Genomic DNA, 57671 nt, shown 5'->3' with positions numbered 1-57671 from the left:
GCCCGGATCGTCGACAACTCGGACTTCGACGAGTTCAAGCCGCTGTACGGGCCGAGCCTGACCACCGGCTGGGCGGAGCTGCACGGCTACCCGGTCGGCATCCTCGCCAACGCCCAGGGCGTGCTGTTCAGCGAGGAGTCGCAGAAGGCCGCCCAGTTCATCCAGTTGGCGAACCAGCGGGACATCCCGCTGCTGTTCCTGCACAACACCACCGGCTACATGGTCGGCAAGGAGTACGAGCAGGGCGGCATCATCAAACACGGCGCGATGATGATCAACGCGGTGTCGAACTCGAAGGTGCCGCACCTGAGCGTCCTGATGGGCGCCTCCTACGGCGCGGGCCACTACGGCATGTGCGGCAGGGCCTACGACCCGCGCTTCCTCTTCGCCTGGCCGAGCGCCAAATCCGCCGTCATGGGACCGCAGCAGCTCGCCGGTGTGCTGTCGATCGTCGCCCGCGCCTCGGCCGCCGCCAAGGGGCAGCCCTACGACGACGAGGCGGACGCCGGGCTGCGGGCCATGGTCGAGCAGCAGATCGAGTCCGAGTCGCTGCCGATGTTCCTGTCCGGGCGGCTCTACGACGACGGCGTCATCGACCCCCGCGACACCCGCACCGTCCTCGGCCTGTGCCTGTCCGCCGTGCACACCGCCCCGGTCGAGGGCGCGCGCGGCGGCTTCGGCATCTTCCGGATGTGAGGCAGGAATGATCTCTTCGGTACTTGTCGCCAACCGCGGCGAAATCGCCCGCCGGGTCTTTCGGACCTGCCGCGAACTGGGCATCGCGACGGTCGCCGTGCACTCCGACGCGGACACCGACGCCCCGCACGTCCGTGAGGCCGACGCGGCCGTACGCCTGCCGGGCGACGCGCCCGCCGACACCTACCTGCGCGGCGACCTCATCGTGAAGGCCGCGCTCGCGGCCGGCGCGGACGCCGTCCACCCCGGCTACGGGTTCCTCTCCGAGAACGCCGGGTTCGCCGCTGCGGTCATCGACGCCGGGCTGCGGTGGATCGGGCCGCCACCCGCCGCGATCGAGGCCATGGCCTCCAAGACCCGGGCCAAGGAGCTGATGGCCGGGGCCGGGGTGCCGCTGCTCGCACCCCTCGACCCCGCCGCCGTCACCGCGGCCGACCTGCCGCTGCTGATCAAGGCCGCCGCGGGCGGCGGCGGGCGCGGCATGCGCATCGTGCGCACACCCGGCGAACTGCCGGACGCACTGACCGCGGCCGCCGCGGAAGCGGCATCCGCCTTCGGCGACGGCGAGGTCTTCCTGGAGCCGTACGTCGTCGAGGGCCGGCACGTCGAGGTCCAGATCCTCGCCGACGCGCACGGCACCGTCTGGGCGCTGGGCACCCGCGACTGCTCCCTCCAGCGCCGCCACCAGAAGGTCATCGAGGAGGCCCCGGCCCCCGGCCTGGACGACGCACTGCGCCGCACCCTGCACGACTCGGCCACCGAAGCGGCCCGCGCGATCGGCTATCGGGGCGCCGGCACCGTCGAGTTCCTGCTCTCGGGCGACGGGCAGCCGTACTTCCTGGAGATGAACACCCGCCTCCAGGTCGAACACCCCGTCACCGAGGCGGTCCACGGGGTCGACCTGGTCGCCCTCCAGCTCCGCGTCGCCGAAGGACAGGCCCTGGAGCCGCGGCCCCCGGAACCCAGCGGCCATGCGGTCGAGGCCCGGCTGTACGCGGAGGACCCCGCGCACGACTGGCAGCCGCAGACCGGAACGCTGCACCACTTCCGCGTCCCCGGCGACGTCCGGCTCGACTCCGGGGTCACCGACGGCGACACCATCGGCGTCCACTACGACCCGATGCTGGCCAAGGTCATCGCCTGGGCGCCCACCCGAGCCGAGGCCGTCCGCCGCCTCGCGCACGCCCTGGAGCGGGCCCGTATCCACGGCCCTGTCACCAACCGCGACCTGCTCGTCGGCTCGCTGCGCCACCCGGACTTCGTGGCCGCCCGCCTCGATACCGGCTTCTACGACCGCCACCTCGCCGAGCTGACCGCGCATGACGCCACCCGGCACTCCCGGGAGGGGCTCTCGGCGCTGGCCGCGGCCCTCGCCGACGCGCACGGCCGCTCCCGCTTCGGCGGCTTCCGCAACGTCCCCTCGCAGCAGCAGACGAAGACCTACCAGGGCGTGGGCGGCGACAGTGCCACCCACGAGGTCCGCTACCGCCTGGGCCGCGACGGACTGCGGGCCGAGGACTTCCCCGGCGTACGGCTGTACACCCTCGCCCCGGACCGAGTCGTTCTCGAAGTCGACGGGCTGCGACGGGAGTTCACCGTCTCCCGCTACGGCGACCGGGTCCACGTCGACTCCCCGCTCGGCGCGCACGCCCTCACCGCCCTGCCCCGCTTCCTCGACCCCGCCGCCCGCACCGAGCCCGGCTCGCTGCTCGCCCCGATGCCCGGCACGGTCGTGCGCCTCGCGCCCGGCATCTCCGAGGGCGATCGCGTCACCGCGGGCCAGCCCTTGCTGTGGCTGGAGGCGATGAAGATGGAGCACAAGATCACCGCGCCGGCCGCCGGCACCCTCACGGCGCTGCCGGTCCGCACCGGCCAGCAGGTCGAGGTGGGCGCACTGCTCGCCGTCGTCACCGACTGAACCGCCACGAGCGCGCGTCCGCGCGCCCCGCCCCGCACGACCCTCACCCACCGCACAAGGAGCCGTCATGAGCAACCCTGTGATCGAGACCGAGGAACAACGCGCCCTGCGGGACGCCGTCGCCGCGCTCGGCAAGCGCTACGGCCGGGCGTACTTCGCGCAGGTCGTCGCCGACGGAAAGCACACCGACGACCTGTGGGCTGAGGCCGCCAAGGTCGGCTACCTCGGCGTCAACCTCCCCGAGGAGTACGGCGGCGGAGGCGGCGGCATAGCCGAACTCTCCCTCGTGCTGGAGGAATTGGGCGCGGCCGGCTGCCCGCTGCTGATGCTCGTGGTGTCACCCGCCATCTGCGGCACGGTCATCGCCCGCTTCGGCACCGAGGAGCAGAAGCGGACCTGGCTGCCCGGCCTGGCCGACGGCACCCGCAAGATGGCCTTCGGCATCACCGAACCGGACGCCGGCTCCAACTCGCACCGCATCACCACCACCGCCCGCCGGGACGGTGCGGAGTGGGTACTCAACGGACGCAAGGTCTTCGTCTCCGGAGTGGACATCGCCGACGCGACCCTGATCGTCGGCCGCACCGAGGACGCCAGGACCGGCCGCCTCAAACCGTGCCTGTTCATCGTTCCGCGCGACACCCCCGGCTTCGGGCGCAGCCCCATCCCGATGGAACTGGCCGCCCCGGAGAAGCAGTTCGAGCTGACGCTGGACGAGGTGCGGCTGCCCGCCGACGCGCTGGTCGGCGACGAGGACGCCGGGCTGCTGCAACTGTTCGCCGGCCTCAACCCCGAGCGCATCATGACCGCCGCGTTCGCCGTCGGCATGGGCCGCTACGCCCTCGACCGGGCCGTCGACTACGCCCGCACCCGCCAGGTCTGGAAGGAGCCCATAGGCGCCCACCAGGCCGTGGCGCACCCGCTCGCACAGGCCCATATCGAACTGGAACTGGCCCGGCTGATGATGCAGAAGGCCGCGCATCTCTACGACACGGGTGACGACATGGGCGCGGGCGAGGCCGCCAACATGGCGAAGTACGCGGCGGCCGAGGCCGCGGTGCGTGCCGTCGACCAGGCCGTGCACACCCTCGGCGGCAACGGCCTCACCCAGGAGTACGGCCTCGCCTCGATGGTCACCGCCGCGCGGGTGGCCAGGATCGCGCCGGTCAGCCGCGAGATGATTCTCAACTTCGTCTCGCACCAGTCGCTCGGCCTGCCCAAGTCCTACTGAGCCCGGCGCGGCACCCCGAGCGCGGCCCGCACCCGAACCGCCGTCCCACCCGCACCGTCGCACCGCAGCCCACCGTCGCACGGAAGGACCGGTCATGGTGTTCCACGTCTTCCACAGCACATACGCCGACATCGCGCCCGTCGAGCTGCCGATCCACGAAGCCGTCCTCGGGCGGGCCGCGGTGTACGGCGACCACCCCGCGCTGATCGACGGAGTCGACGGCACCACCTTCAGCCACGCGCAGCTCGACCACGCCACCCGTCGGATCGCGGCAGGCCTCGCCGACGCCGGTGTCCGCAAGGGCGACGTGCTGGCCCTGCACAGCCCGAACACCGTGGTCTTCCCGGCCGTCTTCCACGCCGCCTCGCGCTGTGGGGCGGCGGTCACCACCGTCCATCCGCTCGCCACCGAGGGCGAGTTCACCACCCAGCTGCGCGACAGCGGCGCCCGCTGGATCGTCACCGTCTCTGCGCTGCTGGACACCGCGCGCGGCGCCGCACGCCGGGCGGGCGGCGTCGCGGAGATCTTCGTCTGCGACCGCGCCGAGGGCCACAGGTCGGTCGTGGACCTGCTGGCCTCCACCGCCCCCGAGCCGTCCGTCGTCCTCGACCCGGCCGAGGACCTGGCCGTGCTCCCGTACTCCTCCGGCACCACCGGCGCACCCAAGGGCGTGATGCTCACCCACCGCAGCATCGCCACCAACCTCGCCCAGCTCGACCCGCTGATCAGCAGCGGACCCGACGACCGGGTGCTGGCCGTACTGCCGTTCTTCCACATCTACGGGCTCACCGCCCTGATGAACGCACCACTGCGCAACGGCTCCACCGTCGTCGTGCTGCCCCGCTTCGACCTCCAGCAGTTCCTCGCCGCGATCGCCGAACACCGCATCACCGCCGTGTACGTCGCACCGCCGATCGTGCTCGCGCTCGCCAAGCACCCCCTCGTCGCCCGATACGACCTGTCCTCCCTCCGGTACCTCGTGAGCGCCGCGGCGCCCCTGGACGCCGAACTCGCGGCGGCGTGCTCCCGGCGGCTGGGGCTGCCGCCCGTCATGCAGGCGTACGGGATGACGGAACTCTCGCCGGGCACGCACGTCGTACCCCTGGACGCGCACCGGCCTCCAGCGGGGGCCGTCGGCAAGCTCGTCCCCGGCACCGAGATGCGCATCGTCTCCCTGGAGACCGGCGACGACCTCCGGGCGGGCGCCAGTGGCGAGATCCTCATCCGCGGCCCGCAGGTGATGAAGGGCTACCTGGGGCGGCCCGCCGAGACCGACGCGATGATCGACCCCGACGGGTGGCTGCGCACCGGCGACGTCGGGCGGGTGGACGACGACGGCTGGCTGTACGTCGTCGACCGGGTCAAGGAGCTGATCAAATACAAGGGCTACCAGGTCGCCCCCGCCGACCTCGAAGCCCTGCTGCTCACCCATGACGCCATCGCCGACGCGGCCGTCATCGGAGTCCTCGACGACGACGGCAACGAGGTGCCCAAGGCGTTCGTCGTCAGGCAGCAGGGGGTCGAACTGAGTGAGGACGACGTCATCGCGTACGTTGCCGGTCAGGTCGCCCCGTACAAGAAGGTACGCCGCGTGGAGTTCCTCGACAGCGTGCCGCGCGCAGCCACCGGCAAGATCCTGCGGCGCGAACTGCGCGCCAGGGAAAGGAGTTCGACGGCCCGATGACCGACGCCACCACGGACACGGGGCACGGCGCCGCTGCCCCGCCCGAGCCCCTCGTACGGGTCGCGCACGAGCGCGGCATCGCCACCCTCACCCTGGACTCGCCGCACAACCGCAACGCGCTCTCCGCCCGGCTGGTCGCCGAGCTGCGGGCCGCGCTGGCCGAAGCGGCCGCTTCCGGCGCCATCCGCGCGGTGCTCCTGCGCCACACCGGCACCACCTTCTGCGCGGGCGCCGACCTCACCGAGGCCACCGCCACCGATGCCCCGACGGCCGGCCCGCTCGGCCTCGCCGGGCTGCTGCGCACCCTCGTCGAGCTGCCCAAACCGGTCGTCGCCCGGGTCACCGGCCACGTCCGGGCCGGCGGCCTCGGGCTGCTCGGTGCCTGCGACATCTCGGTGGCCGGCCCCGAGGCCACCTTCGCCTTCACCGAGGCACGGCTCGGCCTCGCCCCCGCCGTCATCTCCCTGCCCCTGCTGCCCCGCCTGGACGCGCGCGCGGCCGGCCGCTACTACCTGACCGGCGAGAAGTTCGACGCGGCCGAGGCTGCCCGGATCGGACTGGTCACCCTGGCGGCGGACGACGTGGACGCCGGCCTCGCGCCCGTCCTCGAAGGGCTGCGCAAGGGCTCCCCCCAGGGGCTGGCCGAGTCCAAGAAGCTGGTCACGGCGGAGGTGCTGCGTGCCTTCGACCGTGACACCGACGCCCTCGCCGAGACCTCCGCGCGGCTCTTCGGCTCCGCCGAGGCGCGCGAGGGCATGACGGCCTTCCTGGAGCGAAGGGCCCCGGTATGGGCGCCGTGACGCCGGCCCGCGGCGCCAAGGAGCCCCAGCAGGAGCGCAGCCGCGCCACCCGCCTCAAGCTGCTGGAGGCCGCCGTCTCCTGTCTGGCGGAGCGCGGCTGGAGCGGCAGCACGGTCTCCGTCGTCGCCGAGCGCGCGGGCGTCTCCCGGGGCGCAGCGCAGCACCACTTCCGCACCCGCGAGGACCTCTTCACGGCGGCCGTGGAACATGTCGCGGAGAAGCGCCAGGGTGCCCTGAAGGCCGTGGCGCACAATCTGCCGCCGGCCGGTTCGGTGGCCCGCACCTGGATCATCGTCGAGGAGATCGTCGGCCTCTACACCGGTCCGCTGTTCCGTGCCGCGCTCCACCTGTGGGTCGCGGCATCCGACGAGGACCAGCTGCGCGAGCGGGTCACGGCGCTGGAGGCCCGGGTGGGCCGCGAGGCGCACCGCACGGCGGTGGCGCTGCTGGAGGCCGACGAATCGGTCCCCGGGGTCCGCGAGACGGTGCAGGGCCTGCTGGACATGGCGCGCGGCCTGGGCCTCGCCAACCTCCTGACGGACGACGCTGCCCGCCGCGACCGCGTCGTGGCGCAGTGGGCGAAGATCATCGACGAGGCGTTGAACCCGGCCGGCTAGCAGGCCGGGGCGGCGGGCAGGCGGCCCCGGCCGGTGCCGGGACCGCCGCGAACGCCGCGAGGAGCCGGGCGGGACGGCTCAGCGAGCGATGTCGTCGAAGCCGACGATCTCCCGCGGGCTGCGCCCGGCGGGCCCCACGTAGCGGGCCGACGGCCGCACCAGCCGGCCGGTCCGCTTCTGCTCCAGGATGTGCGCGCTCCAGCCGGCCGTACGGGCGCAGGTGAACATCGAGGTGAACATGTGCGCCGGGACCTCCGCGAAGTCCAGCACGATGGCCGCCCAGAACTCGACGTTGGTGGCGAGCACCCGGTCGGGGCGGCGGCTGTGCAGCTCGTCCAGCGCGGCCTTCTCCAGCGCAGCGGCGACCTCGAAGCGCGGCGCGTCCAGTTCCTTGGCGGTCCGCCGCAGCACGCGCGCCCGCGGGTCCTCGGCGCGGTAGACCCGGTGACCGAAGCCCATCAGCCGCTCGCCCTTGTCCAGGGCCTGCCGGACGTACGCGTCCGCGTCGCCGGTCCGCTCGATCTCCTCGATCATGCCGAGGACGCGGGACGGGGCGCCGCCGTGCAGCGGGCCGGACATCGCGCCCACCGCACCGGACAGCGCGGCCGACACATCGGCGCCGGTGGAGGCGATGACGCGGGCGGTGAAGGTCGAGGCGTTCATGCCGTGCTCGGCCGCCGAGGTCCAGTAGGCGTCGACCGCCTTGACGTGCTTGGGGTCGGGCTCCCCGCGCCAGCGCTTCATGAAGCGCTCCACGACGGTGTCGGCCTTGTCGATCTCCCGCTGCGGCACCATCGGCAGGCCCTGCCCGCGCGCCGACTGGGCGACGTACGACAGCGCCATGACGGCGGCGCGCGCCAGGTTGTCGCGGGCGGTCCGCTCGTCGATGTCCAGCAGCGGTTTCAGGCCCCACACGGGCGCGAGCATCGCGAGCGCGGACTGGACATCGACCCGGATGTCACCGGAATGCACCGGGATCGGGAACGGCTCGGCGGGCGGCAGACCGGGGTTGAACGCCCCGTCGACCAGCAGCCCCCAGACGTTCCCGAAGGACACGTGCCCGACGAGATCTTCGATGTCGACCCCGCGGTAGCGGAGCGCGCCGCCTTCCTTATCCGGTTCGGCGATCTCCGTCTCGAACGCGACGACTCCCTCGAGTCCGGGTACGAAGTCGGACATCAGGCGGCTCCTCAAGATGGGGACGGCATACGGTCCGTGACCGATGCCGTGCGGTCGAGTCTGGTGCGCGGTGCCGGGCGGTTACGCGGCTGCGCCGGGCAGCTCGCGGTCCGTTCCGGTCACCCCGGTGATGCCCCGCCAGGGCAGAGGTCACGCGACGGTTCCGCCGGCGGTGGGTCGGGCCGCGGGCGGCCACGTGCGAGGTGGTGCGTTACGGGTGTGTGCGGTGCGTTGCGGTGGGTCGTGCGCGCCGGGAACGCTGGTCCGGTGCATCACGTTTCCGGCGTGGTCTCTTCAGGGCAGCGGTAAGTCCCTTCAGGCCGGACACGATAGCTCGCGATGTTCGAAGGCCACAGTGGCTCGACCGACGATTTTGGCGGGTTCGTCACCTGCGGGGGAGGGTGAGATCCGGCACACCGGTCGATTCGCCGACGGGAGGGTTACGGCCCGTCGACGAGGGGCAGACTTCCACCCTTCCCGGCTGACCGGGGCAGGTCGAATGCTGCAAGATGAGGCCGTGCACTCCGCCGACACGCCCTCTCCCCTGAACCCCGATCCCTCGTCCATGCGCGCGCACTACCGCGCCGAGGGACTCGCCGAGTCCGACCTCGCAGCCAGTCCGTACGAGCAATTCGCGTACTGGTTCAAGGAAGCGACCGCCGCCGGCCTGCACGAACCCAACGCGATGGTCGTCTCGACCGCGGACGGCACGGGCCGCCCGAGTTCGCGCACGGTCCTGCTGAAGGCATTCGACGAGCGCGGCTTCGTCTTCTTCACGAACTACACGAGCCGCAAAGGCCGCGACTTGGCCGAAAATCCCCATGTCTCGCTGCTGTTCCCCTGGCACGCGCTCGCCCGCCAGGTCATCGTGAACGGCACCGCGGAACGCATCGGCCGGGACGAGACCGCCGCCTACTTCCGGACCCGCCCGCACGGCTCCCAGTTGGGCGCCTGGGCAAGCGACCAGTCCTCGCCGGTGGCCTCGCGCGCCGAACTGGAGCGGTCCTACGAGCAATTGGCGGCGCGTTATCCGGAAGGCGAACAGGTACCGGCGCCGCCGCACTGGGGCGGCTTTCGCGTCACCGCCGAAACGGCGGAATTCTGGCAGGGCCGGCACAACCGGCTGCACGACCGGCTGCGGTACGTACACGAGCCGTCCGAGGGCGGCGCCGGGGCATGGTCCTGGCGTATGGAGCGGTTGGCGCCCTGACCGCGTCCGCGCGGTGATCGCCCCCACACGCAGACGACCCGCGGGCTGCCTCCCTCGCGCTCTGTGGCGCGAAGGGCCGGTCGGACGAACCGGCAGCCCGCGGGTCGGGTGACTGCTTGGGATTGGCCGGCTGCGCATCTGCAGTATGCGCTGGTCCGGCGCTGCAATGGTGAAGCGACGGGCCGCTAGCCCGCAGCCACCTCACGCGTCCGGTGCGAAATCATTGGCCGAACCACCTCCCTTCTCGTGTGCTCCACACATTAGGAACCGCTCCTGGCGCGCACAACCGAATTTCCCGGAAGCAACGATTTCCGGGAATGGGGTGTGTGCTGAGTCACGTTCCAGTTGAATGACCCAGGTGCAGCACGTGCGGCCGCGTTCGTAAGGGGTGCCAGTGACTGCTTCGTCAGCCTCGTCGTCCGATCACCGCGCCGACGCCGCGTCGTCCGGTCCCGCGAACGGGCCGCAGGCCCCGGGCACGGAGGGGGCCCTCTCGCCCACCGGTCCCGCCGGCGATGCCGGCCGGTCACCGCGCAACGACGACTCCGGACTGCTCGCGGCCCTCCTGGACGGCATGGACGCGGCCCTGGTCGCCTTCGCGGCCGACGGCACGGTCACCCACTGGAATCAGGAGGCCGAGCGGATCCTGGGCTGGACGACCCAGGAGGCGGTCGGCCGCCCCGGTCTGTCCGGCTGGGCCGTCCGCCGGGAGGACAGCGACGAGATCGACGCGGTCCTCGCGACCGCGATGCGCACCCGCGGCCGTCAGGTACACGAATTCGCGCTGCTCACCAAGGACGGCCACCGCGTCCTCGTGCGCACCCAGTCCTCGGCGGTCCGCGGCGGCGACGGCCGGGTCGCCGGCGTGTACTGCGCCTTCAGCGAGGTGCACACCCAGATCGACCTGGAGCGGTCCATCGCCCTCAGCGAGGCCCTCTTCGAGGACGCGTCCTGGGGCGTGGTGCTGGTGGACGCCGATCTGCGGCCGGCCGCCGTCAACGCCCACGCCGCCCGCGTACTGGGCGTGGGGCGCACCGCCCTGCTGGGCCGTCCCCTGGGCGACCTGCTCGCCCAGGGCGTGGAGGAGCTGGAAAGCGCGCTGCAGCACGTCCTCGCCGAGGGCGCGCCACCGGCCGCCGCCGAGCTGTGGGTGACGCTGCGCTCGGAGGAGGCCGACCTGCCGCGCCGGTGCTGGCGCAGCGGCTTCGTCCGGCTCGCCTCCCCGCTCGCCGAGGAACCGGTGCCGCTGGGCGTGGCCTGGCTCTTCCAGGACGTCACCGAGGCCAAGCGGGCCGAGCAGGAGAACTCCCTGCTGCGCTTCCGGGCTCAGCAGCTGCACCGCGCGGGCCGTGCGGCCGCCGAGTGCCCGGACCCGGCCGAGGCCGCCGCCGTCCACCTCGACTTCGCCCTGGCGGGCTTCGCCGACCACGGCCTGGTCGACCTCGCCACCACCCCCGCCCCGGCGCCGTACGGGCCGGTCGGCGAGGACGCGGAATGGAGCGCCGACATGAGCCCGGCCGAGGAGGGGACCGACGAGCGGGCCGGGGCCGGCGGGCGCCCGCGGTGGGGCGACCCACCGCGGCTGGTGCGGACCCTGGCCTCCCCGGCCGGTTCCCCCGGCCCCTCCCAGGCGGTTCCCCCGACGGGCATTCCGGTGGCGTACGCGCCGGGCCATCCGGCGGCCCAGGCGTACGAACGCCGCGGTTCGGTGCGCACCAGCGCCGGACCCGACGCGTCCGAGGGCTGGGCGGCCGCCCGCAGATGGCCGGACGGCACGGTGCACGGCCTGTGCGTGGTGCTGCGCAGCCGCGGTCGCACGCTCGGCGTCGTCACGTTTCTGCGCACCCCGGCCCGCCGCCCGTTCGACCGCGCCGACGCGGACTACGCCGAGGACGTCGCGGCCCGCATCGCCGCCGCACTGGACCTCGCGGGCGCCGCGGGGCTCTGAGAGGGACGGGCCCGGCCGGGGGGCCGCGGCGTGCGCTCCCCTCGCGGGGGTGAGGTCACTGCCGGTAGAAGATCCGGTCGGCGTACTCGCTCATCACCCGGCCGTTCCACTCGTGACCGCCGTCGACGTTCCCCGAGCGCAGCAGCGGCGGGTCGATGCCGCGTTCCGCCAGCTCGCCGGCCGCCGTCGCGACCACGGCCTGCATGATCGCGCTGGTGACGACCGTGGAGGCGGGGGCGAAGGGCGCCTCGATGCCCGGCAGCGTCAACTCCGCGTCGCCGACCGGGATGCGGCTGTCCAGGACGATGTCGCAGTGGTCCTTGAGGTAGGTCCCGGACGCGTGCCGGGGCTTCGTCTCCGCGGTGTACGCCACCGAGGTGAGGCCGATGACCTTGATGCCGAGCGCCCGTGCGTTCATCGCCATCTCCACCGGCAGCGCGTTGCGCCCGGAGAGCGAGATGACCACCAGCACGTCGCCCGCCTCCAGCGCGCTGGTGTCCAGCACCGCGCCGGCCAGCCCGTCGACCCGCTCCAGGGCGCTGCCGAGCGTCGCGGGCCGTACGTCGACGCCCACGACACCGGGGACGGACAGCAGGTTCATGATGGCCAGGCCGCCCGCGCGGTAGACCGTGTCCTGGGCCGGCAGCGAGGAGTGCCCGGCGCCGAAGGAGAAGACCCGGCCGCCGGCAGCGACGGTGTCGGCGATCAGCTGCCCGGCCGCGGCGATCCGGTCGCCCTCCTGGTCACGGACCTGCCGCAGCAGGCCGATCGCGGCTTCGAAGAACTGATCGCCCAGCCGGTCGCTCCGGTCGCTCTCAGCCATTGCCGCGGGCCCCTCTCGTAGAGTCTCGTCGAAGCGTCGCACCGGCATCCCTGCCTCGCGCACACCACCGCGCACCACTGCGCGAGCCTGTCCCCGACGGGCTTTTCGCCCGGGAGGCAAGCGTGGCGCGGATCACGTTGCGGTCTGGACCAGTGCCCTGTCAATACGGACGCGACGTCCGCTGCGCGGACGAGGAGGCACTGTTGTCAGCGGGATGCGTCAGAATTGAGTCCAGGGCCACCGCACCACACATCGAGGGGCACGCATGTCCGGACTGATCGACACCACGGAGATGTATCTCCGCACCATCCTCGAACTGGAAGAGGAAGGTGTGGTCCCCATGCGCGCCCGGATCGCGGAGCGGCTCGAACAGAGCGGCCCGACGGTCAGCCAGACGGTGGCGCGCATGGAGCGAGACGGCCTGCTGACGGTCGCGGGTGACCGGCACCTGGAGCTGACGGAAGAGGGCCGGCGACTGGCGACCCGGGTGATGCGCAAGCACCGCCTCGCCGAGTGCCTGCTCGTCGACGTCATCGGGCTGGAGTGGGAGCAGGTCCACGCCGAGGCGTGTCGTTGGGAGCATGTGATGAGCGAGGCGGTCGAGCGCCGCGTCGTGGAGCTGCTGCGGCATCCGACCGAGTCGCCCTACGGCAACCCGATCCCGGGGCTGGAGGAGCTCGGTGAGACGGCCGGGGGCGACCCGTTCCTGGACGCCGGCATGGTGAGCCTGACGGACCTGGACGCCGGGACCGACGGCAAGACGGTCGTGGTGCGCCGCATCGGCGAGCCCATCCAGGCCGACGCCCAGCTCATGTACACCCTGCGCAGGGCCGGCGTGCAGCCGGGCGCTGTGGTGAGCGTGACGGAGTCTCCGGGCGGAGTGCTGGTCGGCAGCAGCGGTGAGGCCGCCGAGCTGGACGCCGGCATCGCCTCCCACGTCTTCGTCGCCAAGCGCTGACCGAGCAGGAGCCCACCTCCGGGGCGCCGGGGCGCCGTCGGAGGGGGCACGTCCTCACCGGACCGGGGCCCGGAAAATCTCCGCACGGCCACCGGGCCGCGGGAGTCGTTTGAGCTGCGAGGACGCGGTGTTCCACGGGCTCGGCAGCTGCTTGCCGGTTGAACGGGCTTGTGCGAATCCGTGCGATTCAGCCGGTCTCGTGCCACGCTGGCGCTGACGCATAGGCATACGTCGCCACGAGACGTATTGCCGTAAGACCTGGATGGGACCGGGCGGCTGCGCGGCTGAACGCCCACGCGGACAGGGCGCCCGCCGTCGGCTTCTCGGGCCGGGGAGGGGGCTCGGATGCGTCCCTGGAGTCCGATCGGCCGCTCACATCTGCCGCGCGAGGCGCACGCGATGCACGCGGTGCGGCCGCCGCTCCCGTGGCCTGCTCCTCCTGAAGACAGTCGGGGCCCCGGCGCTGCGAGCAGCCGAGGCCCCGCCTCCCCATGTCCCCCCGCCAAGACCCGGAGCCCCGAGCTCCCAGGGTCTTCTACTCCCGCGGGCCCCCTTCCCGGTAGGGCCCGCCTCCCGCCACATTTCTCCCCGTGGCGCTCGCGGCCAATCCTTGAGCGTGGTCACCCGAACGAGGGGTCTTGGGCGCGAATGCCGTACGTTCGAATAGAGGTTCGATAGTGTGGGGCTGATCGAGGGACGACTGGGGGTGCCAAGGCGCATGGTGCGACGCATCGACGTGACCGGGACCGGTGGCGTGCGGCTCGCCGCCTGGGAATTCACCGAGCGGCCCAAGATCGGCGGCGCGGGGGAGGCCGAGCGCGGGCCGGGTGTCCTGCTTCTGCACGGACTGATGGGCCGCGCGGCACACTGGGCCGATACCGCGCGATGGTTGAGCGCGCGCTACCGCCCGGTCGGCCTCGATCAGCGCGGCCACGGCCGCAGCGACAAGCCCGCTGACGGCCCGTACGACCGCGACGCGTATGTCGACGACGCCATTGCCGCCATCGAGCAGCTCGGGCTGGCCCCCGTCGCCCTGATCGGGCACTCCATGGGGGCCCTGACGGCGTGGCAGTTGGCGGCCCGCCGACCGGATCTGGTGAGCGCGCTGGTGATTTGCGATATGCGTGCCTCGGCGCTCGGGGCGGCGTCGCAGCAGGATTGGACCGAGTGGTTCCGCTCCTGGCCGGTGCCGTTCGCCACCCTCGCCGATGTCCGCAAGTGGTTCGGCGAGGACGACCCGACGCTGGAGCGGCCCCGGCCGGCCCGCGGCGAGTTCTTCGCCGAGGTGATGGCCGAGCGCGCGGACGGCTGGCGCCCCGTCTTCTCCCGCCGCCAGATGCTCACGGCCCGGGCGACCTGGGTGCACGACGCCCACTGGGAGGAGCTCGCCCTGGTGCGCTGCCCGACGCTCGTGGTCCGCGGCCTCGACGGCGAGCTGGGCCGCGCCGAGGCCCAGGAAATGGTCCGTGTCCTCCCGGGCGGTGTCTACGCAGAAATAGCCGACACCGGCCATCTCCTGCCCTGGGAACAACCCGACGCCTGGCGCCGAGCCGTCGACCCCTTCCTGGCCGAGTCCCTCCCCTCGACCTGACCGCCCGCCCCTCCGGGCATCCGGCGAACCACAAGCGCGCGAAGAGCCTCGGCCGAAAGCCTCCGACGAGGGGAGTCCGGCCGGGACGATGCGGCCAGGAGGTCGGGCCCGGTCAAGGCGCCCGGCCACGAGCCCGGCCAGGACGCCCGAGCGTGCCCACCGAGCGGGGGCAAGGCCCACAGGCCCGCACCAAGCCCGTACGTGGCAGTCAAGGCCCTCAGAGGCCCGCAGCGAGCCCCCCCCGGGCCCGGAGGCGGGCCCCAACGAGCCCCAACGAGCGCCAACGAGCCCCTGCCAACCGCCGGAGGGCCGGCCCCGCAAGGCCGACCCTCCTCATGACCGATGGCCCGCGGGCCCGGCTCCTACCCCTTGCTGACCGCCGTCAGGATTTCCGGCAGTCGACGGGCCACCCGTGGGGCGGCCAGCCGGAGGCCCAGTTCCGCGATGCCCACGGCGTAGAGGGCGCCCACCGGCAGCAGCACCCACAACAGGTCGTGCATGCCCGCGATATGCAGCCAGAGCGTCAGCCCGAGCAGCGGGGCGCTCAGCACCGCGCCGATCAGCAGGCCGCCGAAGAGGCTGAACCAGGCGATGGAACCCTGCCCCGGGGCGACGTTCTTGTTGCCTTCCGACGGGATCGAGTACGGGAAGAGAGCCGAGGACAGCGCCCCGGTGGCCAGCAGCGCACCCAGCAGGGCCAGCGACAGCCCGTACACCTCGATGAAGGAGGACCACGGCCCGATGAGGGCGGCGGTGCCGATGACGACCAGCGTCACGTACGGGACCGCCACCAAAGCCAGCGTCAGCGCACGGGCCCGCAGTTCCTGGTACGCGTCCCGCGGGGTGCAGATCGTCGAGGCGACCATCCAGAACGCCGAGGTGTCCTGCCCGAACTGGTTGTACATCTGCATGCCGAGCAGCGCGGACGCCGAGAACGCGGTGTAGATGCTGCCCCTGCCCTGCACGGACGAGACGAACGGCACCAGCAGGCCGACGGCGAGCGACGTCGCCCACGACATCTTCGTCTTGGGGTCGCGCCATGCGTAGCGCAGCGCCCGCAGCATGACCGTGCCGGTACGACCGTCCGGCAGCATCCGGGCGAGGCCACGCTCGCCGGTACCGGTCCTGCGGGCGCTGTCCTTCTCCACGGCCTGGAGCGTGGACGAGTCCGGGGACGTCATCAGCGTGGTCAGGGTCCGCTGCCACCACCACAGCAACAGGACCAGGGCGAGCGCCGTCAGCGCCAGGCCGGCCGCGGCCCGCCCGTACGCCCCGTGGCCCGCGTCCTCCACGGCGCTCATCGCGGAAGCCGGCGGCACCCAGCGCAGTACGTCGCCGAGCGGCTCCAGCACGGACAGGCCGTCGGGACGGCCGAGCTTCTGGGCGGCGATGTTGACGCCCTGGGCGCCGACGGCGATGAACAGGCCGCTCAGGACGGCCAGATCGCGGCCGCGGCGGCTGGTCAGCAGCCGCACCGAGGCGGTGGCGACGGCTCGCGCCAGGGACACGCACACCAACACCACCAGGACGACGGCCAGGACGCCGACGGCGCCGGCTACCGGCCCGTCCGCGACCGCGATCACCGAGCCGACCATCAGGGCGAGGGTGAAGACAGGGCCGATGCCGACGAGCGAGGCGGCCAGCAGCGAGACGATCAGCGGGCGCGGCCGCAGCGGCAGCATGACCAGACGCGTGGGATCGAGGGTCTCGTCGCCGGTGGGGAAGAACAGCGGCATCACCGCCCAGCCGAGGGTGAGGATCCCGGTGAGCAGCACGACCAGTGCGCCGACATGGTCGTTGCCCCGCAGCGCGACGAGCCCCAGCACCGCCCCGGCCGCGAACAGCAGGCCGACGATGATCGAGGTGACATACGCCAGGGTCCGCCCCGTCGACTGGCGCAGCCCGTTGCGCAGCAGCGTCAGCTTCAGCCGGACGAAGACGGTGGTCAGGGAGGGAGCGGCGGCCGGCCGGACGACAGCGACGGCGGATTCGGTGCTCATCGGGCGCCGCCACCGCCCAGCCAGTCCAGGTTCTGACCCGCCCCGCGGTCACCTGCGCCGACGAGTTCGAGGAAGGCGTCCTGCAGCGAGGGCGCCGCGCCGCGCACCTGCGCGATCGGGCCGTCCGCGCGGATCCGCCCGGCGGCCATCACCGCGACCCAGTCGCACAGCGACTCGACGAGTTCCATGACGTGGCTGGAGAAGATCACGGTGGCGCCGGATGCGGTGTAGCGCTCCAGGACACCGCGGATGGTCTGCGCGGACACCGGGTCGACGCCCTCGAAGGGCTCGTCGAGGAACAGGATCTCGGGGTTGTGCAGCAGCGCAGCGGCCAGCCCGATCTTCTTGCGCATACCGGTCGAGTAGTCCACGACGAGCTTGTGCTGGGAGCCGGAGAGGTCCAGCACGTCCAGCAGCTGCCCGGCCCGCTTGTCGACCTCGTCGCCGGGCAGTCCGCGCAACCGGCCGATGTAGCCGAGGAGTTCCCGGCCGGACAGTCGCTCGAAGAGCCGCAGCCCCTCGGGCAGTACGCCGATCCGGGACTTCACGGCGACCGGGTCCTGCCAGACGTCGTGGCCGCCGATCTCGACCTGTCCGGAGTCCGGTCGCAGCAGGCCCGTCACCATGGACAGCGTGGTCGTCTTGCCCGCGCCGTTGGGACCGACGAGGCCGATGAAGCGGCCCGCCGGCAGCGTCAAGTCGATGCCGGAGACGGCGACTTGATCGCCGAAGCGCTTCCACAGGCCCTGGATGCGCACGGCGGGCGCGCCGGCTGCCGCACCGTCCGCCGAGGTCGGCCCGCCGGATCCGGTGTCCGGTGCGGTCTGCTGCGGAGCCGTCGCGGCCCGCTCCTTGCTGTGTTCCGGTTCGTTGGCCACCGGTCCTGCCCTTCGACGTCCCCGCAGGGGCCGGTCCTGCCCCCGTCGGCGCCCCACGATACGGGCGGGCCGGCTGCGCGGCCGGATCGGTGACGGGCGCAGCGGCAACGGGGACGGAGGGGCAGGGACGGGCCGGAAGCGTCGCGGTGGACCGGGCTCAGTGGCCCCTGGCCGCCGCCGCGTCGCGGGCGCAGGCGTACCCCAGCGGGCTGATCAGCTCCTCCGCGTCCGGCAGCCAGCGGTTGCTGGCCGTGGGGCGGCGTGCCCACTGCACCGAGCCGTGGGTCCCCACCCTGGTCGGCGGGGCGGCGATGTATTCGCCCTCGCCGCGGCACACCAGGTCCAGGGCGGCGGGCGGCCACCCCAGGCTGCGTACGAGGGCCGGCACCTTCACCGCGGCGCCGGGGAGGACGAGGAAGAGCATCCGGCGGTCGGGGGTGCGGGTCACCGGGCCGAGCGGCAGTTCCATCCGCTCCATACGGGCCAGCGCCAGACAGCCCGCGGTCTCGGGCACATCGAGCGCCTCGAACGTCCGGCCCGTCGGGAGCAGGATGGAGGCGTGCGGCTGCTTGGTCCACATGCGCCGGACCGCCGTCCCGCTGCCGCTGGCCTGACCGGCCCACCCCGGAGCGGTGGGGTGCGCGCCGGGCGCGGGGCAGTCGGCGGCGCCGCACGAGCAGCGCGGCGTCCGGCCGTCGTGCTCCAGCCATGCGCCGGGGAACACGTCCCAATGCCGTTCTTCCGCGTAACGCACCGCAGTGTCGAGCAGCTGCTCGCCGCGCTGCTTGGGGATCTGCGAGGCTCCTGTGACTCCGATGGTCTCTTCCACGCAGAGGACAACTTCCCTTGTCACCAAGGGTTACGGCCGACACGCGGCGCACCCCGGCGCATCGTTCCGGCACGCGGGGCGCATGGGTGCATCGGCGGGGGCGCGTGTGGGGCCGGGGCCCGAGGAACGGGTAGCCACCTGCCTGACGGGCGGAGAGGCCGCCCGGCGGCGGCCGTGGTGCGCAGGAGGGGGAGCCCGGGCACAGCGGCGCCGTGATCCCAGCTCGGGCACCGCGCGTCAGTTCCTTCTCGCAGGTCAACTCCCGGGCCGCACCAGGCCCGGCGGTCACGCTTCGCACGACGGCGCCACGGGCGACGACCGGAAGCCCGTATTCAACGCATCTGCCACAAAGCGCCGAAGAGGTGTATCGCTCGTATCCCGGAAGTCTCGGATATCCGGCATATTCCTGGGGAATTGATCGCGGGGAACGGCGTTCGACGGTGAACGCGCAGCAGCAACAGGGGGTACAGCATGGCCGCAAGGCCACTCGTCGCGCGGCAGCCCAACGAACGGCTGCAAGCGCTGATCCAGGAAGCCGCATGCTCCAACGCGGGGCTGGCCCGCCGCGTCAACATGTGCGGCGCGGAACACGGTCTCGACCTGCGGTACGACAAGACCTCGGTGGCCCGCTGGCTGCGTGGCCAGCAGCCGCGGGGCCGCGCTCCGGCCGTCATCGCGGAGGCGCTCGGCCGGAAGCTGGGGCGCACGGTCACCATCGACGAGATCGGGATGGCCGACGGCAAGAACCTCGCGTCCGGGGTGGGGCTGCAGTTCTCGCCGACCGTCCTCGGGGCGATCGAGCAGGTCTGCGAGCTGTGGCGCAGCGACGTCGGGCGGCGCGACTTCCTCAGCGGCTCGACGGTCGCGGCCTCCGCGCTGGTGGAGCCCAGCCGGGACTGGCTGATCACCGGCGCTGACAGCCAGGTCGCCCGCAGCGCCGGCTCCCGGGTCGGCATGGCGGATGTCGAGGCGGTCCGTGCGATGACCTCGGCGCTGAGCGAGCTGGACCACCGGTTCGGCGCCGGACACGTCCGGCCGGTCGTCGTGCACTACCTCAACAGCGTCGTCTCCGGGCTGCTCGCCGGCTCCTACCGCGAATCCGTCGGACGGGAGCTGTTCGCGGCGGTCGCCCGCCTGACGGAGCTGGGCGGCTACATGGCCGTCGACACCGGTCAGCCCGGGCTCGCGCAGCGCTACTACATCCAGGCGCTGCGTCTGGCGCAGGCGGCCGGTGACCGCGGTTACGGCGGCTACGTACTCGCCGCGAGCATGAGCCACCTCGCCGCCTCGCTCGGCAATCCGAGGGAGATCGCCCAGCTGGCCCGGGCCGCGCAGGAGGGCGCCCGCGGGCATGTCACGCCGCGTGCGGAGGCGATGTTCTGTGCGGCGGAGGCGCGCGGACACGCCCTGATGGGGGACGGCCGGGCGTTCCAGGCCGTGGCGGGCCGGGCGCTCGCCGCGATGGAGCGCGCCGATGCCGCCGCCGACGCGGGCGACGACCCGGTCTGGATCAGTCACTTCGACGAGGCGTACCTCGCCGATGAACTGGCCCACTGCCACCGCGACCTGGGGCAGCCGGGGCCCGCCGAGGAGCGGGCCAGGGAGGCGCTGGACAAGCACCCGGAGAGCCGGGCCCGGCGTCGTGCCATCGGGCTGGTGCTGCTGGCCGGTGCCCAGGTGCAGCAGCGCGAGATCGAGCAGGCCTGCCACACGGGCTCCCAGGCGGTGGAGCTGCTGAGCACGCTGCGTTCGAACCGCGGCGCCGAGTATCTGGAGGACCTGCAGCTGCGCCTGGAGCCGTATCGGGACGAACCGGTCGTGCGGGAGTTCAGCGCCCGGATGGAGCTGCGGACCGTGGCGGCGTAAGGGCGGGCGGCGGTCACGGGCGTTTCGCGGGACGCCGGGCGGGCCGGGGATTCCGGTCCGCCCGGTGCGCCGGGGGTCCGCGGTCACCGCGCCCGTGGGCCGGCGGGGGTGGTGACCAGGGGACGTGGTCGAACGTTGCTGCGAACCGGTAGCGTGAGCCGACGATTCCGTAGGTCTGCACGATGGTAGGAGCCCCCGGTGACGCAGAGCGGACAGGGTCACGACCCGCAGAATTCTGCGGCCGGTCCCGCGCGAGAGGGCATTGTGCTGCCCGCCAACGGTGAGCCGTGGGTCCCCGACCAGCAGGCCGCGCCGCCGGCCGGACAGCCGTGGGGCCAGCCCTGGGGACCCGACCAGCAGGCCGGGCCGCAGACGTACGGACAGGCACCCGCCCAGGGGCAGGCGCCCGCCGCGCAGCAGGCGTACGGACAGACAGACCCCCAGGGACAGGCATCCGCCCCGCAGCAGGGCTATGGCCAGTCCCAGCCGCCCGCGTACGGGCAGCAGCAGGCCCCGGCGCCGCAGCAGGCGCTGCCGCCCCAGGGCGAGGGTTACCCGCAGCAGCCCCAGGGGCAGCCGCCGCTGCCGCCGCTGCCTCCTTCGATGCCGCAGCAGCCCCCCGCGCAGCTGCCGGCCGCCGCGGGCGCCGAGGCGACGGCGTTCATGCCGCCGTACGGTGCGCAGGGCGGCCAGGGCGGCGCGCTGCCGCCCGAGGGACCGGCGTACGGCGAGGCTCAGCAGCAGGGCTACGGCGGGCACGCCGCCCAGCAACCCCAGCAGCAGGCGTACGGCCAGCAGCCTCCGCAGCAATACGGACAGCAGCAGCCCCAACAGCCCCAGCAGTACGGCGGCCCGCAGCAGCAGGAGCAGTACGGCGGGCAGCACCCTCAGCAGCCGCAGCCTCAGCAGCCCCAGGCCACGTCCGGGCAGCTCGTCCCGGCGTCCCCGCAGACCGGAGCGCCCCTGCCGCCCGCCGCGGGAGACGCCGAGGCGACCGCGCTGATCCCGCCGGTCGGCGCGCAGCAGGGGGGCCCCGGGGTCGCGCCGCTGCCGCCCGAAGCGCCCTCGCGCCCCGAGACGGCCGGTGAGTCCACCCAGATGCTGCGCCGGGTGAAGCCGCAGGACGGAGGCGCGGGGCGCCAGGCGCAGCCGATGCCGCAGCAGTCCCAGCCGATGCCCGGCGCCGGACCCGCGGACTCCGAGGCCACTGCGCTGATCCCCCCGGTGGGTGCGGGTGTGCCCGCGCCACCGCCGCGCGCGCCGTACGGGATACGCCCGGGTGCGCCGGGGGACCGCCCGACGCCCGCCGAGTTCGACGGGCTCTTCCGCAACGACTCCGGTACGCCGGGAGCGGCCGCGCCGGATGCCACCGCGCAACTGCCGCGCTTCGAGGACCCGGGCCGCCCGTCGTACGGCGGGCCGGGCCACGGGCAGTTCCCGCCGCAGGGCGGCGGCCCCGACCGGCAGCCCTACGACGACGGCCACGGCGCACCGCGCCGGCGGCTGGCCCCGGCCGTCATCGTCGGTGTCGTCGTGCTCGCGCTCGCGGGCGCCGGCCTCGGTGTCGGCTGGGCCCTGAGCGGTGGCAGCGACGACGAAACGAAGAAGCAGTCCCCCGGCAGCAGTACGGAGAAGACGGCGACGAAGGAGCCTTCCGCGGAGCCGTCCGCCGACCCCGCCGAGGCACAGGCCAAGGGGCTGGACGCGCTCCTCGGGGACAGCAACAACAGCCGCTCCTCCGTGATCAACGCCGTCAACAGCATCAAGACCTGCGACAACCTGGGGAAGGCCGCCAAGGACCTGCGGGCCGCGGCCGGACAGCGCAACGCCCTGGTGCAGCGGCTGCGGCAGCTGCCCGTCGACAAGATCCCCGACAACGCCGCGCTGACCGCGGCGCTCACCACGGCGTGGCAGTCCTCCGCCTCCGCGGACAACCACTATGCCGCCTGGGCGGGCCAGGTCGCAGGCAAGAAGGGCTGCCACAAGGGCAGGGCCCGCGGCACCAAGCAGGCCGCCGAGGGCAATGTGGCCAGCGGTGAGGCGACGAAGGCCAAGCAGCAGGCGGCGAAGATCTGGAACCCGCTCGCTCAGAAGTACAGCCTGACGGAGCGCCGCCCCGAGCAGCTCTGAGCTCGGCCCGACAGCCCTGAACGCCGCCCGAGCACTCCGGGCGGACGAGGCCGGCGGCGACCGGACGGCGCGGACCCGCCCCCTGGCCGCGGTCGCGTCTCGCCCCTGCCGGGCGGCCGCTCAGCTGTCCGTGCGCCGCCGCTCCAGCGTCTTGGCGACGTTCACGAAGCCGTTCTTCACGGCGACCAGCTGTCCGTCCCGCACCGCCTGGTAGGTCACCTGGCCGTTCACGATGCGCGGGAAGTCCTGGACGGCGAGCATGTCGTCCGACCGCCAGCGCAGCTTGGGCGTCAGGCCGCCGGTGTCGATGGCCCGGTCGCCGCGGTCCAGCCCCTTCTGCAGGGCGTGCGAGGTGATGTCCTTCACGCCCTCCTCATCGAGCTGCCGCACCAGGGCGCGCAGCACGGTGTAGGCGATCCACGTCGTCTGGACGCCCTGGTCGGCGGGGTCGATGCGGTTGTCGCCGAAGGCGTGGTCGTGGATGACCCGGCGCATCGGCTCCCAGCGGGCGTCGCTCGCGACCGGGTACCAGCCGGTGAGGTAGGCGCCCTCCAACGGTCCGGAACCGCCGCCAGTGCGGTTCACCAGCGACTGGCCGACGCTGCCGAGGACGGAGGCGATCCGCACCTTGGGGCTGTCCTGCTGGAGGCGCCGGAAGGAGTCGAAGAACGCGTCGGTGTGGTCGCCCAGCGAGGCGGTCACACACCCGCCGTGCGCCTTCCCCCCGGCCGCCGCCGTGCCGTAGACCCCCGGGTCCGCGCCCACGCCGTCCAGCGCCCGGGACACCTCGCCCGAGTAGTCGGTGCCGTCCTCGGGGGCGCGGATGTCCTGTGCCGGGCGGCGACTTCCGCTCTCCAGGCCGGAGTTGAGCAGGGACGGCATCTGGTCGCCCTGGATGGTGTCCGGCCGGATCAGCGCGACCCGCTCGCAACTGCGCGCCAACTGCCGCCCGTTGCCGGCCAGGAGGGACGCCTGGCCGCCGTTGACGGGGTAGGAGAGCGGGCTGGCGAACTCCTCGTCGGAGGCGCCGTAACCGCCGATGAAGGGGATGCCCTTGACCTCAAGGGGCGACATGAAGGAACGGCCGAACTGGCTGTACGAGCCGACCACGGCGACCGCGCCCTTGTCCGCCGCGCGCTGGCCGCACTGCGCGGCGGCCACCGAGTCGTTGTGGTCGTTGCAGGTGAGGACCCTGAGGCGGTGGCCGCTGAGGCCGCCGTGGGCGTTGACCCAGCGGGCGTAGGCCTGGGCCATCGCCGGCATACCCGGCATATTGGTCGCCTTGGTGCCCTGAGGGGCCCAGGTCATCACCGTGATCGGCTCCTTCTCCCCGGTTTCCTGCCAGGAGCCGGGGAGGGTGCCGCAGGCCGAGAGCAGGGACGCGAGGACCGCCGTACACGCCACCGCCGAAGCGATCGCGACCGCGGGAGCGGAGGAGAAGGGGCGCGGGAGGGAACGTCGCCGTCCGGTCATGTGCAGTAACCCTTCCGCCCCACCAGGAACGGGTGAGTGACGTCAGGGCAACGGATGGTGACCTCGGAGTGAACTCCGGGGGGCCGCGGGAGATCATCGGGGCGGAACGTACGATCGAATACTGTGCAAGGTTCGGAGAAGTCTTCCCGTCGCGGCCGCCGCTCCACCACCATGGGCGGCATGCCACTCAACGACATGCCGTGGTGGCGCTGGCGCAGCAATGTGCGCTCCGCGCTGCACATGCTTTCCGACCCCGTCTTCCAGCAGGGGACCTGGCTGGCCGGCCTCCCCGGGTACGGCGACGTCACCGATGCCGTCTACCGGCTCGTCGAGGACACCTGGCTCGACAACTGGTCGGCGGACAAGTACATCGGCACGATCTTCCGGGACGCCCAGGAGGCGGCCCTGGTCGACGCCGCCGTGCTGCGGGTGCTGAGGATCATGCACCAGGTCGGCGCGGACGCCCCCGTCGCCGCGTACATGCAGCATCAGGGCTGGCCGGAGGCGGTCCAGGCGGCCCGCGAGGCGCATGTGCAGCTGTCGGCGGCGGACGGCGAGGACCCGGATGTCCCGCCGCGCTCGCTGGAGGTGCTGGCCATCATGACCGGAGCCCTGGACGCCCCTGCCTGACCATCGCGGCAGGTGTGCGACCCTATGAGGTCATGAGCGAGACCCAGCCCACCCAGACCGGCCGGCCCGACCGGTCCGAGCAGTACGTCCTGACGCTGTCCTGCCCGGACAAGCAGGGGATCGTGCATGCGGTGTCCAGTTACCTCTTCATCACCGGCTGCAACATCGAGGACAGTCAGCAGTTCGGCGACCACGACACCGGGCTGTTCTTCATGCGCGTCCACTTCAGTGCGGACGCCTCGGTGAGCCTCGAGAAGCTGCGGGCCAGCTTCGCCGCGGTGGGCGACTCCTTCGGTATGGACTGGCAGATCCACCGGGCCGACGAGAAGATGCGCGTCATCCTGATGGTGTCCAAGTTCGGGCACTGCCTCAACGACCTGCTCTTCCGCTCCCGGATCGGCGCCCTGCCGATCGAGATCGCGGCCGTGGTCTCCAACCACACGGACTTCGCCGAGCTGGTCGGCTCGTACGACCTCCCCTTCCACCACCTGCCGGTCACCCGGGACAACAAGGCGGAGGCCGAGGCGCAGCTGCTGGAGCTGGTGCGCGCCGAGAGCGTCGAGCTGGTGGTACTCGCCCGCTACATGCAGGTGCTCTCCGACGATCTGTGCAAGGCGCTGTCCGGCCGGATCATCAACATCCACCACTCCTTCCTCCCGAGCTTCAAGGGCGCCAAGCCCTACCACCAGGCGCACGCCCGCGGGGTGAAGCTCATCGGGGCCACCGCCCACTACGTCACGGCGGACCTCGACGAGGGCCCGATCATCGAGCAGGAGGTCGAGCGCGTCGGCCACGAGGTCACGCCCGACCAGCTGGTCGCCATCGGCCGGGACGTCGAGTGCCAGGCCCTGGCCCGTGCCGTGAAGTGGCACAGCGAGCGCCGCGTGCTGCTCAACGGCAGCCGCACCGTCGTCTTCGCCTAGCGCGCCCCTCCGACTCTCCCGGGGCACCCACCCGCTCCGGGAGTCCCGTCGCCCGTCCGGCCGGAGTGCCGGAGCGGGCAGGCCGACGGGAGCGTTCAGAGACGGGTGCGCTCAGAGGCGGGAGAGCGAAGCGGTCGCGAACAGGACCTCTCGGATGGCGTCGCGTTCGCCGTGCTGGCCCGCCGCGGCCTCCTCGGGGGAGACATGGCCGGCGGCCAGCTGACAGAACTCCGAGCTGTCCAGGGCGATATGGGCGACCGTGTGGTCCGGGGTGCCGAGCGCAGCGGGCGAGTCCAGCGCTATGTACCAGTGGCCGCCGCCGTTGCCCTCCACTTCCAGATGCAGGGTGCGGCCGGGGGCGCCCGCCTCGACGAGCCGCTGCGGCGGCGCGGCGAGCCCGGCCCGGCGGCGGTCGGCCAGGGCGACGGGCAGCAGCCGGGCGGCGAGGTCGACCAGCCGGTGGACATGGCCGGCGGCCGGCGGTTCGTACGGGTAGTCCACCGCTTCGGCGATGTCGCCGGCGTGCACCCAGCACTCGAAGGCGCGGTCCAGGAACGAGTCGCGCAGCGGCAGCTTGAACCCGCCGTAGGGAACGGCGACCTCGGACACCCCGCGGCCGGTGAAGGAGACGGTCCTGATCAGCGCGTGGCTCTGGTCGCGCCACGGTCCGTGGGCGGTCAGCGGGGTCTGCTCCTCGCTCATCGCCTGCCAGTAGCTCTCCGTACGGCCTGCGGGCCCCGACGGGGCGCCCGGCGGAGCGGTGCCGAGCGGGTCGGGCAGGCCGAGAGCCGTCGCCAGCAGGCCGTCCACCGCCATCAGATGGCCGATGACGCCGGCGACGGTGGTCTCCCGCTCGACGGGGCGCTCGTGCTCGAACCAGCGCAGCTGCACCGGCGCGCGCCACTCCGCCTCGCCCATGTCCCGCAGCAGCGCGTCGAGTTTGGCGGTCTCCGCGTCGTAGGGCATCGCCCACTCCGGGACGGGGATACGGGCCGGGCGGCGGCCCAGGCAGCCTTCCAGGACGCGGGAGCGCAGCAGGGGGTCGAGGTCGAGGCTGTCGGCAGGGTGCAGCAGGCCGACGGCGTCGCGCAGCCGCAGTGCCTCGTCCGCGCAGGCGGCACAGTCCGTCAGATGCGCCTCGACGGAGGCCGTCTCCTCGGTGGAACACGCGGCCAGCGCCCAGGCGCCCAGCAGCGATTTGAGGACCCTGTGCGGCGGGGCGGCGGGAGCCGTCGGCACGGGTGGTGCGATGGGCACGGTGAGGGGCTCGCTCTCGGATCTCGGCCCCGGATCCGACCCGGATTCCGGGACGGATCGCGCCCCGGGATCGCCCCCGGATTCCGCCCCGGGACCGCGTCCGGGAGCGGAGTCGGCACCGTCGCGCTCGTTTTCCGGTGCGCGCGTCGGCGGGGTGGCGTCGGGCAGCGGTCCGAAGTCCTCGGCCGCGCTGCGCGGTGACGGTATCCGCGGACGGCCGGGAAGCGCGCGGCCCTGTGAACCTTGCGGGTCAGGGGAGCCGGACGGCGGTCCGTGGCGTTCGGACCGGCCGGGGTGCTCGTGCGGATCGTCGGGGCGGTGGCCGTCCCACTCGTCGGGGCCGCTCACAGGGACCGTCCGCGGCCCTGGCCGGGTGGATGGACGGAACCCGGAAGCGCGCGCTGCGCATGGGGTGGGCACGGTTTGCGGGGCGCGTGCGGTGGCTGGGGAGCGTGGGACGCCACGGGCGATGAGGGTGCGGCGTGCGATGCGTGGGACGAGCGGGGCGCCGCGGGCGGCAGGGCCTGGTGGTTGTGGGCGGTGGACAGCAGCTGAAGACCGAGGCGGAGCCGGCGCCGTGCCTCGTCCTCGGTGACGCCGAGGTCGGCGGCGGTCTGGCGGTAGTCCCGCCGCTGGAAGTAGGCCAGTTCCAGGGCGGCCCGCAGTGGTGCGGGCATGGACGTGACGATGTAGTCGGCGCGGGCGGCGGCGGAGGCGTCGCGGATCTTCTGCTCTATCTCGGCGGGTTCGGGGGCGTCCGCGCCGCAGTCGCGCGCCGAGGCGGCTTCGGTCTGCCGCAGCCGCTGGACGGCCTGGTGGCGGGTGACCCCGGCGACCCAGGAGCGCAGCGAGCCCTCCTTGGGGTCGTAGGAGTCAGGGTGCTCCCAGATGAAAGCGAACACCTCGCGGGTGATGCGGTCCGCGGCGTCCTCGTCGTCGAGGACGCGGTGGGCGAGGCTGTGCACGAGGGAGGCGAAGCGGTCGTACAGCTCGCCGAGCGCGGCGGCCTCGCCGCGGGCCAGCCGCTGTTGCATCCGCCTGTCCCACCGCGGATGTGCGTCGTTTCCCATCGGACCCCCATACCTGTCCGTCGCCGCCGAGTTCACACCTCTACCGACACCGCTGTCGACGTCTCCCCGTCATTCCTCCTGACGCCTCTACGGCACCACTGCCCACCCCATGCCCACATTTGTGCCCACGATCACACTCCGGCCTGTCGTCGAATCTAGTGCGCGGGTATGACAACGCACGCTCGTTTGCGACAAACCGAGCCGGACGGCCGATGCGGATGGTAAAGGAGTCACTACTTTGAGCGGGAAATTCCTGATCACGGCCGACCGATGCGGATCGTTCGTGCCCGTATCGACGGATGTGTTATCCGTGCGTGACCAGGCAGCGGGGCGAAGTGGTCGCCCGCGGGGCATAGCCTTGGGCGGGAGCGGCCTGTTGCGCCAAGGATTCGTAAGAGTTTCAGGGGAGAGAGGCCGGGCAGTCGAGCCGGGGAAGGATTCGTTCCGGATCTCTCCGGGGCTCGTCCGTTCCGAAAGCGAGCGAAAGGCTTCGAGCGCGTGTCGTTGAAGGTGGCAGAGGGCGAACAGGGCCAATGGGCCGTACTACAGGTGTCCGGGGAAATGGACCTGGTCACGTCGCCTGCGGTGCGCCAGCATGTGCACGACGCGGTGGCGGACGGCCGGCGAAGTCTCGTGCTCGATCTCTCCGAGGTGCGATTCTGCGATTCCAGCGGCGTCGGCGTGCTCATCGCCGCGCGCCGGCTGATGCGCTCCTGCCAGGGGCGGCTGCGGCTGATCCTGCCGGCGCAGGGGGCCGTGGACGGCTCGCACGTCAACAGGGTGCTGGCGGCACTGGGTGTCCGCCGGCTCTTCGAGGTCTACCCCGACCTGCACACGGCCGTTGACGAGGCCGCGGCGCCGCTCTCCGCCTGAGCCGTACGGAGCACCCGGAACACCCGGCCGCACCGAGCAGCACCGCCCAGCTCAGCCCCCTCGGCCTCGACGCCGTTACCCCACGCTCCGTCCCGCGCAACGGAGCGACCCGCCCGGCCCGAAGCGGCCGGCCTCTCGGCCTGCCGCCGCCCCCTTCACCCCGCCCCGTACGGAAACTCCGCCCGTACGACGAAACCGCCGTCTGACGTGGGACGCGCTTCCAGCGTCCCGCCGAGGCTCTGGGCCCGCTCCCGCAGTCCCACAAGCCCGTGCCCGCCCCCGGGAAGCGCAAGCGCGGTCGCCGTGGCGTCCGGCGGACCGTTGCGTATCTCGACCCGCAGCCCCTGGGTCCCCTCGTCCGCCGCATCCGCGGACCGTGTGTCCGCCGCCCGCGCCGCGTCCGCCACGGCCGTGCCGTCCCCGCCCGTCGGGTGCGTCGTGCGGATCGTGTCCACCGGATCCACACGAACCCTGACCCGCGCGCCCGGCGCATGCTTGCGGACGTTGGTGAGCGCTTCCTGGACCGTGCGGAAGGCGGCCCGCTCCACCGTCTTCGCGCCGCTCGCGCCGGCCACCACCCCGCCCTCGTACGTGACGTCCAGCGCGCTCATCTCGATCAGCCGCGGCAGTTCGTCCAGGTCGGGTTGGGGCGCGAGGCCGCGGGCCTCCTCCGCGTCGCCGCCGGCCGCACGCAGCACGCCGACCATGTGCCGCAGCTCCTCCAGCGTGCGTATCGACAGGTCCCGGATCGTCTTGGCGCCCGTGCGGGCCGCCTCGTCCTCCGTGCTGACCTGCACGGCTCCCGCCTGCAGGCTGATCAGACTGACCTGATGGGCGACGACGTCGTGCATCTCCCGGGCGAGCCGGGCGCGTTCGGTCGTCTTCACCCGGTCGGCCAGCAGCCGGTCCTCACGGCGCAGGCTGCGGGTCAGATCCTCCACCCGGACGGCCAGTTCGCGGCGGGTGCGGACCAGCAGGCCCAGGGTGATCGGCGCCGCCGAGGTGACGCAGGCGTCGATCAACACGAGGGTGTTCTCGCGGTGTTCGGACAGATCGAGGTCGGAGATGGGATACGGGAAGAAGTGCGCGGCGATCAGCAGCAGCGCGCAGATGCCGAGTCTGGCCCGGCCCGGCCGTCGCGCGGAGAGGGTGTAGAGGGCGATCATCGGCGCGAACCAGATGTAGCCGATGTAGAGGCCCGGGAGGGTGAAGAGGAAGACGAGGAGCGGGAAGCGCCGGCGCATCAGCAGGGCCGCAGCGGCCACCACCGACACCCACAGCTCCAGGGCGAGTTCGACACCGTTGACGAGCAGCGCGTCGGCGACGGCGAGCAGCACCGGGACCACGACCGGGGCGATCCGGCGCGCTGCTCGACCCACCGGGCCGCGGGCCGCCGCGATCACGCTCACCACGTCCCTCGGGGCGTGCCCGTGACCAGGCCCGCGCGGTCGGCGACGATGGCGGCCTGGATGCGGTTGATACCGCCCAATTTGGCCAGCAGGGCACGGACATGGTCCTTGACCGTGCTGGGGGCGAGTCCCATCCGGTCGGCTATCTGGGCGTTGCCCAGGCCCTCGCCGAGCAGTGCGAGCACCTCGGACTCGCGCGGTGTCAGCCCGTCGACGGCGCGGGTGGCGGCCGCCTGGTCCTCCGCGGTGAGGTAGCCGCCGATGACCGCCCGGGTGACGCCCGGGTCCAGCACGCTGCCGCCGGCCGCGAGGGTCCGTACGGCGCGCAGGAGCTGTTCGGGGTCGGAGTCCTTGAGCAGGAAGCCGGCCGCGCCCGCCCGCAGCGCCGCGGTCAGGTATTCCTGGGCGTCGAAGGTGGTCAGCATCGCCACGGTCGGTGGCTTCGGGACGGCGCGCAGCCGCCGCAGGACGGTCAGCCCGTCCACGTCCGGCATGCGGATGTCGAGGAGTACGACCTCCGCCGCGCTCTCCAGCACGGTGTCCACGGCCTCGGCCCCGCTGCAGTCAGCGACCATCTCGATGTCCGGGGCGGTCCCCAGAATCATCCGCAGTCCCGATCTGACGAGCCGCTCGTCGTCCACCACAGCGACACGGATCACCGGCCGCCCCTTTCTCCGTCGCACCCGTTCCAGGCCGCGGAACCGCCGGTCCCGCGCGACTCCGCCCGCCGCCCACCGGGTCCGCCCCGAGGCGGTCCCGCACCCCCGCCACCTGGCGGGGGTGAGCCCGCGACCTGTGGAGGATGCCGCGGGGAGGTACCCGCGGGCAGAGTGGTTCACATGCTGCACCACTGAAGAGGCCACAAGCCCCATACGCGTTGCAGTTCACATTGGCGGCCGCCGCGACCCCCACACGCGACGGCCGTCTTTGGCGTATGGGAGGGCAGTCGTGGGGGGGGGGGGGGGGGGGGGGGGGGGGGGGGGGGGGGGGCCGGGGGGCCCCCCCCCCCCCACGACCAGGCATTATCCGGCGCAGACCGGCACCATCCGGCCGGGCGCGCGTCGTCCCGCGTCTCGCCCCGGCGCCGAGCCGGCCCCACCGCGTCCCGCTGGCAGGCGGATGCCCATGGTGAGCGGCGCACGCTCACGCGGTACGCGTGGCACGAACGAGCCCCCGCCTACCGCCCCCCGTACCGCCCGTCCAAGGCCGTGCGGAGGGGTTCCGGGCGCGGGCTGCCGTAGGGGACGAAGCCGCGGCCCGTCGCCAGGAGTACCACCGAGGTCATCGCCGCGAGGCTGTAGGCCGTCGTCACCGCGGACAGCGTGCCCTCGGTCGTCTCGAAGGACTGGTTGAAGAAGTCCGTCACGGTCAGCCACACCACCGTCCGGACGGTCAGGTACAGCTCCACCGCCGCGAACACCAGCAGCGCACCCCGGACGTCCCGCCGCCCCCGTACGGCGAGTACGCCGAGGACCAGCAGCACGAGCACCGAGCCGACGGTGGTGAACTCGGCGGTGACGGCCAGCCGCAGCGGGCCCGGCTCGGAGGCGTCGAGCACGCCGCGCAGGTAGCGGCCGGTGTCCACCTCCGGCGCCGCGAGGCCCCGCAGCACCCAGCCGAGGCGGGCCGCGCCCATCACCAGGAACAGCACTCCGCAGACCCGGGACAGGCGTCGCCACCGGGCGTCGAGCTCCTCGGGAGCCCCGCCCGCGGCCCGCCGGTCCGCGGCCTCCCCGCCACGGCGCTCGGTGGCGGGGGAGAGCATGGTCAGGATGACCAGCGCCGCCAGCAGTCCGAGGCCACGTGTGGCGAGAGCCCAGCCGCCCAGCTCGTCGTTGCCGTACTGGTCCCGATAGGCCGCGTCCAGCAGGCCCACGCCCTCGCGCGCGGAGACGGCAAGCAGCAGGAAGGCGGACAGCAGGGCGGCGGGGCGCGCGATCCGGCGTTGCGCCAGAGCCAGCGCCGCGATGACCAGGAACGCGACGGCGAATGCCCACTCGTAGGGGCCCACCTCCTGCGAGGCGGGGGAGGCGCCCGGGTTGAACAGGCCCTCGACGAAGCCCCCGAGGCCGGCGTCGCTCCCGGAGATGCCGTGGACGGTCCAGGCGATCAGCGCGCCCGCGTAGAGCGCGAGGCACAGGCCGGACGCGAGATAGGCGCCGCTGTGCTCCGGTGCGGCGCGTCCGGGGCCGGGGCCGGGGCGGACGTCCACCGCTCCGCCGTCCTGCATCACCATGGCCGACCCCCGATCCACCCGAAGCAGCCGCCGTACCGGCTGGTCCCGTACAGCAGCCTCACTGTGTCAAGGACGGCGGGAGTGGCGGTGGAGGTTCCACCCGTGTCGGGGGGTTCGCACACCGATGCGGGCTCCCGTGGGGCCGCCGGGCGTCAGCGAACCTGCGGGGCGGTGGCCGCCACGAAGTCGCGAATCCCCTGACGGGTGACGGCCCGCAGCGCGGTGAGCGTCTCCAGGTCCTGGGCCCGGTGGAGTTCCGTGACGTGTGTCATCACTTCTTCGGAGAGGGAGAGTATCCGCGGGTCGCCGGTCACCATCTGCGCCCGGAACATGGCCTCTTGGGCCGCATAGCGGTTCTTGTAGAGCTCCTCCCGCAGTGCCGGTGTGTCCTCTTCTTCGCGGCCCTCCTCGTGGAGGACGAACCAGCGGTAGACCAGCACCCTCCGGTAGTCGAGGAGTGCGCCCGCGTAGGCGCAGTAGGCATCGATGCGCTCCTGCCGCAGTCGCTCCTCGCGCGCGAACCGCTCGCTGCGGTCGGTGGCCCGCCGCTGGAAGACGTGGGTGACGCCGGAACCCAGCAGGGTGCCGACGACGGCGACGATGCTCGCAACAACTGCCTCCATGCGCCCAGTGGATCACCCCGTGGCCCGGTGCCGCTGCGAAAGTGCCGTTAACCGCAGGTCATCGGCCAGGAACCGGTCGCCGCGGCAGGTGCGGTGGGTGCCGACCCCTGCGGCGCGGGGGCCGTGCGGCAAGATGGCCCCATGGGGAGCTTCGGGGGCGATGACCGACTGATCGCGGGCCGGTACCGCCTGGGCATACGGCTTGGCCGTGGCGGAATGGGCACGGTCTGGCGTGCCACCGACGAGTTGTTGGGCCGCCAAGTGGCCGTGAAGCAGCTGCATCTGGACGAGATGACCGTCGAGTCCGAGGCGCGTGGGCAGCGTGAGCGCGCGGTGCGCGAGGCGCGGACCGTCGCCCAGATCAAGCACCCGAACGTGATCGTCGTGCATGACGTCGTCGAGCAGGGCGGCCGGCCGTGGATCGTGATGGAGCTGGTAGAGGGCCCGTCGCTCGCCGACCGGCTGGCCGGCGGCGGACCGGTCGCGCCGCGTGAGGCGGCCAGGATCGCTATCGCGCTGCTGGGCGCACTGCGGGCCGCGCACGCCCGCGGAGTGCTGCACCGTGACCTCAAGCCCGCCAACGTCCTGATGGAGGCGGGCACCGGACGGGTGGTGCTCACCGACTTCGGCATCGCCCAGGTCCCCGGCGTCACGACGCTCACCGAGACCGGTGGGTTCGTCGGCTCGCCCGAGTACACCGCCCCCGAGCGGATGGCGGGCCGGGGCACCGGACCCGAGTCGGACCTGTGGTCCCTGGGCGTGCTGCTGTGTGCCGCACTGAGCGGCGAATCGCCCTTCCACCGCGACTCGCTGGGCGGCGTGCTGCACGCGGTCGTCTACGACGAGATCGCCCTGCCGGAGGCCGCGCGCCCGCTGCTCGCCGTCGTCACCGGGCTGCTGGAGCGCGACCCCGCGCAGCGGCTGGACGTCGCCGAGACCGAGCGGCTGCTGCGTGGCTATCTGCATTCGGGCCGCGCGCCCGAGCGCGGGCCGGGCGGGCCCGGACGCGGCCCCCATCCGGCGGGCGGCGCGGTCGGCGCCGAGGCCGTGGCAGGGGCGAACGCTCCGCGCGGGCCCGTGGCACCGGCAGCCGGCGACCCGGGCGCCGGTGGGCACGCGCAACTTAACGACGGTCCCGGAGGCGGCCGGGCCGGTGAGCACCCGGCCGACGAGCCGGCCGTGCACCCCGCCCCGGACCCCACGCCGCTCGCGCCCACCCCCGCCGACCGCACCCACAGCCGTACGCCCGGCGGGCGCGGCGGGCGCACCCCCGGGATGCCGATCCCGGACGCGCTCGACGACCGGGCGCTGGCCGCCGCCGCCCGCCCGCACACCGGCCGTACCCGCGTCGGCCTGCTCATCGCGCTGGCGGTCGTCGTGCTCGGCGGTGCGGGCGCCGGAGTCGCGGCCCTGGTCATGAGCCAGAACGGCGACGACGGCACGAACGGCAAGGACGGCGGCGCCGGCCGGTCCCAGCAGGCGTCGGGCCCCCAGGGCACACCGGACGCCGGTCCGACGGGCGGGACGCCGCGCCCGACCGTCACGGTCACCTCCTCGCCGGTCCCGGACGTCACGGCCAAGGCCCCTGCCGGGTACGGCATCGTGCGCGACCCGCTCGGTTTCGCCCTCGCCGTACCGGACGGCTTCACGCGCTCCTACGAGGCCCCGCGGGTCTACTACTACTCCGAGAACAAGCGGTTCCGGATCGGCATCCACCTCCAGAAGCTGTCGCCGGAGGGCCCGCTCGGCGCGATGCGGGCGGCCCACGCCAAGGGCCCCACCGAGTACCCGGGCTACCGTGAGGGCCAGGTCACCGAGACCACGCACAACGGATTCCAGGCCGGGCTCTGGGAGTTCGCCTGGGACGGCGCCACCGAGGACGCCGGTCCGCGCTACACCTACGACCTCAGCTGGAACGAGGGCGGACGGATGATGGACGTGTGGATCTCCTCGCCGCTCGGCTCGCGTACGGAGGCCAAGCGGCACTTCGACACCGCGCTCGACACCTTCCAGCTGACCCGGCGGAGCGCGAAGCCCTGAGCGTCCGGCGGGGCGCCGGCCTGCGGGCGCGAGCCGGGCCAGGCTGCCCCGCCCGGATGCGATCGTCGGGTCCTCGCTGACCAGACCCCTTGTGGCCAGCGATTACTGGCGCGATTGTGTGTGCGGCGTGAAAACTCGTTACTGCCGGGTACACAAAGCGCCCGGGGAGGAATACGCTCGCCGACATGACGGACTCGCAGGACACCGGAACATCCCCCGCGCTCGACTCCGCTCGCGCGGGAGGTACCCCCAGCTCCACCGCCGACGAGGCCGCCGCGACCACGGCTGCCGCGACCACGGCGCCGCCCCGTACTCCCGACCCCGCCGCCGACGGCAACCCGGTCGTGCCCGCCGCGGCCGGCACCCGGACCGCCGCGGACGTGGTCACCCCCGAGGTGGCCGCCCGCCTCACCCGGGGTGTCGTCAGCGGGGGAGGCCGCACGGCCAACCACACCCCGTTCACCGGGGAGAAGCTGGCCGACCTGCCGGAGTCCACCCCCGAGGACGTCGCCACCGCCTTCGAGCGGGCCCGAGCCGCGCAGGAGCGCTGGGCGAAGGTCCCGGTCAAGCAGCGCGCCGCCGTCCTGCTCCGCTTCCACGACCTGGTGCTGCGCCGCCAGGCCGAGGTGCTCGACCTGATCCAGCTGGAGACCGGCAAGGCCCGGCTGCACGCCCATGAGGAGGTGCAGGCGGTCGCCGTCGCGGCCCGCCACTACGGCCGCAAGGCCGCCTCCTACCTCAAGCCCAAGGGCCACACCGGCGTCGTACCGACCCTCACCAAGGTCACCGAGCTGCGCCAGCCGCGCGGCGTCGTCGGGCAGATAGCCCCCTGGAACTACCCCCTCGAACTGTCCGTGGGCGATGCCCTGCCGGCCTTCGTCGCGGGCAACGCCGTCGTGATGAAGCCCGACACGGAGACCGCGCTGACCGCGCTGTGGGCCCGTGAGCAGCTGATCGAGGCCGGGCTGCCGGAGGACGTATGGCAGGTCGTGATCGGTGCGGGCCCGGTCGTCGGACCGGCCGTCGTCGAGCACGCCGACTACGTCTCGTTCACCGGCTCGACCCCGACGGGCCGCGAGGTCGCCCGGGGCGCCGCCGCCCGCCTGGTCGGCGTCTCCCTCGAACTCGGCGGCAAGAACGCCATGCTGGTGCTGCACGACGCCGACGTGGAGAAGGCCGCCGCCGGCGCGATCCGCGGCTGCTTCTCCTCCGCCGGCCAGCTGTGCATCTCCATCGAGCGGCTCTACGTCCACGAGTCCATCGCCGACGACTTCCTGCAGCGCTTCGCCGCCCGCACCAGGGCGATGCGGCTCGGCAACGCCCTGGCCTACGGCGCCGACATGGGCTCGCTGGTCGGCGAGCGTCAGCTGGAGACCGTCACCCGGCATGTCGAGGAGGCCGTCGCCAAGGGGGCGAAGCTCGTCGCCGGCGGCCGTCCGCGCCCCGACATCGGCCCGCTCTTCTACGAGCCGACCATCCTCGACGGCGTGCAGGCGCCGATGGCCGTCTGCGGCGAGGAGACCTTCGGGCCGGTCGTGTCCGTCTACCGCTTCGGCGACGAGGACGAGGCGATCGCGCTCGCCAACGCCACGCCGTACGGGCTGAATTCCAGCGTCTGGACCAAGGACGGCCGGCGCGGCCGCGCGGTCGCCGCCCGGATGCGCACCGGCACGGTCAACGTCAACGAGGCGTACGCCGCGGGCTACGGCAGCGTGCAGGCGCCGATGGGCGGGATGGGCGACTCGGGCCTGGGCCGCCGGCACGGCTCCGAGGGCATCCTCAAGTACACCGAGGCGCAGACCGTCGCCCATCAGCGGGTGATGCCGCTTGCGCCGTCCTTCGGGATGACGGACGAGAAGTACGCACAGTTCATGACCCGCAGCCTGCGCGCGATGAAGGCACTCCGTCTTCGCTAGACGGTTGAGTCACGGGGCCCGCCCGGCGGGCCCCGTCGGTTCCTCGCCAACCAAAAAAATCCAGGAGAGCCAGTGTCCCAGGAGAACTCTGCCCGCGATCAGGACGCGCCCCAGGGACCGGACCGGGCCCAGGACGGCCCGGGCAAGGGCCCGAAAGACCACCCCGAGTACGACTACGACGTCGTCGTCGTGGGCTCCGGCTTCGGCGGCGCCGTCTCCGCCCTGCGGTTGAGCGAGAAGGGCTACCGCGTCGGCGTCCTGGAAGCCGGCCGGCGCTTCACCCGGGAGACCCTGCCCAAGAACTCCTGGCACGTCCGCGACTACCTGTGGGCACCGGCCCTCGGCTGCTACGGCATCCAGCGGGTGCATCTGCTCGGCAACGTCATGGTGCTCGCGGGCGCCGGTGTCGGCGGCGGCTCGCTCAACTACGCCAACACCCTCTACGTCCCGCCGCCGCAGTTCTTCGAGGACCAGCAGTGGGGGCACATCACCGACTGGAACGCGGAGTTGGCGCCGTACTACGACCAGGCGAAGCGGATGCTGGGGGTGCGCCTGAACCCCACGATGACGCCCTCCGACATCCACCTCAAGGACGCCGCCGAGAAGATGGGCGTGGGCGATTCGTTCCATCTCGCGCCGGTGGGTGTGTTCTTCGGCGACGGCCGCGACGCCGTGAACGGGCAGGACACGGGCTCCTCGAAGGTCGCGCCGGGTACCGAGGTCCCCGACCCGTACTTCGGCGGCAAGGGCCCGTCCCGCAAGGCGTGCACGGAGTGCGGCGAGTGCATGACCGGCTGCCGGCACGGCGCCAAGAACACGCTGAACGAGAACTACCTCCACCTCGCCGAGCAGGCCGGCGCCGTCATCCACCCGATGACCTCCGTCGTCACCGTCACCGAGGACTCGCAGGGCGGATTCGCCGTCGCCACCCTCCCCACCGACAAGAAGCGCAAGGGACGGGGCCGGACCTTCACCGCCCGCCGGGTCGTCATCGCCGCCGGCACCTACGGCACCCAGAGCCTGCTGCACAAGATGAAGGACAGCGGCCTGCTGCCGGGGATCTCTGGCAAGCTGGGTGAGCTGACCCGGACCAACTCCGAGGCGCTCGTCGGGTCGCAGACGGACAACCGCCGCTACCGCAAGGTGCACGGCGAGGACGCCGACTTCACCCGGGGTGTCGCGATCACCTCGTCCATCCATCCCAACGCCAACACCCATATCGAACCGGTCCGTTACGGCAAGGGATCCAACGCGATGGGCGGCCTGTCCATCCTCCAGGTGCCGCTCCGGTCCGGCCGCGGCTCGCGCGCCGCCGCGTTCGCCGCCAACTGCGTCCGGCACCCGCTGCTGCTGCTGCGCTCGCTGTCCAACCGCCGCTGGTCCGAACGCACCATCATCGGCCTGGTGATGCAGTCACTGGACAACTCCCTGACGACGTACCGCAAGCCGAGCGGCATCGGAAAGGGCCTGCTCACCGCGCGCCAGGGTCACGGCGCGCCCAACCCGGACCAGATCCCGGAGGCGGCGGAGGCGGCCACCCTCCTCGCGAAGGAGATCAACGGCTTCGCGGGCAGCAATGTCGGCGAGCTGATGGGGACGCCGCTGACGGCGCACTTCCTGGGCGGCTGCCCGATCGGTGAGGACGCCGACCACGGCGTCATCGACCCCTACCACCGGCTCTACGGCCACCCGGGCATCTCGGTGGTGGACGGCGCAGCGGTCTCCGCCAACCTGGGCGTCAATCCGTCGCTGACGATCACCGCGCAGGCCGAGCGGGCGATGTCGTTCTGGCCGAACAAGGGCGAGGAGGACCCGCGGCCCGCTCAGGGCCTGGCGTACCGGCGGCTTGCGCCGGTCGAGCCGGTCAGCCCCGCGGTCCCGGAGAAGGCGTTCGGGGCGCTGAACCTGCCGTTCCTGGCGGTCCCGCCGGTCCCGCCGAAGGCGTCCGCGGCGGGCTCGGAGCCGGCGGGGGCGACCGACACCGCCTGACGCGGGCGGGACATGACGAAGGGGCCGCACCCGGCGGGTGCGGCCCCACTGTCGTTCACGGTCGCCGTTACGCGGCGGCGGCGCCTTCGCTCTTGCGGCGGCGGACGACGAAGATCGCACCGGCACCCACGACCATCGCGACCCCGCCCACGAGGGCGAGGGTCGGCAGCGCGGAGGACGAACCGGTCTCGGCGAGCTTGCCGGTGACCGGGAGCTTCTCCAGACCGCCCTGCGGGGCGGGCTTGTTGGGCTTGCTCTCGCCCGGCTTGCCGGTGGCCGGCGGCACGGTGCCCGGCTTGCTGCCGGCGACCAGGATGTCGAAGTCGTACTCCGAGACCTCGGAGTAGCCGCAGACGTCGTCCTCGTTGTGGTACGCGCCGATGGTGAACGCGAAGCCGTAGCTGCCCGGGGTCTTGGCGTCGACCTTCAGGCGCAGCTTGGCGTCGGCGTACTCACCGGGCTTGAGGTTCGAGGTGGAGGCGAAGTAGCCCTCCTCGTCGGAGATCGCCTTCCAGCTGCCGGACTTCTCGTCGTACCACTGCACCGTCAGGAGCTTGGAGATGTCGTCGAAGTCGTCGGTGCTGATGCCGGCCAGCGCGACGAAGGCGTCGACCGACTTCATCGACTTGTCGGAGGTGTTGGTGGCGCGGAAGGTGAAGTTCTTCCAGCCGGAGCCGGCGACGATCTTGCTGGGCAGCCCGCGCAGCTCGGTGCTGATCGCGGCCTCGTCCGACTCCTCCTCGCAGACCGGCTCGTCGGTGGGCTCGTCGGTCGGCTTCTCGGTGGGCGTGGCGGTGGTGCTCGGCTCGGCCGAGCCGGTGGGCTCGGTGTCGTCGCCGGGGGTGGCGGTGCCGGTCGGCTCGCCCTCCTCGTCGCCGGGCTCCGCACCGGGGTCGGTGTCGTCGCCCGGGGTCTCGCCGGTGCCGGGGGTCTCGGACGGCGCGGTGGCGTCGTCGGTCTCCTCGGGGTCGGGGACGCCCGGCGTCGGGTCGGCGCTCGCGGTGGACTCGGTCTCGGGACCGGTCGTCGCGTACGCGGCGGGGGCCGCCATGAGGGCGGCGGGGGCTATGACGGCCGTCGCGGCGGCAGCCGTCAGGGCACGGCGAAGCTTCATCGAGAAGACCTCTCGGGTCCAAAGTGCCGTTAGGGAGGCACACGTTGGTGGCGGGCCGTCGCGGTGGGGCGCGGTATGGCCGTGCGATTGCAGGTACATGACCGGCGATGGCCGAAAAAGGTTGCCCTGGCAGGACAGATCGGGTCGCGTGATGCCCGTCACGTTCGTCACAGCAGCCACACAGGGACCACGGAGCCCGTCCACAGCAATCGGACAGCAGCCTGACAACTTCCGCACAGCCGCCGAAAAGCGGACGCACAGTGCGTGCACAGCGCAGACACAGCGAAGGGCCCCGGAGCGCCGTCCGCGAGGGGGGTGCGGACGGCCACGGGGCCCTTCGCTTTCGGTGCCGGCGTCAGGGCAGCGCCGGCACCGAGGGGCGGCGCTGGGGGGGGGTAGCGCCGCTGGCTGTGGGGTGGTGCTGGGTCGTGCGAACCGCGCGGTGGTGGGACCAATGACGGTGCGGAGGTACCGGCCGGGCGCGGCGGGTGGTGCGTCAAGCATCGTCCTGGATGCGCCTCACCCGGCGCAACCGTTTCGACCGGATGCGGTCGGCCCCGGGCGTCCCCAGGACCGACCACCCCATCGGATGTGACCGGGCTGCTGTCCCCTGCTGACCGGCCACGGCACCGGAACGAGGTCCCACGACACGGGCCGCTGTCAGCGGCCGGCGTCTCATCGCTCCGGTTCTTTCCGCCCGCGGGGCGGCGTCTACGCGTAGTCCTGCAGGCCGCGCCTGGCTGGCGTGGCACCGGGAACAACGAAGCCCGGCGGCGGCCGGTCACGCGCCGTACGGGTGAGAGGTCGACCGAACTCAGATGCGGCTGTCGCTTCGGGCGCACGCGCCGGTGCCCGTGCGCCGTGCAGAGCCCCCGAAAAGGGTGCGGATCCGGCCACACCTCAGATGCGGCCCCGCGACAGCTCCAGCAGCGTCATCGCCAGCGCGGTGCCGGGCTTGCCCAGCTGGTCGCGGAAGTGGGCCAGGATCTCCATCTCGCGGGAGAGGTTGACCCGGCGCCCGCCCGAGCCGATGCGCTCGCGCTGGATGACGGCCGAGACGGCGATCCGTTCCTGTACGAGGCCGATGATCCGCCCGTCCAGATCGTCGATCCGGCCCCGCGCGTCGGTGATCAGGCCGGCCGCCTCCGGGGTGCGGGCGCCGGTGTCCGGGGCGTCGTGGGCGGTCGCGGTCGCGGCGGGGGCTGCGGTGGTCTCGGTGCTCATGTCCGTCTCTCCTGGGGTGGTGTGGCCCCGGAGCCGATGATCGGGTCCGAACAGACGCAGGCGCCCCGGACCTTGTCGGCCCGGGGCGCCTGGGAAGTTGCTCGTCAGTTGATCAAGCAGCACGACCATGGCAGCCGGAAGGGCCGGTGCCATAGGTAAAGACGAAGGTCAGCTGCTTGGACATGGGGCTCAGTATGAGCCCGTTAGAATCGAAAGTCCAACCCCTGCTCCACACCGCCGGAAGGCCGCCGAAGTGCCATCAGGACCCCCTGCCGCCGCCCCGGACGTCGTCCTCGTAGTCGACTTCGGCGCGCAGTACGCCCAGCTCATCGCCCGCCGCGTCCGCGAGGCCCGGGTCTACAGCGAGATCGTTCCGTCCACCATGCCGGTGGCCGAGATGCTCGCCAAGAACCCGAAGGCGATCATCCTCTCCGGCGGGCCCTCGTCGGTCTACGCCGAGCATGCCCCCCGCCTGGACCGTGCGCTCTTCGAGGCCGGTGTCCCGGTCTTCGGCATGTGCTACGGCTTCCAGCTCATGGCCACCACCCTCGGCGGCACCGTCGACAACACCGGTGCGCGTGAGTACGGCCGTACCCCGCTGACGGTCTCCCGCCCCGGCTCGACCCTCTTCGAGGGCACCCCCGCCGAGCAGTCGGTGTGGATGTCGCACGGCGACGCCTGCTCCGCCGCCCCCGAGGGCTTCACCGTCACCGCGTCCACGGACGTCGTACCGGTCGCCGCCTTCGAGAACGACGAGAAGAAGCTGTACGGCGTGCAGTACCACCCCGAGGTGATGCACTCCACGCACGGCCAGCAGGTGCTGGAGCACTTCCTCTACCGCGGTGCGGGCATCGAGCCGAGCTGGACCACCACCAGCGTGGTGGACGAGCAGGTCGCCGCGATCCGCGCGCAGATCGGCAACAAGCGCGCCATCTGCGGGCTGTCCGGCGGCGTCGACTCCGGGGTGGCAGCGGCCATCGTGCAGAAGGCCATCGGCGACCAGCTGACCTGCGTCTACGTCGACCACGGTCTGCAGCGCAAGGGCGAGTCCGAGCAGGTCGAGAAGGACTTCGTGGCCGCCACCGGCGTGCAGCTGAAGGTCGTGGACGCCGAGGATCGCTTCCTGGCCGCGCTGGCCGGTGTCACCGACCCCGAGCAGAAGCGCAAGATCATCGGACGCGAGTTCATCCGCGTCTTCGAGCAGGCGCAGGCCGAGCTGGTCGCCGAGGCCGGCGCCCACGGCGAGGACGTGGCCTTCCTCGTCCAGGGCACGCTCTACCCGGACATCGTCGAGTCCGGCGGCGGCACGGGCACGGCCAACATCAAGTCCCACCACAATGTCGGCGGCCTGCCCGACGACATCGAGTTCGAGCTCGTCGAGCCGCTGCGGCAGCTCTTCAAGGACGAGGTCCGGATGGTCGGCACCGAGCTGGGCCTGCCGGACGAGATCGTCCAGCGCCAGCCGTTCCCCGGCCCCGGTCTGGGCATCCGGATCGTCGGCGAGGTCACCAAGGAGCGGCTCGACCTGCTCCGCGAGGCCGACGCCATCGCTCGCGAGGAGCTGACCGCGGCCGGACTGGACCGCGAGATCTGGCAGTGCCCGGTCGTGCTGCTCGCCGATGTCCGCTCGGTGGGCGTCCAGGGCGACGGTCGCTCCTACGGTCACCCGATCGTGCTGCGCCCGGTCTCGTCCGAGGACGCGATGACGGCGGACTGGACGCGCCTGCCGTACGACGTGCTGGCGCGCATCTCCACCCGCATCACCAACGAGGTCGCCGACGTCAACCGCGTCGTCCTCGACGTCACCAGCAAGCCGCCGGGCACCATCGAGTGGGAGTGACCCCACGGGCCCTCCCCGCTGCCTGACACCGACGCCGCCGCTCAGCTTCCGAGTGGCGGCGTCGGCGTTTTGCGGTGGCCGGTGGGCGGGCGGCGGGCCGCACGGGTGGGTGGGGCGCCCATCCGGCAGGGTGTCGGGGACGCGGACGCGACGACCCCCGACAAATTCCGTATGGTGGGGGGAGAAGTCCAGCATGCGGAAGTGATGGGGAGTGTGACGCAATGAGCACGATCGGATTCATCGGCCTCGGCATCATGGGCAGCCCGATGGCGGTGAACCTCGCGAAGGCCGGGCACACCGTGGTCGGCTGGAACCGCAGCCCCGGCCGCGCCGACGCACTGGTCGCGGCGGGTGGCAAGGAGGCGGCGTCGATCGCGGAGGCGGTCCGCGACGCGGACGTCGTCATCACCATGGTCCCGGCGTCCCCGCAGGTCGAGGCGGTCGCGTACGGCCCCGACGGCATTCTGGAGAACGCCAGGCCGGGCACCCTGCTGATCGACCACTCCTCCATCACCCCGCAGACCTCCGTCGAGCTGGCGAAGGCGGCAGGCGACAAGGGCATCCGGGTGCTGGACGCCCCCGTCTCCGGCGGTGAGGCGGGCGCCGTCGAGGGCGTGCTGTCGATCATGGTTGGCGGCGATCAGGCCGACTTCGACGCCGCCCGCCCGGTCTTCGAGGTGGTCGGCAGGACCGTGGTGCGCTGCGGCCCGCACGGCTCCGGTCAGACCGTCAAGGCCGCCAACCAGCTGATCGTCGCGGTGAATCTGCAGGCCGTGGCGGAGGCCGTGGTCTTCCTGGAGAAGTCCGGCGTCGACCTCGCCGCCGCGCTGGCCGTCCTCAACGGCGGGCTGGCCGGCTCCACCGTCCTGACCCGCAAGAAGGACGCCGTCCTGGCCCGCGACTTCACCCCCGGCTTCAAGCTGGAACTGCACCACAAGGACATGGGCATCGTCACCGACGCCGCCCGCAGCGTCGGCGCCACCCTCCCGGTCGGTGCGGTCGCCGCCCAGCTCATCGGCTCCGCCGTGGCCCGCGGCGACGGCGACCTCGACCACTCGGCGCTCCTTCGCGGTGTGGAGCGCCTGAGCGGCTGCGAGCGGGACTAGCGCGTGTCCGCAAGGTCCCGCGACGGAACTTTGCGGACACGCCCCAGGCCCTCAGGAGGTCACGGCCCTCGCCAGGCGCTCCAGGGTGGCGGCCATCGCCGGACCCATCCGCTTGGGGTAGCCGGGGAGTTCGACGACGAGGCGCGGCAGTCGGGCGCCCGACCAGTCGTAGGTGTGGGTGACCCGTGTGGTGCCGGCGGTGTCGGAAGCGGTCAGCTCGTACCGCCAGCACTGGCCCCCGACGAGCCGCCGGCCGCCGAACTCGCCCCAGGTCTGCCAGGTGATCAGCCGGTCCTGTTCGTACTCGACCACCACGTTCACCGAGCGGTACGGCAGGCCGCCCTGCCGCATCGCCATGCTGAACCGGTCGCCGGGGCCCAGCACGTCCGGGCCAGCGGGCCGGCCTCGCAGCATGCCCGATCCGTCCAGCTCCGCGTGCCGGGCCGGCGTCCGGAGGACGGCGAAGAGTTGCCCGGGCGTCGCGCCGATGTCCTTGCTGACCGATATGGCTCTCATGGTGTCCCCTCTGCTGCCCCACGGCCCTGTTGCCGATGCGGCGGTACGGGCCGATGTGCGGTCGCCTGCGGTGGCCGCCGGCCTGCGTCCGCGGGCCCTCATCATGCAGGTTCGGGCAGGTGGGATCGTCACAGCCCTGGCCTCCTGAAGTACCGGAGGGTAGCTTCCGCCCCGAGTGCGGAGAACCACGTGCCAGGAGGAGAGCCGCGATGCCCGAGCCCACGCCGATCCCCACCGAGCAGCTGCATTTCGCGATGCCGCCGACGCACGACACCGTCGAGGACGAGCGCCGCTACCGAAAGGAGCGCCTGGTGGCGGCGCTGCGGTTGTTCGGCCGCTTCGGCTTCGAGGAGGGCGTCGCGGGCCACATCACCGCGCGCGACCCGGAGTTCACCGACTGCTTCTGGGTCAACCCCTTCGGGATGTCCTTCAAGCTCATCACGGTGAGCGACCTGATCCTCGTCAACCACGAGGGCAAGGTCGTCGAGGGCCGCTACCACGTCAACCAGGCCGCGTTCGCGATCCACTCGCAGGTCCACCGCGCCCGTCCCGACGTCGTCGCGGCGGCCCACAGCCACTCCACCTACGGGCGGGCGCTGTCCTCCCTGGGCGAGCTGCTGGAGCCGATAACCCAGGACGTGTGCGCGTTCTACGAATCCCATGCGCTCTACGACGAGTACACGGGCGTCGTCGTCGACGCGGAGGAGGGCCGCAGGATCGCGACCGCCCTAGGGCCGCACAAGGCGGTGATCCTGCGCAACCACGGGCTGCTGACGGTGGGCGACTCGGTGGACGCGGCGGCGTGGTGGTTCATCACCATGGAGCGGTCCTGCCAGGTGCAGCTGACCGCCAAGGCCGCCGGCAAGCCGGTCCTGATCGACCACCACAACGCCCTCCACACCCGCGAGCAACTCGGCAACGACCTGGTCGCATGGATCAACTACCAGCCGCTCTACCAGCAGATCGCGCGCAGCGAACCGGACCTCTTCGATTGAGGAGGGGCGGTGCGGGCGGTGCTTACCTCGGAGGTCATCGCGGTCGACGGCCGCTGCCGGGAGAGTGGTGGTCCCGTCGCGCACGTGCGCGGCGGGTGAGCCACCGGAGGGAAGAGCCATGTCCGCAGCCACGCCCATGAGCACGCGCGCCGTGGTGGAGGAACTGCTGCGCAGGATCGGTGAGGGCGATCCCGAGCGGATCGCCGCGCTGTACGCCGACCGCGGGGACTGGAAGCTGGACTGGCCCGAGGCCGAGCACGGCCGCAGTGCCACCCCGTGGATCCGGCATCGCGTCACCCGCGCCGACGCCGCCGCCCACTACCGCGAGTTGTCCGAGCACCATGTGCCGGGAAAGGCGGCCACCGAGATCGAACGTCTCCTCGTCGACGGCGATGACGCGGTCGTGCTCGGGGAGATCCGTCAGACCGCCCGGTCCACCGGGCGGGCGTACCGCGCGCGCTTCGCCCTGCACCTCACCGTCGAGAACGGGCTGGTCACCCGGCACCACGTCTACGAGGACAGCCTCGCCGTCGCGCAGGCCTTCGCCCCGGCAACCGAGCCGGAGAGCTGAGGGCGGGCGGTGTCCTGCGGGCCGGCGGGCGGCCCGCAGGACGTCCGGTCACCGTTGGGAGAGCAGTTCGGTGAAGGGGTCGACTCCGGCCGAGATGCCGCGGCTGAACGGCGCGTCGAAGTCCCAGACCAGGAAGAGCAGGAACGCGATCAGCATGCTGAAGAGTCCCGCCATCAGCAACTCGCGTCCCGACCGCCTGATCTGCAGGGTGAAGATGACGCCGATGGTGACGGCGCCACCTGCGATGAGACCGAACCACACCACGGACGGCAGGGTGGACTCGGCCGCGTCGGCGCGGGCGTTTCTGGCTCCGTCGGCCACCGCAACCTGGTCGACGATGGGTTGGTAGGACTGCTCCTCGAAACTGTTGCGGGGGTGGTAGTCGGTGACGTCCGCCCGGACCTTTTGCAGCAGGTCCGCACCGCGCTGGGTAAGCTCGCCCCGGTCACTCATGACCGGCCACTCCTTCTTCACCACGTGGCTGACATACGCCTCGACGTCCGCTCGGATGCGGTCCCGCTCCGGCGGGGCGTACGCCCGCGCTCGCGCACTGACTTCGTGCAGGGCCTGAGCCTCGGTCCGTACGGTGTCCTCGGCGGCGCCCCGGGCCTCCCAGACGCCGGCGATGGCCAGGCCCAGGACGATCGCGTAGACCACGCCCACCATCATGGTCATGTATTCGATGACGTCCGGTGTCTCGGTCGGGTCGTCGTCGTCGCCGATCCGGCGCTGGCGCAGCACCGTGATGGCCAGGACGACGCCGCAGGCAGCGACCATGGCGATGGTCAGTACCAGCCATTGCGACATGGAACCTCCTACGAGGAACGGCGCCCGGACGAGCCGGACGGAGAGCTCGAACGGGGACGGAGAGCTGCGGCCGCCAGGACGGCGGGCGCGGTGATCAGCAAGGTCCTGGTCACCATGGAGCGGCTGTCACGCGGCTTTTGGGACACCGCCGCGTAGTTGCGCAGTGGCTCGGGTGAGGGCGCGGGCATGCGCAGCCGGGGTGTGGGCGAAGGACGTGGCGCCGGTGGACGGCTTCGCTGTACCGGCGGCGGGGCCGGCGGCGTCGGGCGCACCGTCGGCCGGGGAGCCGGGGGCGGTGCGGGCGCGGGAATTCGCGGCGGCCGGGGCTTCGGCGGGCGCGGCGGGGTGGGTGCGGGCTTGGTGCAGGGGAAATGCCAGTCGTCGGGCATGGGGAACCCGGTCGGCACATCGATGGGCGGACTCGTTCCGGCGAACGCGCAGTTGTCGCCCGAGACGGCCACCGCGACGCGGCCTTCGACGCGGCTGCCGTGAGCAGCTGCCGCGGGCGCCGTGCCCAGTGCCGCGGCGCCCCCGGTCAGTAACAGGAGCGCGGCCGTCGCGAGGCCTCGTCTCGCCCGAGATATTGCATGTGGTCCATATGGTCCGTGAAGTCCGTGCGGTGCGTACACGCCGAGAGCTTGCGCAGCGCGAGGTCGGCTCAGCCCTGCCGGTCCACCGGTTCGCCCGAACGGGGGAAGGTCGGTTCTTGCGCGGGCGTGCGCCGACCATCTGTGCGTATCGAGAACCCGCAGGCCGGGGTCGACCGCCCGCGCCACCCGGCCATCGGCCACCAACTGGACGGTTCACCGGCGGGCCCGTCAGGTAGGGCACAATTCCCGCTCACGGATGAGAAGTTGGCGACGAGTAGTGGCGGGGCGGTAGCGGACGTGTCGGTTGATGCGGCGGGCAGAGTGGCCGGAACGGTTGAGCCGGGAGGCGGCGCGCAGCGCGGTGACGGCGGTACGTGCCGGTGCGGGAAGTGCCCGCACGGCGCCCGCGAGGGGCACCGGCAGGCGGTGGCCGCCTTCGTCGCGCTGCGGGAGGACTTCGCCGCCGGCCGGGGCGTACCGGCCGGACTCGCGCGTTCCGCGGGCGCGGCACGTCAGTGGGTGTCCGATGAACTCTCGCTGTCGGCACGGACATTGGCCGAGCGTGCCGCCGCCGAAGGCGCCGCGCGGCTGGCGGCAGCGGGGCGACGCACCCCGCTGATCGCCTGGGCCCTGGTCGCCGCGCTGCTCATCGGCCAGGCCCTGACCGCTATCGGCTCAGGCTGGACGGTGACGCGTACGGCAGGGCTGGTCGCGGCGGTCGTACCGGCCATGGGGCTGACCGTGGCGGCCTGGAGGCACGGCGCGCACGGCGGGGCGCTGGCCCCGCTCATCGGTGCCGACCGCCGGCTGTCCACCTCCCGCACGGTCGCGGCTGCCTGGGTGGCCGTGGCGCTGTACGCGGTCGTGATGGCGGCCGTACAACTGGCCGCGGCGGGCGGGCCCCGCGAGCGCCGGAAGCTGCGCGTCGGCATCGAACTGGCCCTCTCCGCGCCCTTGCTGACCGTGCTCGGCGTCGTCTGCGCCGTGGCCCTGCTCGCGTACGGCCTGGTGTCCGCGCGAGTAAGGACCGGGCGCGTGCAGAAGGTCCCCGCCGCCCGGCCGCGTGCCGTCGATCTGCTGACGGACGACGCGGGCCGCGGGAGCTTCCCGGACGCGCAGTACGCGCTGGTGAACGCGGTCGCGGTGGCTTACGCCGCGGTGTGCCTGGCGGTCCGCCCCGACCAACTGCCCCGCCTCCCATGGGGTGTGGCGGTCCTGGTGGTGCTCTCCGGGGCCACGTACCTGGCCGGCAGGTCGACGGCGGGCGGCCGCCCGGTCATCCTCTCGGTCGTCCGGTCCCGGGAGCTGGGTGACCTCGCCTCGCCGATCCGTACCGGCGATGACATCGAGATCCGTGGCACCGGCTTCGTCCCGCCGGGCGCAGGAACGCCCGACCGGCTCGCCCGCACCGTCGTACGGATCGGCACGGTGCACGTCCCTGTCCCGCTGATCCCGGTCGCCGGCGGCTTCGCCAACCCGACGGACGACGTTCTGACCGTGCCGGTACCGGTCGATGTCGAACCGGGCCGGGTCGAGGTCCGCGTCGTGACGGCGGCGGGGGCGGAGACCGGCGGTTACGCGATCGATGTGCAGGACTGAGGGGTACCGGCGGGGCGGGGCCGGGGCCCGGGCACGACGGGCGGGTGCGAGTGCCCTCGTGATCGGTGGGCCTGATGATCGGTGGTCGTGAACAGCGGTCGGTGGCCGCTGTGCGACCGCCCGGGCGGCCGGTCGGTCCTGGTGTCCGGCGGCGCGGCCGGTCGGCGGCGCGGTGATTTTGCCAGACGCACCCCTCTGACGTGCATCGGACGGTTGAACGTTGTACGCACACGCGTCCGTATCTCCCCAGGAGGCGCGGTCGCGGGCACAATCGTCTGCGCCCGGTGGCAACGGAGAGGCGGACGTCATGGCTCACGCGGACCGTACGATCAGCGCAGACCTGAAAGGGGCGGGGGTCGGCGCTGCCGGCACCGGAGGGCGGGCGCGGGCGGCGCGCCACGCGCTTCTCCCCTTGCGCATCTTCCTGGGCGGCACCTTTGTCTACGCAGGTGTCGACAAGCTGACGGACCGGGCCTTCCTGGCGGCCGACGGCAACGGATCGCTCGGCGCTCTGCTGGAGCAGGTCCATGACTCGGCGGCGCTGCCGCAATTGGTGGAGCTGGCGCAGCGCAGCCCGGTGGGCTTCGGCTACGCAATCGCGGTCGGTGAACTGCTGGTCGGCGTCGGGATACTGGTCGGCCTGCTGGGGCGGCTCGCGGCGGTCGGCGGAGCGCTGATCTCGCTGACGCTGTGGCTCACCGTGAGCTGGGCGACGTCGCCCTACTACTACGGCAATGACCTGGCCTACCTGATGGCCTGGATCCCGCTGGTGTTGGCGGGTACTCCGAGATTCTCGCTGGACGCGGCGCTGGCGAACCGCCGTGCCCGGCAGGGGCGGCAACTGTTCGGCTGAGGGCGCGGCCGAGGGTATGGCCGGATGTTCGGCTTCCTGCTCGGCCGAGCAGGAAGGATCTGCCGCAGCCCGGAGGCGCCCGGCTCGTCATCGCTGCCGCGGCTCCAGGCACGGCTGCGGTTGCTGCTGCTGTTGCTGGTTCGGCTGTTGCTACGGCTGGTGTGGCGACTGGCGGCGTCGGCGGACCGGGGCCCAGATGGCTGCGGTGATGCCGGAGAGGACAAGTCCGAAGGGGAGGGCGAAGAAGAGCCAGGGGCCGGGGGCGTCCCAGGAGCCGAGGGCGTCGAGGCCGTAACCCGTGCCGACCGTGAGGGCGGTGACGCCGGCGATCAGGCGGGCCGGTTCGAAGGGGTGGCGCATCACGAGAGGGCTCCCTCGGAGATCCGGTGCGACGGTGCGACAAGGGCCTGCGCGCCGGCTGCGGGCGCCTCGGGCGCCTCGGACGAGCGGCCGGTCGGGCTTGGTGGGACGGATGCGTTGGACGGGGCGGACGGGGCGGACGGGGCGGTCGGGGCAGACGGAGCCGTCGGGGCGGACGGAGCCGTCGGAGCTGTCGGTGGGGTGGCCGGGGTGTAGGGCTGGACGTCCACCTGGCCGGCGCCGACCTTGAGGTCCAGCTCCAGGGAGCCGCGCGGCTTCTCGCCCTTCCTGAGACCTTCGGCGGGGAGCGTGACCGTTCGCTGCCGATCGCCGGCGGAGAGATCCACGTCGTCAGGGGCGTCGCCGGGCAGCTGGATGTCCCCCAGCCCGAGAGAGATGTGGAGGGTGACGGGGACGCCTCGAGGCAGGGTGACCTGCAGGCGTCCGGCGCCCACCTCCGCGCTGGTGCGGACCTTGTCGTCGGCTTTCAGCGGCAGTCCTCGGAGGTCCAGGATGCCTTCGCCGGAGCCGAGTTCGTAGTGCTGCCGCACCGCGGCGACGGTGGTGGGGGACCAGGTGCGGTGCTGCCAGTTGGTGGTGAGCTTGTCGGGCAGCGCCGTGGCGCCGGCCAGCAGGACCGCGGTCAGGACGACCATGAAGACGGTGCCGCCGCCGGTCCTGCCGCACCACGCGCTGAGCACCAGCCCCAGGCCGAGGACGACCAACGCCGCGGCGAGGCCCGCCTGCAAGGACGGTGTGAGGTCGTCGTACGCGGAGACGGACAGGGTCGTGCCGGCGCCGGCGAGCATCGCCAGCAGAAAGGTCCACCCCCCGATCGAGCGGGCGGCGCGGGGAGTTCCGCGCCGTGGGGGCCGGCTCGGCTCGGCGGGCCATTGCCGGTCCTGACCCGGTCCGGCACCACGCCGCCCGCCCGCCGCACCCGCACCGTGCTCGAACTCGTACGTCACATCCAGGGGCAGGCTCTCGGGGCCCCAGAGATAGCCCCCGCCCGCCGCCGGTTCCCCGGAGCGCGGATCACGCCACCAGGAAGGGGTGTTCGGCGCGGGGGGAGCCTTGGTCTCGGGTGGTGCGTCGGCGACGGTCTGGGCGGTCGCGGCGTCCATCGACGCGACCCCCGCCGCTTCCGCCCGCCGGCGCTGCCGCGACCAGTAGGCGGAGCCGGCCACCACCAGCGTCAGCATGATGGCGAAGGACATGACGCTGCCCTTGCCGAGCGTCGTCAGGAACAGTCCGCAGCCGACCAGCGCGAAGAGCAGGGCCGTCAGCGCGGAGCCCTCGACGCGGCCGGAGAGCAGCCGGCGACCCTCGTTCTCCTCCTCGCCGTCGAGCGGGATGAGCAGCCAGGCGAAGCCGTAGGCGATCAGCCCGAGGCCGCCGGAGAGCGACAGCACCGCCAGCACGATGCGGAAGATCACCGGGTCGAGATCCCAGTGCCTGCCCAGCCCGCCGCAGACCCCGCCCACGACCTTGTGCCGCCGGCTGCGGCGCAGCGGGGCATGGGGCGGGGTGGGACCGGCGACGTCGGAGGGCGCCGGCTCCTCAGCGGGGGCTGCATCGTTCATGGACCCATGGTGACAACCGCGGCGAGGTCCCGACATCCGTGGGAACCCTGGCTGATCCCTGAGATCGGCCCGGAGACCGCGCCGGTCACGGCGTCACCGTCACGATCCCCACCGCGAGCATGCGGGGATGCACGGCGCGGGGCGCACGGGCCCGGACCCCGAGCGATGGACGCCGAACGCCGGCATCGCGCGCCGTGGGAAGCCCGCCGTCCGGGTGTGGCCCTGATATCGCCCGGGAGTTCGCATATCGCCCGGGCCCGCGGTCCGACGGCAGCTCCAGGGGCGAACAGCCGGTGGCCGAAGCCCGATCCTTCGGCCCCGGGGACTATCGTTGCGCCCCGGATACGTACGGGTTTCCGGAGGGGCGTGCGGTGACGGAGGCGGCGTCGGTGGACGAGGGGCGACTGGTCGCCGGGCGATACCGCCTGGTCGAACGGATAGGCCAGGGCGGCATGGGCACCGTCTGGCGTGCCCGGGACGAGGTCCTCGGGCGCCAGGTCGCGGTCAAGCGGCTGCATGTCTCGCCCCAGTTGGAGGCCGACGAACTCGCCACCCGTCATGAGCGCACGACCCGTGAGGCGCAGGCCGCGGCCCGGATCAATCACCCGAACGTGGTGGGGGTCCACGACGTCGTGGACGACGCCGGGCTGCCCTGCATCGTCATGGAGTACGTCCCGTCCTCGACCCTCGGCGACGCCATCAAGGAGGCCGCCCGCGCCGACCGTTCGGTGACGCCCAGGGAGGCCGCCCGCATCGGACGCGGCATGATCGCCGCGCTCCGGGCCGCGCACTCCGCCGGTGTGCTGCACCGCGACGTCAAGCCGGGCAACGTCCTGCTCGGTGAGGGCGGCCGGGTCGTCCTCACCGACTTCGGGATCGCCGTCGCCAGCGGAACCTCCACGCTCACCAAGACCGGTGAGCTGGTCGGCTCCATCGACTACTTGGCGCCCGAGCGGGTCAAGGGCGGCACCCCGGGGCCCGCCTCCGACCTGTGGGCACTGGGTGCGACGCTCTATCAGGCGGTCGAGGGGCGGCCCCCGTTCCGTAAGAACACCGCGATCGAGACGGCGTACGCCATCGCAGTGGACCCGCTGGTGCCCCCACAAAATGCCGGTCCGCTGACCCCGCTCATCGAGGCACTGCTCGCCAAGGAACCGGCGGACCGGCCCACCGCCGAGGTCGTCGAGCAGGCGCTGCGCGCCGCCGAGGGCGAGGCGGACACCGCGCTGATCGGCTGGCCGACGCTGGCGCTCGGAACGGTCGACCGCAGCCGGACGGCATTCCCCGACCCGTCCGACTCGTTCGACTCGACAGGACCGACAGGACCGACAGGACCGACCGCCTCGACCGCGTCGGCCGAGGCACCCACCCGCCCGGTGCACGCGGCCGGCCACCTGCCCACGCCGGCCACCGGTACCCGTACGGGCACCGGTACCGGCACGGGCGCCCTTGGTGGCACCGGTACGGGCGAGGGCACGGCGCCCGCGGCGAACGGAGTGGCGGCTCCGGCGGGGGCGGGCCACCTCGCAGCCACCGACGTCCCCACCACGAACGTGCACGCCACGGTCCCGCTGCCCGGTAAGCGCGGCCGGGTCGTGGCCTGGTGCGCCGCGGGGGTGCTGATCGTCGGCGGTGGTGCCGGCGCGGCCTGGTACTTCGTCCACAGCAATGTCTCCGACGCCTCCCAGGCGACCGGGAACAAGACCACACCCGTGCAGCCCAGCGTCCCGGAGAGCAGCGTCGGCCCGCCGCCGCCCCTGCCCGCGGGTTTCCACCGAGTCAAGGAGCCCGCGATGGGCATCTCCTTCCCGGTGCCCGACGGCTGGAAGCGCGAGGTCAAGGACGGCGGCCGGCAGGTCAACTACGCGTCCTCGTCCGAGCTGGCGGCGCTGACGGTCAACGTCCTGGACTTCTCCTCGGCGGACCAGGTGCAGCACTTCGAGGACGTCGAGGCGGACCTCAAGGTGGAGTACCCGACGTACAAGCGACTGCGGCTCCAGGACACCGTCTTCCAGGGCGACCCCGCCGCCATCTGGGAGTTCTCCTTCATGGGCCGGGTCCGTGAGTACCGGGGGATCGACCTGGGCTTCGGCCGAGAGGGTGGCAAGGAGTACGCCATCTATGTCTCCGCGCCGAGCGCGAACTGGCCGAAGTACGAAAAGGTCTTCTCCCACGTGAAGGACGGTTTCCGTAAGGACACCCCCGACAGCTGAGGGGCGACGCGGCCAGGGACGGCGGCGGCAACGGGGCGGACCGGGGCGGGCCCAGGCCGGGTGTCACGGCAGCGTGCCCGGGGCATCGGCCGGTCCCGATGGCGCGTCGGAGGTGAGCCGCGGCCGGCCGAGGCGTGGCGGGAACGGCCGTCTGCACGCTCCGGGCCCGATGTCCGGCCGGTGCAACGTCAGGGGTCGCCTCAGGGTCCTCCCTGATGCCCCGCGGCCCGACACCGTGTGACGATCGGGGACATGACCACCGCCCCGCCCCGTGCCGGGACCCTCCACGCCCCGACGCCGGCCCCCGACGAACCGCCCGTGCGCAAGCTCTACCGCAGCGCCGACGGCCGGCTGCTCGGCGGGGTCGCGCGGGGGCTGGCCGGGCATCTGGGGCTGCCGGTCTCGTGGGTGCGGGTCGTGTTCGTGGCGCTGTTCCTCGCGGACGGCATGGGCGCACTGCTCTACGCCGCGTTCTGGTTCTTCGTGCCCCTGGGCGTCGGCGGTGTGGAGGCCAGGAGCCGGCGGTCCCGCAAGGCCGACGACAGGCGCCTGCTGCGCGGCCGCAGACCCGACAAGGGCCAGGTCTTCGCGCTGATCGCGCTGCTGATCGGCGCATCCGTCGTCGCGTCCAGGTTCGAGCTGGCCCGGGCCAACGGCTACCTCTGGCCGGTGCTGCTGATCGGCGCCGGTGTCGCCCTGGTGTGGCGTCAGGCGGACAACTCCCGGCGCGCCCAGTGGCTGGAGCTCGGCCGGCGCAAGGGCCTGCTGCCGGTGCTGCGCGGCGCGGCCGGAGTGCTGCTGGTTGGCATCGGCGTGACCGGCATCGTCGTGCTCCAGGGGTCGGTCCGGCATCTCGGCTCGGTGCTGCAGGCCGCGCTCGCCGTCGTCGTCGGCATCGCTCTGCTGGCGGGCCCCTACCTCGTGCGGATGATGCAGGACCTCTCCGAGGAACGGCTGATGCGCATCCGGGCGCAGGAGCGCGCCGAGGTCGCCGCCCATGTCCACGACTCCGTGCTGCACACCCTCACCCTGATCCAGCGCAGTGCCGACGACCCCCGGGAGGTGGCGCGGCTGGCGCGCGCCCAGGAGCGCGAACTGCGCGCGTGGCTGTACAAACCCGAGGGCCGCGGCAAGGAGGAGGACGAGGAGCCGACGACCCTCGCCGAGGCGGTGCGTACGGCCGCCGCCGAGGTGGAGGACCACCACGGCGTACCGATCGAGGTCGTGGTAGTCGGCGACTGCCCGCTCGACGAGGCCGTGAGCGCCCAGATGCAGGCCGCGCGCGAAGCGATGGTCAACGCCGCCAAGTACGGTGGCGAGGGAGGCCCGGTGCAGGTGTTCGCCGAGGTGGAGGGCCGGTCGGTCTTCGTTTCGGTGCGCGACCACGGCCCGGGCTTCGATCTGGACGCCGTCCCCGAGGACCGGATGGGCGTCCGCGAATCCATCATCGGCCGGATGGAACGCAACGGCGGCACGGCCCGGCTGCGCTCCGCCCCCGACGGCGGCACCGTGGTCGAGCTGGAAATGGAGCGCACGGAATGAGCGCGTGGACGGCACCGGCGGACGGGCGCGGCACAAGCGCAACCGGGCGGGGCAGCGCGCGGGGGACGGGGCGAGGGATGATGGCGGAGCAGACACCGAGGGACGGGCGGACGAGATGAGCAGCGACGGCGCACAGCAGGGCGAGCCCGGCATCGGGGCGGCCGAGGGCCGGACCGTACGGGTCGTCCTCGTCGACGACCACCGGATGTTCCGCGCGGGCGTCCAGGCCGAGATCGGGGAGACCGAACGCACCGGTGTCGAGGTGGTCGGCGAGGCCGCCGACGTCGACCAGGCGGTCACGGTCATCACGGCCACCCGCCCGGAGGTCGTTCTGCTGGACGTCCATCTGCCCGGCGGCGGCGGTGTCGAGGTGCTGCGCCGCTGCGCCGCGATGATGGCCGACGCCGACCGCCCGGTCCGTTTTCTCGCCCTCTCCGTCTCCGACGCCGCCGAGGACGTCATCGGCGTCATCCGGGGCGGCGCCCGCGGCTACGTCACCAAGACGATCACCGGTACGGACCTGGTCAACGCCGTCTTCCGGGTGGCCGACGGAGACGCGGTGTTCTCCCCCCGACTGGCCGGCTTCGTGCTGGACGCCTTCGCCTCCACCGACGCCCCGCCCGTCGACGAGGACATGGACCGCCTCACCCAGCGCGAGCGCGAGGTCCTGCGCCTGATCGCCCGCGGATACGCGTACAAGGAGATCGCCAAGCAGCTGTTCATCTCCGTCAAGACGGTCGAATCGCATGTCTCGGCGGTGCTCAGGAAGCTCCAGCTCTCCAACCGCCATGAGCTGACGCGCTGGGCGACGGCCCGCCGACTGGTCTGAGGCCCCGGCCGCACGGGGGAACACGGAACGCGGCCCGGCCGGGTGCGGGACAAGGCTGCACACCGGGCGGCTGCACACCGCACACGACGGCGGCGCCGATCGCCTCTCAGCCCTCCGCTCCGTAGCGGTCCGCCGCCCGCCCAACGGCACCGGGCACTGGCCCAGGAGGGTCTCGGCCCGGGCTCATGAGCAGGAGAGGGCTCGGTCCGGGCCCCGAAACTGGCCCGGTACCGACCAGGAACGATGCCCGGCAGGCGTCGGGCTGAAGTGTGGGCAAAGAGGGACGCACGGCGAGCAACCAGGACCGCGCGGATCGCCATCTAAGGGCGCGGAGAGGCTCGCTGCCGAAGGCGGGGCCGTCACCACCCCGGTCCTTCACCTACCTGCCCTGGAAGCGAGATCCCGATGAGCCTGACGGGCACGCCCTTCTTCCTCACCTCGATCGCGCTGCTGATCGTCGCCCTCGTGCTGCCGCTCGCCCTGTGGAGCCGGATAGTCGGGCCGCGCCTGGTGCGCGGCCTCGCCCGGCTGGTGATGCTGGTGTTCGCGCAGGTCACCGCCATCACCCTGGTCTTCGTCGTGGTCAATGACGCGAACAACCTCTACGACACCTGGGGCGATCTGCTCGGAACCGCCGGCCATGTCGAGGAGGCGAGGGACCTCGGCCCGGACGGCACGGGCGGCAAGCAGATCAACAACCGGCCCAAGCGGCTCCAGCAGTTCCGGCCGGCCGACGACCCGGTGGTCGGCAGCGGCGTGCAGATGACGGATCTCAAGGGGACCATCTCGGGTGTGAACGGCGAGGTCTATGTCTGGCTGCCGCCGCAGTACGACGACCCCGCCTACCGGAACACGAAGTTCCCGGTGGTCGAGGTGCTGCCCGGCTACCCCGGCTCGTCCAAGTCCTGGCTGGGCTCGCTGCGCGCGGGGGAGCAGCTGCGGCCCCTCATGGAGCGCGGCGAGATCAAGCCCTTCATCCTGGTCGCGCCGCGTACCAACGTGCTGGGTACCGCCGACACCGGGTGCGTCAACATTCCCGGCAAGGTCAACGCCGACAGCTGGCTGACCGTCGACGTGCGGCAGATGGTCATCGACAACTTCCGGGCCGGTGACACCCCGGACGCGTGGGGGC

At 72.7% G+C, this 57671-nt stretch carries 47 protein-coding genes (2 of these 47 only partly in view); 29 read left to right on the top strand and 18 right to left on the bottom strand.

Annotation, left to right across the window (positions count from 1 at the left end; genetic code table 11):
- The 6 genes from ACGFZW_RS21300 to ACGFZW_RS21275 all read left to right on the top strand — a co-directional run.
- Nucleotides 1-696, top strand: the final stretch of a protein-coding gene (locus ACGFZW_RS21300) for an acyl-CoA carboxylase subunit beta (RefSeq protein ID WP_393894727.1). 909 nt of this gene lie to the left of the window's left edge; only the last 696 of its 1605 coding nucleotides appear in the window; the start codon falls outside the window, past its left edge; it ends in the stop codon at nt 694-696.
- Nucleotides 697-703: 7 nt separating this feature from the next.
- The gene (locus ACGFZW_RS21295; RefSeq protein WP_393894726.1) at nt 704-2614 is read left to right on the top strand and encodes a biotin carboxylase N-terminal domain-containing protein; all 1911 of its coding nucleotides are present in this window, start codon (nt 704-706) and stop codon (nt 2612-2614) included.
- Between the two features lie 67 nt (nt 2615-2681).
- Entirely contained in the window at nt 2682-3845 is a 1164-nt protein-coding gene (locus tag ACGFZW_RS21290) for an acyl-CoA dehydrogenase family protein (RefSeq protein WP_393894725.1), read from the top strand.
- Nucleotides 3846-3939: 94 nt separating this feature from the next.
- Nucleotides 3940-5529, top strand: coding sequence for a 4-coumarate--CoA ligase family protein (locus tag ACGFZW_RS21285; RefSeq protein WP_393894724.1), 1590 nt, complete (start codon nt 3940-3942; stop codon nt 5527-5529).
- Entirely contained in the window at nt 5526-6329 is an 804-nt protein-coding gene (locus ACGFZW_RS21280; RefSeq protein ID WP_393894723.1) for an enoyl-CoA hydratase family protein, read from the top strand. The genes ACGFZW_RS21285 and ACGFZW_RS21280 overlap by 4 nt, the downstream gene beginning before the upstream one ends.
- Nucleotides 6317-6946 (top strand): TetR/AcrR family transcriptional regulator, encoded by a 630-nt coding sequence (locus ACGFZW_RS21275; RefSeq protein ID WP_393894722.1) that lies wholly within the window; start codon nt 6317-6319, stop codon nt 6944-6946. Before ACGFZW_RS21280 ends, ACGFZW_RS21275 begins: the two co-directional genes overlap by 13 nt.
- A 78-nt stretch (nt 6947-7024) precedes the next feature.
- Here the strand turns inward: ACGFZW_RS21275 and ACGFZW_RS21270 are convergent, their stop codons facing one another.
- Nucleotides 7025-8125, bottom strand: a complete 1101-nt coding sequence (locus ACGFZW_RS21270) for a citrate synthase 2 (RefSeq protein ID WP_393894721.1) — start codon at nt 8123-8125, stop codon at nt 7025-7027.
- Nucleotides 8126-8624: 499 nt separating this feature from the next.
- Here ACGFZW_RS21270 and pdxH point away from each other — a divergent pair, with 499 nt between their 5' ends.
- Together pdxH and ACGFZW_RS21260 are read left to right on the top strand one after the other, a co-directional pair.
- On the top strand, nt 8625-9335 hold the full coding sequence (gene pdxH, locus ACGFZW_RS21265) for a pyridoxamine 5'-phosphate oxidase (RefSeq protein WP_393894720.1): 711 nt from the start codon (nt 8625-8627) through the stop codon (nt 9333-9335).
- 550 nt (nt 9336-9885) lie between these two features.
- Entirely contained in the window at nt 9886-11283 is a 1398-nt protein-coding gene (locus tag ACGFZW_RS21260) for a PAS domain-containing protein (protein ID WP_393894907.1), read from the top strand.
- A gap of 55 nt (nt 11284-11338) precedes the next feature.
- Here ACGFZW_RS21260 and ACGFZW_RS21255 read toward each other — a convergent pair whose 3' ends face one another.
- Complete coding sequence (locus ACGFZW_RS21255; protein ID WP_393894719.1) at nt 11339-12106, bottom strand: SIS domain-containing protein; 768 nt, start codon at nt 12104-12106, stop codon at nt 11339-11341.
- 265 nt (nt 12107-12371) lie between these two features.
- Here ACGFZW_RS21255 and ACGFZW_RS21250 point away from each other — a divergent pair, with 265 nt between their 5' ends.
- Both ACGFZW_RS21250 and ACGFZW_RS21245 read left to right on the top strand, forming a co-directional pair.
- A complete protein-coding gene (locus tag ACGFZW_RS21250) occupies nt 12372-13064 on the top strand; it encodes a metal-dependent transcriptional regulator (protein ID WP_393894718.1) in 693 nt (230 codons plus the stop codon).
- Nucleotides 13065-13782: 718 nt separating this feature from the next.
- On the top strand, nt 13783-14655 hold the full coding sequence (locus ACGFZW_RS21245) for an alpha/beta fold hydrolase (protein ID WP_393894717.1): 873 nt from the start codon (nt 13783-13785) through the stop codon (nt 14653-14655).
- 362 nt (nt 14656-15017) lie between these two features.
- Here ACGFZW_RS21245 and ACGFZW_RS21240 read toward each other — a convergent pair whose 3' ends face one another.
- From ACGFZW_RS21240 to ACGFZW_RS21230, 3 genes are all read right to left on the bottom strand, one after another.
- Nucleotides 15018-16655: a transporter gene (locus ACGFZW_RS21240; protein WP_393894716.1), complete on the bottom strand. Its 1638-nt coding sequence runs from the start codon at nt 16653-16655 to the stop codon at nt 15018-15020.
- Nucleotides 16652-17533 carry an ABC transporter ATP-binding protein gene (locus tag ACGFZW_RS21235; RefSeq protein WP_393894715.1) on the bottom strand — a complete coding sequence of 294 codons (882 nt, stop codon included), beginning with the start codon at nt 17531-17533 and terminating at the stop codon, nt 16652-16654. Before ACGFZW_RS21235 ends, ACGFZW_RS21240 begins: the two co-directional genes overlap by 4 nt.
- Before the next feature lie 157 nt (nt 17534-17690).
- Nucleotides 17691-18362: a bifunctional DNA primase/polymerase gene (locus ACGFZW_RS21230; protein WP_393894714.1), complete on the bottom strand. Its 672-nt coding sequence runs from the start codon at nt 18360-18362 to the stop codon at nt 17691-17693.
- 471 nt (nt 18363-18833) lie between these two features.
- On the opposite strand from ACGFZW_RS21230, the gene ACGFZW_RS21225 reads away from it, so the two are divergent.
- A complete protein-coding gene (locus ACGFZW_RS21225; protein WP_393894713.1) occupies nt 18834-20228 on the top strand; it encodes a transcriptional regulator in 1395 nt (464 codons plus the stop codon).
- A gap of 198 nt (nt 20229-20426) precedes the next feature.
- Nucleotides 20427-22358, top strand: a complete 1932-nt coding sequence (locus ACGFZW_RS21220) for a hypothetical protein (protein WP_393894712.1) — start codon at nt 20427-20429, stop codon at nt 22356-22358.
- 120 nt (nt 22359-22478) lie between these two features.
- Here the strand turns inward: ACGFZW_RS21220 and ACGFZW_RS21215 are convergent, their stop codons facing one another.
- Entirely contained in the window at nt 22479-23831 is a 1353-nt protein-coding gene (locus ACGFZW_RS21215; protein ID WP_393894711.1) for an ABC transporter substrate-binding protein, read from the bottom strand.
- Between the two features lie 171 nt (nt 23832-24002).
- On the opposite strand from ACGFZW_RS21215, the gene ACGFZW_RS21210 reads away from it, so the two are divergent.
- Together ACGFZW_RS21210 and purU are read left to right on the top strand one after the other, a co-directional pair.
- Nucleotides 24003-24461 carry a hypothetical protein gene (locus ACGFZW_RS21210; protein WP_393894906.1) on the top strand — a complete coding sequence of 153 codons (459 nt, stop codon included), beginning with the start codon at nt 24003-24005 and terminating at the stop codon, nt 24459-24461.
- Between the two features lie 32 nt (nt 24462-24493).
- On the top strand, nt 24494-25384 hold the full coding sequence (purU, locus tag ACGFZW_RS21205) for a formyltetrahydrofolate deformylase (protein ID WP_393894710.1): 891 nt from the start codon (nt 24494-24496) through the stop codon (nt 25382-25384).
- 111 nt (nt 25385-25495) lie between these two features.
- On the opposite strand, the gene ACGFZW_RS21200 is transcribed toward purU, so the two are convergent.
- Nucleotides 25496-26989 carry a zf-HC2 domain-containing protein gene (locus ACGFZW_RS21200; RefSeq protein WP_393894709.1) on the bottom strand — a complete coding sequence of 498 codons (1494 nt, stop codon included), beginning with the start codon at nt 26987-26989 and terminating at the stop codon, nt 25496-25498.
- Nucleotides 26986-27711 (bottom strand): sigma-70 family RNA polymerase sigma factor, encoded by a 726-nt coding sequence (locus ACGFZW_RS21195; RefSeq protein ID WP_393894708.1) that lies wholly within the window; start codon nt 27709-27711, stop codon nt 26986-26988. The genes ACGFZW_RS21200 and ACGFZW_RS21195 overlap by 4 nt, the downstream gene beginning before the upstream one ends.
- Before the next feature lie 498 nt (nt 27712-28209).
- Between ACGFZW_RS21195 and ACGFZW_RS21190 the strand changes: the two genes are divergently transcribed.
- Nucleotides 28210-28584 carry an STAS domain-containing protein gene (locus ACGFZW_RS21190; protein WP_393894707.1) on the top strand — a complete coding sequence of 125 codons (375 nt, stop codon included), beginning with the start codon at nt 28210-28212 and terminating at the stop codon, nt 28582-28584.
- 155 nt (nt 28585-28739) lie between these two features.
- On the opposite strand, the gene ACGFZW_RS21185 is transcribed toward ACGFZW_RS21190, so the two are convergent.
- The 4 genes from ACGFZW_RS21185 to ACGFZW_RS21170 form a co-directional block, all read right to left on the bottom strand.
- On the bottom strand, nt 28740-29984 hold the full coding sequence (locus ACGFZW_RS21185; RefSeq protein WP_393894905.1) for a sensor histidine kinase: 1245 nt from the start codon (nt 29982-29984) through the stop codon (nt 28740-28742).
- 5 nt (nt 29985-29989) lie between these two features.
- Nucleotides 29990-30652: a response regulator gene (locus ACGFZW_RS21180; protein WP_393894706.1), complete on the bottom strand. Its 663-nt coding sequence runs from the start codon at nt 30650-30652 to the stop codon at nt 29990-29992.
- 518 nt (nt 30653-31170) lie between these two features.
- Entirely contained in the window at nt 31171-32229 is a 1059-nt protein-coding gene (locus tag ACGFZW_RS21175; RefSeq protein WP_393894705.1) for a hypothetical protein, read from the bottom strand.
- 152 nt (nt 32230-32381) lie between these two features.
- Nucleotides 32382-32852 (bottom strand): hypothetical protein, encoded by a 471-nt coding sequence (locus ACGFZW_RS21170; RefSeq protein WP_393894704.1) that lies wholly within the window; start codon nt 32850-32852, stop codon nt 32382-32384.
- Between the two features lie 141 nt (nt 32853-32993).
- Here ACGFZW_RS21170 and ACGFZW_RS21165 point away from each other — a divergent pair, with 141 nt between their 5' ends.
- The 3 genes from ACGFZW_RS21165 to ACGFZW_RS21155 all read left to right on the top strand — a co-directional run bounded on the left by ACGFZW_RS21165 (nt 32994) and on the right by ACGFZW_RS21155 (nt 38797).
- Nucleotides 32994-34892, top strand: coding sequence for a serine/threonine-protein kinase (locus ACGFZW_RS21165; protein ID WP_393894703.1), 1899 nt, complete (start codon nt 32994-32996; stop codon nt 34890-34892).
- 185 nt (nt 34893-35077) lie between these two features.
- Entirely contained in the window at nt 35078-36808 is a 1731-nt protein-coding gene (locus ACGFZW_RS21160) for a succinic semialdehyde dehydrogenase (RefSeq protein ID WP_393894702.1), read from the top strand.
- A gap of 72 nt (nt 36809-36880) precedes the next feature.
- On the top strand, nt 36881-38797 hold the full coding sequence (locus tag ACGFZW_RS21155) for a GMC oxidoreductase (protein ID WP_393894701.1): 1917 nt from the start codon (nt 36881-36883) through the stop codon (nt 38795-38797).
- A 67-nt stretch (nt 38798-38864) separates the two neighbouring features.
- Here the strand turns inward: ACGFZW_RS21155 and ACGFZW_RS21150 are convergent, their stop codons facing one another.
- Both ACGFZW_RS21150 and ACGFZW_RS21145 read right to left on the bottom strand, forming a co-directional pair.
- The gene (locus ACGFZW_RS21150; RefSeq protein ID WP_393894700.1) at nt 38865-39911 is read right to left on the bottom strand and encodes an LAETG motif-containing sortase-dependent surface protein; all 1047 of its coding nucleotides are present in this window, start codon (nt 39909-39911) and stop codon (nt 38865-38867) included.
- 900 nt (nt 39912-40811) lie between these two features.
- Entirely contained in the window at nt 40812-41135 is a 324-nt protein-coding gene (locus ACGFZW_RS21145) for a chorismate mutase (RefSeq protein ID WP_393894699.1), read from the bottom strand.
- 253 nt (nt 41136-41388) lie between these two features.
- Between ACGFZW_RS21145 and guaA the strand changes: the two genes are divergently transcribed.
- Both guaA and ACGFZW_RS21135 read left to right on the top strand, forming a co-directional pair.
- Nucleotides 41389-42975 (top strand): glutamine-hydrolyzing GMP synthase, encoded by a 1587-nt coding sequence (guaA, locus tag ACGFZW_RS21140; RefSeq protein ID WP_393894698.1) that lies wholly within the window; start codon nt 41389-41391, stop codon nt 42973-42975.
- Nucleotides 42976-43196: 221 nt separating this feature from the next.
- Nucleotides 43197-44081 carry a 2-hydroxy-3-oxopropionate reductase gene (locus tag ACGFZW_RS21135; protein ID WP_393894697.1) on the top strand — a complete coding sequence of 295 codons (885 nt, stop codon included), beginning with the start codon at nt 43197-43199 and terminating at the stop codon, nt 44079-44081.
- Between the two features lie 51 nt (nt 44082-44132).
- On the opposite strand, the gene ACGFZW_RS21130 is transcribed toward ACGFZW_RS21135, so the two are convergent.
- Complete coding sequence (locus ACGFZW_RS21130) at nt 44133-44597, bottom strand: SRPBCC family protein (protein ID WP_393894696.1); 465 nt, start codon at nt 44595-44597, stop codon at nt 44133-44135.
- Nucleotides 44598-44806: 209 nt separating this feature from the next.
- Between ACGFZW_RS21130 and ACGFZW_RS21125 the strand changes: the two genes are divergently transcribed.
- Together ACGFZW_RS21125 and ACGFZW_RS21120 are read left to right on the top strand one after the other, a co-directional pair.
- Entirely contained in the window at nt 44807-45592 is a 786-nt protein-coding gene (locus tag ACGFZW_RS21125; RefSeq protein WP_393894695.1) for a class II aldolase/adducin family protein, read from the top strand.
- A gap of 118 nt (nt 45593-45710) precedes the next feature.
- Nucleotides 45711-46163 carry a nuclear transport factor 2 family protein gene (locus tag ACGFZW_RS21120; protein WP_393894694.1) on the top strand — a complete coding sequence of 151 codons (453 nt, stop codon included), beginning with the start codon at nt 45711-45713 and terminating at the stop codon, nt 46161-46163.
- A 48-nt stretch (nt 46164-46211) separates the two neighbouring features.
- Here ACGFZW_RS21120 and ACGFZW_RS21115 read toward each other — a convergent pair whose 3' ends face one another.
- Nucleotides 46212-46970: a hypothetical protein gene (locus ACGFZW_RS21115; RefSeq protein WP_393894693.1), complete on the bottom strand. Its 759-nt coding sequence runs from the start codon at nt 46968-46970 to the stop codon at nt 46212-46214.
- Here ACGFZW_RS21115 and ACGFZW_RS21110 point away from each other — a divergent pair.
- The 3 genes from ACGFZW_RS21110 (at nt 46962) to ACGFZW_RS21100 (ending at nt 50012) form a co-directional block, all read left to right on the top strand.
- Nucleotides 46962-47126 carry a hypothetical protein gene (locus ACGFZW_RS21110; protein WP_393894692.1) on the top strand — a complete coding sequence of 55 codons (165 nt, stop codon included), beginning with the start codon at nt 46962-46964 and terminating at the stop codon, nt 47124-47126. The two genes, ACGFZW_RS21115 and ACGFZW_RS21110, sit on opposite strands and share 9 nt — an antisense overlap.
- A 755-nt stretch (nt 47127-47881) precedes the next feature.
- Nucleotides 47882-49159, top strand: a complete 1278-nt coding sequence (locus tag ACGFZW_RS21105; RefSeq protein WP_393894691.1) for a hypothetical protein — start codon at nt 47882-47884, stop codon at nt 49157-49159.
- Nucleotides 49160-49466: 307 nt separating this feature from the next.
- A complete protein-coding gene (locus ACGFZW_RS21100; protein ID WP_393894690.1) occupies nt 49467-50012 on the top strand; it encodes a DoxX family protein in 546 nt (181 codons plus the stop codon).
- 150 nt (nt 50013-50162) lie between these two features.
- Here the strand turns inward: ACGFZW_RS21100 and ACGFZW_RS21095 are convergent, their stop codons facing one another.
- Complete coding sequence (locus tag ACGFZW_RS21095) at nt 50163-50372, bottom strand: hypothetical protein (RefSeq protein WP_393894689.1); 210 nt, start codon at nt 50370-50372, stop codon at nt 50163-50165.
- Nucleotides 50372-51955, bottom strand: coding sequence for a PspC domain-containing protein (locus ACGFZW_RS21090; protein ID WP_393894688.1), 1584 nt, complete (start codon nt 51953-51955; stop codon nt 50372-50374). The genes ACGFZW_RS21095 and ACGFZW_RS21090 overlap by 1 nt, the downstream gene beginning before the upstream one ends.
- A 371-nt stretch (nt 51956-52326) precedes the next feature.
- Between ACGFZW_RS21090 and ACGFZW_RS21085 the strand changes: the two genes are divergently transcribed.
- The 4 genes from ACGFZW_RS21085 to ACGFZW_RS21070 all read left to right on the top strand — a co-directional run.
- Nucleotides 52327-54168, top strand: coding sequence for a protein kinase (locus ACGFZW_RS21085; RefSeq protein ID WP_393894687.1), 1842 nt, complete (start codon nt 52327-52329; stop codon nt 54166-54168).
- A 252-nt stretch (nt 54169-54420) separates the two neighbouring features.
- Nucleotides 54421-55710, top strand: coding sequence for a PspC domain-containing protein (locus tag ACGFZW_RS21080; protein WP_393894686.1), 1290 nt, complete (start codon nt 54421-54423; stop codon nt 55708-55710).
- Nucleotides 55711-55825: 115 nt separating this feature from the next.
- The gene (locus tag ACGFZW_RS21075) at nt 55826-56539 is read left to right on the top strand and encodes a LuxR C-terminal-related transcriptional regulator (RefSeq protein WP_393894685.1); all 714 of its coding nucleotides are present in this window, start codon (nt 55826-55828) and stop codon (nt 56537-56539) included.
- Between the two features lie 405 nt (nt 56540-56944).
- Nucleotides 56945-57671, top strand: partial view of an alpha/beta hydrolase gene (locus ACGFZW_RS21070; RefSeq protein ID WP_393894684.1) — the 5' portion only. 419 nt of this gene lie beyond the right edge of the window; only the first 727 of its 1146 coding nucleotides appear in the window; it begins with the start codon at nt 56945-56947; its stop codon lies beyond the right edge, outside the window.

Source organism: Streptomyces sp. NPDC048248 (assembly GCF_043201875.1).
Taxonomy (GTDB): domain Bacteria; phylum Actinomycetota; class Actinomycetes; order Streptomycetales; family Streptomycetaceae; genus Streptomyces.
The sequence above is the reverse complement of the archived record's forward strand: the minus strand, read 5'-3'. Positions and strand labels throughout refer to the sequence as shown.

Excerpts from the sequence above, each read along its gene's own strand:
- ACGFZW_RS21115 (WP_393894693.1), bottom strand. The coding sequence starts at position 46,970 with ATGTCGCAATGGCTGGTACTGACCATCGCCATGGTCGCTGCCTGCGGC.
- ACGFZW_RS21125 (WP_393894695.1), top strand. The coding sequence starts at position 44,807 with ATGCCCGAGCCCACGCCGATCCCCACCGAGCAGCTGCATTTCGCGATG.
- ACGFZW_RS21095 (WP_393894689.1), bottom strand. The coding sequence starts at position 50,372 with ATGCGCCACCCCTTCGAACCGGCCCGCCTGATCGCCGGCGTCACCGCC.
- ACGFZW_RS21285 (WP_393894724.1), top strand. The coding sequence starts at position 3,940 with ATGGTGTTCCACGTCTTCCACAGCACATACGCCGACATCGCGCCCGTC.
- ACGFZW_RS21225 (WP_393894713.1), top strand. The coding sequence starts at position 18,834 with ATGGCCGCAAGGCCACTCGTCGCGCGGCAGCCCAACGAACGGCTGCAA.
- ACGFZW_RS21165 (WP_393894703.1), top strand. The coding sequence starts at position 32,994 with ATGGGGAGCTTCGGGGGCGATGACCGACTGATCGCGGGCCGGTACCGC.
- ACGFZW_RS21175 (WP_393894705.1), bottom strand. The coding sequence starts at position 32,229 with ATGGTGATGCAGGACGGCGGAGCGGTGGACGTCCGCCCCGGCCCCGGC.
- ACGFZW_RS21295 (WP_393894726.1), top strand. The coding sequence starts at position 704 with ATGATCTCTTCGGTACTTGTCGCCAACCGCGGCGAAATCGCCCGCCGG.
- ACGFZW_RS21100 (WP_393894690.1), top strand. The coding sequence starts at position 49,467 with ATGGCTCACGCGGACCGTACGATCAGCGCAGACCTGAAAGGGGCGGGG.
- ACGFZW_RS21145 (WP_393894699.1), bottom strand. The coding sequence starts at position 41,135 with ATGAGCACCGAGACCACCGCAGCCCCCGCCGCGACCGCGACCGCCCAC.
- ACGFZW_RS21245 (WP_393894717.1), top strand. The coding sequence starts at position 13,783 with ATGGTGCGACGCATCGACGTGACCGGGACCGGTGGCGTGCGGCTCGCC.
- ACGFZW_RS21290 (WP_393894725.1), top strand. The coding sequence starts at position 2,682 with ATGAGCAACCCTGTGATCGAGACCGAGGAACAACGCGCCCTGCGGGAC.
- pdxH (WP_393894720.1), top strand. The coding sequence starts at position 8,625 with ATGCTGCAAGATGAGGCCGTGCACTCCGCCGACACGCCCTCTCCCCTG.
- ACGFZW_RS21075 (WP_393894685.1), top strand. The coding sequence starts at position 55,826 with ATGAGCAGCGACGGCGCACAGCAGGGCGAGCCCGGCATCGGGGCGGCC.
- ACGFZW_RS21255 (WP_393894719.1), bottom strand. The coding sequence starts at position 12,106 with ATGGCTGAGAGCGACCGGAGCGACCGGCTGGGCGATCAGTTCTTCGAA.
- ACGFZW_RS21130 (WP_393894696.1), bottom strand. The coding sequence starts at position 44,597 with ATGAGAGCCATATCGGTCAGCAAGGACATCGGCGCGACGCCCGGGCAA.
- ACGFZW_RS21150 (WP_393894700.1), bottom strand. The coding sequence starts at position 39,911 with ATGAAGCTTCGCCGTGCCCTGACGGCTGCCGCCGCGACGGCCGTCATA.
- ACGFZW_RS21215 (WP_393894711.1), bottom strand. The coding sequence starts at position 23,831 with ATGACCGGACGGCGACGTTCCCTCCCGCGCCCCTTCTCCTCCGCTCCC.
- ACGFZW_RS21270 (WP_393894721.1), bottom strand. The coding sequence starts at position 8,125 with ATGTCCGACTTCGTACCCGGACTCGAGGGAGTCGTCGCGTTCGAGACG.
- ACGFZW_RS21135 (WP_393894697.1), top strand. The coding sequence starts at position 43,197 with ATGAGCACGATCGGATTCATCGGCCTCGGCATCATGGGCAGCCCGATG.
- ACGFZW_RS21195 (WP_393894708.1), bottom strand. The coding sequence starts at position 27,711 with ATGGGAAACGACGCACATCCGCGGTGGGACAGGCGGATGCAACAGCGG.
- ACGFZW_RS21090 (WP_393894688.1), bottom strand. The coding sequence starts at position 51,955 with ATGAACGATGCAGCCCCCGCTGAGGAGCCGGCGCCCTCCGACGTCGCC.
- ACGFZW_RS21120 (WP_393894694.1), top strand. The coding sequence starts at position 45,711 with ATGTCCGCAGCCACGCCCATGAGCACGCGCGCCGTGGTGGAGGAACTG.
- purU (WP_393894710.1), top strand. The coding sequence starts at position 24,494 with ATGAGCGAGACCCAGCCCACCCAGACCGGCCGGCCCGACCGGTCCGAG.
- ACGFZW_RS21240 (WP_393894716.1), bottom strand. The coding sequence starts at position 16,655 with ATGAGCACCGAATCCGCCGTCGCTGTCGTCCGGCCGGCCGCCGCTCCC.
- ACGFZW_RS21250 (WP_393894718.1), top strand. The coding sequence starts at position 12,372 with ATGTCCGGACTGATCGACACCACGGAGATGTATCTCCGCACCATCCTC.
- ACGFZW_RS21080 (WP_393894686.1), top strand. The coding sequence starts at position 54,421 with ATGACCACCGCCCCGCCCCGTGCCGGGACCCTCCACGCCCCGACGCCG.
- ACGFZW_RS21275 (WP_393894722.1), top strand. The coding sequence starts at position 6,317 with ATGGGCGCCGTGACGCCGGCCCGCGGCGCCAAGGAGCCCCAGCAGGAG.
- ACGFZW_RS21210 (WP_393894906.1), top strand. The coding sequence starts at position 24,003 with ATGGGCGGCATGCCACTCAACGACATGCCGTGGTGGCGCTGGCGCAGC.
- ACGFZW_RS21170 (WP_393894704.1), bottom strand. The coding sequence starts at position 32,852 with ATGGAGGCAGTTGTTGCGAGCATCGTCGCCGTCGTCGGCACCCTGCTG.
- ACGFZW_RS21280 (WP_393894723.1), top strand. The coding sequence starts at position 5,526 with ATGACCGACGCCACCACGGACACGGGGCACGGCGCCGCTGCCCCGCCC.
- ACGFZW_RS21160 (WP_393894702.1), top strand. The coding sequence starts at position 35,078 with ATGACGGACTCGCAGGACACCGGAACATCCCCCGCGCTCGACTCCGCT.